This is a genomic window from Microvirga brassicacearum, from assembly GCF_008757455.1.
Taxonomy (GTDB): domain Bacteria; phylum Pseudomonadota; class Alphaproteobacteria; order Rhizobiales; family Beijerinckiaceae; genus Microvirga; species Microvirga brassicacearum.
The window spans coordinates 1-56,811 of record NZ_VCMV01000017.1 but is presented as its reverse complement, the minus strand read 5'-3'; the positions used below and the strand labels follow the sequence as shown (position 1 = coordinate 56,811).

51 protein-coding genes, 2 tRNA genes and 2 pseudogenes (1 of these 55 only partly in view) are annotated in these 56,811 nt (G+C 62.3%); 19 read left to right on the top strand and 36 right to left on the bottom strand.

Features of this window, described 5'->3' with window-relative positions:
- Positions 1-2,487, bottom strand: partial view of a calcium-binding protein gene (locus FEZ63_RS12745; RefSeq protein ID WP_150944972.1) — the 5' portion only. 480 nt of this gene lie to the left of the window's left edge; only the first 2,487 of its 2,967 coding nucleotides appear in the window; it begins with the start codon at positions 2,485-2,487; the stop codon falls past the left edge of the window.
- 524 nt (positions 2,488-3,011) lie between these two features.
- On the opposite strand from FEZ63_RS12745, the gene FEZ63_RS12740 reads away from it, so the two are divergent.
- Complete coding sequence (locus FEZ63_RS12740) at positions 3,012-3,806, top strand: dienelactone hydrolase family protein (RefSeq protein ID WP_244622782.1); 795 nt, start codon at positions 3,012-3,014, stop codon at positions 3,804-3,806.
- Between the two features lie 37 nt (positions 3,807-3,843).
- Here the strand turns inward: FEZ63_RS12740 and FEZ63_RS12735 are convergent, their stop codons facing one another.
- Positions 3,844-4,416 carry a histidine phosphatase family protein gene (locus FEZ63_RS12735; RefSeq protein WP_150944970.1) on the bottom strand — a complete coding sequence of 191 codons (573 nt, stop codon included), beginning with the start codon at positions 4,414-4,416 and terminating at the stop codon, positions 3,844-3,846.
- A 329-nt stretch (positions 4,417-4,745) separates the two neighbouring features.
- Here FEZ63_RS12735 and FEZ63_RS12730 point away from each other — a divergent pair, with 329 nt between their 5' ends.
- Complete coding sequence (locus tag FEZ63_RS12730; RefSeq protein ID WP_150944968.1) at positions 4,746-5,459, top strand: vWA domain-containing protein; 714 nt, start codon at positions 4,746-4,748, stop codon at positions 5,457-5,459.
- Positions 5,460-5,463: 4 nt separating this feature from the next.
- Complete coding sequence (locus FEZ63_RS12725; RefSeq protein WP_150944966.1) at positions 5,464-6,174, top strand: DnaJ domain-containing protein; 711 nt, start codon at positions 5,464-5,466, stop codon at positions 6,172-6,174.
- A gap of 74 nt (positions 6,175-6,248) precedes the next feature.
- Here the strand turns inward: FEZ63_RS12725 and FEZ63_RS12720 are convergent, their stop codons facing one another.
- Positions 6,249-6,761, bottom strand: a complete 513-nt coding sequence (locus FEZ63_RS12720; protein ID WP_162419741.1) for a YqhA family protein — start codon at positions 6,759-6,761, stop codon at positions 6,249-6,251.
- Positions 6,762-6,982: 221 nt separating this feature from the next.
- Positions 6,983-7,243 carry a NepR family anti-sigma factor gene (locus FEZ63_RS26215; protein WP_420846277.1) on the bottom strand — a complete coding sequence of 87 codons (261 nt, stop codon included), beginning with the start codon at positions 7,241-7,243 and terminating at the stop codon, positions 6,983-6,985.
- A 128-nt stretch (positions 7,244-7,371) separates the two neighbouring features.
- Here FEZ63_RS26215 and FEZ63_RS25190 point away from each other — a divergent pair.
- Positions 7,372-7,508 (top strand): annotated as a pseudogene (locus tag FEZ63_RS25190) (DDE-type integrase/transposase/recombinase); the annotation flags it as partial.
- A gap of 194 nt (positions 7,509-7,702) precedes the next feature.
- Here the strand turns inward: FEZ63_RS25190 and FEZ63_RS12710 are convergent.
- From FEZ63_RS12710 to FEZ63_RS12675, 8 genes are all read right to left on the bottom strand, one after another.
- A complete protein-coding gene (locus FEZ63_RS12710; RefSeq protein WP_150944961.1) occupies positions 7,703-8,881 on the bottom strand; it encodes a mandelate racemase/muconate lactonizing enzyme family protein in 1,179 nt (392 codons plus the stop codon).
- Positions 8,882-8,886: 5 nt separating this feature from the next.
- Positions 8,887-10,398 carry a M81 family metallopeptidase gene (locus tag FEZ63_RS12705; RefSeq protein WP_150944960.1) on the bottom strand — a complete coding sequence of 504 codons (1,512 nt, stop codon included), beginning with the start codon at positions 10,396-10,398 and terminating at the stop codon, positions 8,887-8,889.
- A gap of 15 nt (positions 10,399-10,413) precedes the next feature.
- Positions 10,414-11,418 carry an ABC transporter ATP-binding protein gene (locus FEZ63_RS12700; protein WP_150944958.1) on the bottom strand — a complete coding sequence of 335 codons (1,005 nt, stop codon included), beginning with the start codon at positions 11,416-11,418 and terminating at the stop codon, positions 10,414-10,416.
- A complete protein-coding gene (locus FEZ63_RS12695; protein ID WP_201274164.1) occupies positions 11,415-12,416 on the bottom strand; it encodes an ABC transporter ATP-binding protein in 1,002 nt (333 codons plus the stop codon). Before FEZ63_RS12695 ends, FEZ63_RS12700 begins: the two co-directional genes overlap by 4 nt.
- A 1-nt stretch (position 12,417) precedes the next feature.
- Entirely contained in the window at positions 12,418-13,290 is an 873-nt protein-coding gene (locus FEZ63_RS12690; protein WP_150944956.1) for an ABC transporter permease, read from the bottom strand.
- Positions 13,287-14,231, bottom strand: a complete 945-nt coding sequence (locus FEZ63_RS12685) for an ABC transporter permease (RefSeq protein ID WP_150944954.1) — start codon at positions 14,229-14,231, stop codon at positions 13,287-13,289. The genes FEZ63_RS12690 and FEZ63_RS12685 overlap by 4 nt, the downstream gene beginning before the upstream one ends.
- 54 nt (positions 14,232-14,285) lie before the next feature.
- Positions 14,286-15,827 carry an ABC transporter substrate-binding protein gene (locus FEZ63_RS12680; protein ID WP_150944952.1) on the bottom strand — a complete coding sequence of 514 codons (1,542 nt, stop codon included), beginning with the start codon at positions 15,825-15,827 and terminating at the stop codon, positions 14,286-14,288.
- A gap of 116 nt (positions 15,828-15,943) precedes the next feature.
- The gene (locus tag FEZ63_RS12675; protein ID WP_150944950.1) at positions 15,944-16,984 is read right to left on the bottom strand and encodes a succinylglutamate desuccinylase/aspartoacylase family protein; all 1,041 of its coding nucleotides are present in this window, start codon (positions 16,982-16,984) and stop codon (positions 15,944-15,946) included.
- Between the two features lie 165 nt (positions 16,985-17,149).
- On the opposite strand from FEZ63_RS12675, the gene FEZ63_RS12670 reads away from it, so the two are divergent.
- A complete protein-coding gene (locus tag FEZ63_RS12670) occupies positions 17,150-17,914 on the top strand; it encodes a GntR family transcriptional regulator (protein WP_150944947.1) in 765 nt (254 codons plus the stop codon).
- Between the two features lie 44 nt (positions 17,915-17,958).
- Entirely contained in the window at positions 17,959-19,137 is a 1,179-nt protein-coding gene (locus tag FEZ63_RS12665) for a mandelate racemase/muconate lactonizing enzyme family protein (RefSeq protein WP_150944945.1), read from the top strand.
- Between the two features lie 120 nt (positions 19,138-19,257).
- On the opposite strand, the gene FEZ63_RS12660 is transcribed toward FEZ63_RS12665, so the two are convergent.
- A complete protein-coding gene (locus FEZ63_RS12660) occupies positions 19,258-19,845 on the bottom strand; it encodes a hypothetical protein (RefSeq protein WP_150944944.1) in 588 nt (195 codons plus the stop codon).
- A 261-nt stretch (positions 19,846-20,106) separates the two neighbouring features.
- Here FEZ63_RS12660 and acnA point away from each other — a divergent pair, with 261 nt between their 5' ends.
- From acnA to FEZ63_RS12645, 3 genes are all read left to right on the top strand, one after another.
- Positions 20,107-22,788: an aconitate hydratase AcnA gene (acnA, locus tag FEZ63_RS12655; RefSeq protein WP_244622781.1), complete on the top strand. Its 2,682-nt coding sequence runs from the start codon at positions 20,107-20,109 to the stop codon at positions 22,786-22,788.
- Between the two features lie 51 nt (positions 22,789-22,839).
- Positions 22,840-23,805: a Bug family tripartite tricarboxylate transporter substrate binding protein gene (locus FEZ63_RS12650; RefSeq protein WP_420846276.1), complete on the top strand. Its 966-nt coding sequence runs from the start codon at positions 22,840-22,842 to the stop codon at positions 23,803-23,805.
- A 157-nt stretch (positions 23,806-23,962) separates the two neighbouring features.
- Positions 23,963-24,883, top strand: coding sequence for a GntR family transcriptional regulator (locus FEZ63_RS12645; protein ID WP_150944940.1), 921 nt, complete (start codon positions 23,963-23,965; stop codon positions 24,881-24,883).
- Positions 24,884-25,005: 122 nt separating this feature from the next.
- On the opposite strand, the gene FEZ63_RS12640 is transcribed toward FEZ63_RS12645, so the two are convergent.
- The 6 genes and pseudogenes from FEZ63_RS12640 to FEZ63_RS12615 form a co-directional block, all read right to left on the bottom strand.
- Positions 25,006-25,443 carry a YqaA family protein gene (locus tag FEZ63_RS12640; RefSeq protein ID WP_150944938.1) on the bottom strand — a complete coding sequence of 146 codons (438 nt, stop codon included), beginning with the start codon at positions 25,441-25,443 and terminating at the stop codon, positions 25,006-25,008.
- A gap of 212 nt (positions 25,444-25,655) precedes the next feature.
- Complete coding sequence (locus tag FEZ63_RS12635) at positions 25,656-27,023, bottom strand: MFS transporter (RefSeq protein WP_150944936.1); 1,368 nt, start codon at positions 27,021-27,023, stop codon at positions 25,656-25,658.
- A 234-nt stretch (positions 27,024-27,257) separates the two neighbouring features.
- Positions 27,258-28,406: an MFS transporter gene (locus FEZ63_RS12630; protein WP_244622784.1), complete on the bottom strand. Its 1,149-nt coding sequence runs from the start codon at positions 28,404-28,406 to the stop codon at positions 27,258-27,260.
- Between the two features lie 87 nt (positions 28,407-28,493).
- A pseudogene (locus FEZ63_RS25185) lies at positions 28,494-28,631 on the bottom strand (sulfurtransferase); the annotation flags it as partial.
- A gap of 344 nt (positions 28,632-28,975) precedes the next feature.
- A complete protein-coding gene (locus tag FEZ63_RS25180) occupies positions 28,976-29,641 on the bottom strand; it encodes a DUF1214 domain-containing protein (RefSeq protein ID WP_201274163.1) in 666 nt (221 codons plus the stop codon).
- A gap of 708 nt (positions 29,642-30,349) precedes the next feature.
- A tRNA-Ser gene (locus FEZ63_RS12615) sits at positions 30,350-30,440 on the bottom strand.
- 421 nt (positions 30,441-30,861) lie between these two features.
- Between FEZ63_RS12615 and rnk the strand changes: the two genes are divergently transcribed.
- Both rnk and FEZ63_RS12605 read left to right on the top strand, forming a co-directional pair.
- The gene (rnk, locus tag FEZ63_RS12610; protein ID WP_150944932.1) at positions 30,862-31,275 is read left to right on the top strand and encodes a nucleoside diphosphate kinase regulator; all 414 of its coding nucleotides are present in this window, start codon (positions 30,862-30,864) and stop codon (positions 31,273-31,275) included.
- 37 nt (positions 31,276-31,312) lie between these two features.
- Positions 31,313-31,666 carry a RidA family protein gene (locus tag FEZ63_RS12605; protein ID WP_150944930.1) on the top strand — a complete coding sequence of 118 codons (354 nt, stop codon included), beginning with the start codon at positions 31,313-31,315 and terminating at the stop codon, positions 31,664-31,666.
- A gap of 53 nt (positions 31,667-31,719) precedes the next feature.
- Here the strand turns inward: FEZ63_RS12605 and FEZ63_RS12600 are convergent, their stop codons facing one another.
- The 3 genes from FEZ63_RS12600 to FEZ63_RS12590 form a co-directional block, all read right to left on the bottom strand.
- Positions 31,720-32,505, bottom strand: coding sequence for a glycosyltransferase family 2 protein (locus FEZ63_RS12600; RefSeq protein WP_150944928.1), 786 nt, complete (start codon positions 32,503-32,505; stop codon positions 31,720-31,722).
- A gap of 192 nt (positions 32,506-32,697) precedes the next feature.
- On the bottom strand, positions 32,698-33,312 hold the full coding sequence (gstA, locus tag FEZ63_RS12595; protein WP_150944926.1) for a glutathione transferase GstA: 615 nt from the start codon (positions 33,310-33,312) through the stop codon (positions 32,698-32,700).
- Between the two features lie 74 nt (positions 33,313-33,386).
- On the bottom strand, positions 33,387-34,202 hold the full coding sequence (locus FEZ63_RS12590) for an endonuclease/exonuclease/phosphatase family protein (protein WP_150944924.1): 816 nt from the start codon (positions 34,200-34,202) through the stop codon (positions 33,387-33,389).
- Positions 34,203-34,507: 305 nt separating this feature from the next.
- Between FEZ63_RS12590 and FEZ63_RS12585 the strand changes: the two genes are divergently transcribed.
- The 3 genes from FEZ63_RS12585 (at position 34,508) to FEZ63_RS12575 (ending at position 38,447) form a co-directional block, all read left to right on the top strand.
- Entirely contained in the window at positions 34,508-37,003 is a 2,496-nt protein-coding gene (locus FEZ63_RS12585; RefSeq protein WP_162419740.1) for a heavy metal translocating P-type ATPase, read from the top strand.
- A complete protein-coding gene (gene cueR / locus FEZ63_RS12580) occupies positions 37,000-37,488 on the top strand; it encodes a Cu(I)-responsive transcriptional regulator (RefSeq protein WP_150944921.1) in 489 nt (162 codons plus the stop codon). The genes FEZ63_RS12585 and cueR overlap by 4 nt, the downstream gene beginning before the upstream one ends.
- Before the next feature lie 215 nt (positions 37,489-37,703).
- The gene (locus FEZ63_RS12575) at positions 37,704-38,447 is read left to right on the top strand and encodes a L,D-transpeptidase (RefSeq protein ID WP_150944919.1); all 744 of its coding nucleotides are present in this window, start codon (positions 37,704-37,706) and stop codon (positions 38,445-38,447) included.
- A 37-nt stretch (positions 38,448-38,484) separates the two neighbouring features.
- Here FEZ63_RS12575 and FEZ63_RS25935 read toward each other — a convergent pair whose 3' ends face one another.
- Positions 38,485-38,613 (bottom strand): hypothetical protein, encoded by a 129-nt coding sequence (locus FEZ63_RS25935; RefSeq protein ID WP_275552344.1) that lies wholly within the window; start codon positions 38,611-38,613, stop codon positions 38,485-38,487.
- Between the two features lie 71 nt (positions 38,614-38,684).
- Here FEZ63_RS25935 and FEZ63_RS12570 point away from each other — a divergent pair, with 71 nt between their 5' ends.
- Positions 38,685-39,131, top strand: coding sequence for a DUF2721 domain-containing protein (locus tag FEZ63_RS12570; protein ID WP_150944917.1), 447 nt, complete (start codon positions 38,685-38,687; stop codon positions 39,129-39,131).
- 143 nt (positions 39,132-39,274) lie between these two features.
- Here FEZ63_RS12570 and FEZ63_RS12565 read toward each other — a convergent pair whose 3' ends face one another.
- The 8 genes from FEZ63_RS12565 to FEZ63_RS12525 all read right to left on the bottom strand — a co-directional run bounded on the left by FEZ63_RS12565 (position 39,275) and on the right by FEZ63_RS12525 (position 46,524).
- Positions 39,275-39,961 (bottom strand): Fic family protein, encoded by a 687-nt coding sequence (locus FEZ63_RS12565; RefSeq protein WP_150944915.1) that lies wholly within the window; start codon positions 39,959-39,961, stop codon positions 39,275-39,277.
- 452 nt (positions 39,962-40,413) lie between these two features.
- Positions 40,414-40,489, bottom strand: a tRNA-Phe gene (locus FEZ63_RS12555).
- Between the two features lie 104 nt (positions 40,490-40,593).
- Complete coding sequence (yacG, locus tag FEZ63_RS12550) at positions 40,594-40,806, bottom strand: DNA gyrase inhibitor YacG (RefSeq protein ID WP_150944912.1); 213 nt, start codon at positions 40,804-40,806, stop codon at positions 40,594-40,596.
- A 19-nt stretch (positions 40,807-40,825) separates the two neighbouring features.
- Complete coding sequence (locus tag FEZ63_RS12545) at positions 40,826-41,458, bottom strand: Maf-like protein (RefSeq protein WP_150944976.1); 633 nt, start codon at positions 41,456-41,458, stop codon at positions 40,826-40,828.
- 96 nt (positions 41,459-41,554) lie between these two features.
- Complete coding sequence (gene pssA / locus FEZ63_RS12540) at positions 41,555-42,403, bottom strand: CDP-diacylglycerol--serine O-phosphatidyltransferase (protein ID WP_150944910.1); 849 nt, start codon at positions 42,401-42,403, stop codon at positions 41,555-41,557.
- 60 nt (positions 42,404-42,463) lie between these two features.
- Positions 42,464-43,165 carry a phosphatidylserine decarboxylase gene (locus FEZ63_RS12535; protein WP_150944908.1) on the bottom strand — a complete coding sequence of 234 codons (702 nt, stop codon included), beginning with the start codon at positions 43,163-43,165 and terminating at the stop codon, positions 42,464-42,466.
- 83 nt (positions 43,166-43,248) lie between these two features.
- Positions 43,249-45,162, bottom strand: a complete 1,914-nt coding sequence (locus FEZ63_RS12530) for an ABCB family ABC transporter ATP-binding protein/permease (protein ID WP_150944906.1) — start codon at positions 45,160-45,162, stop codon at positions 43,249-43,251.
- 75 nt (positions 45,163-45,237) lie between these two features.
- Entirely contained in the window at positions 45,238-46,524 is a 1,287-nt protein-coding gene (locus tag FEZ63_RS12525) for a LysM peptidoglycan-binding domain-containing protein (protein WP_244622780.1), read from the bottom strand.
- 129 nt (positions 46,525-46,653) lie between these two features.
- On the opposite strand from FEZ63_RS12525, the gene FEZ63_RS12520 reads away from it, so the two are divergent.
- Positions 46,654-47,253, top strand: a complete 600-nt coding sequence (locus FEZ63_RS12520; protein ID WP_150944974.1) for an LOG family protein — start codon at positions 46,654-46,656, stop codon at positions 47,251-47,253.
- A gap of 235 nt (positions 47,254-47,488) precedes the next feature.
- Entirely contained in the window at positions 47,489-48,526 is a 1,038-nt protein-coding gene (locus tag FEZ63_RS12515; protein WP_150944902.1) for an AraC family transcriptional regulator, read from the top strand.
- 19 nt (positions 48,527-48,545) lie between these two features.
- Here FEZ63_RS12515 and cimA read toward each other — a convergent pair whose 3' ends face one another.
- From cimA to cysS, 3 genes are all read right to left on the bottom strand, one after another.
- Positions 48,546-50,141, bottom strand: a complete 1,596-nt coding sequence (gene cimA / locus FEZ63_RS12510) for a citramalate synthase (protein WP_150944900.1) — start codon at positions 50,139-50,141, stop codon at positions 48,546-48,548.
- Positions 50,138-50,647 (bottom strand): GNAT family N-acetyltransferase, encoded by a 510-nt coding sequence (locus tag FEZ63_RS12505; RefSeq protein ID WP_150944898.1) that lies wholly within the window; start codon positions 50,645-50,647, stop codon positions 50,138-50,140. Before FEZ63_RS12505 ends, cimA begins: the two co-directional genes overlap by 4 nt.
- A gap of 154 nt (positions 50,648-50,801) precedes the next feature.
- On the bottom strand, positions 50,802-52,271 hold the full coding sequence (gene cysS, locus FEZ63_RS12500; RefSeq protein WP_150944896.1) for a cysteine--tRNA ligase: 1,470 nt from the start codon (positions 52,269-52,271) through the stop codon (positions 50,802-50,804).
- A gap of 290 nt (positions 52,272-52,561) precedes the next feature.
- Here cysS and FEZ63_RS12495 point away from each other — a divergent pair, with 290 nt between their 5' ends.
- Positions 52,562-52,885: a hypothetical protein gene (locus tag FEZ63_RS12495; protein ID WP_150944894.1), complete on the top strand. Its 324-nt coding sequence runs from the start codon at positions 52,562-52,564 to the stop codon at positions 52,883-52,885.
- Positions 52,886-52,888: 3 nt separating this feature from the next.
- On the opposite strand, the gene FEZ63_RS12490 is transcribed toward FEZ63_RS12495, so the two are convergent.
- Positions 52,889-53,395: a CreA family protein gene (locus tag FEZ63_RS12490; RefSeq protein WP_150944893.1), complete on the bottom strand. Its 507-nt coding sequence runs from the start codon at positions 53,393-53,395 to the stop codon at positions 52,889-52,891.
- 268 nt (positions 53,396-53,663) lie between these two features.
- Between FEZ63_RS12490 and FEZ63_RS12485 the strand changes: the two genes are divergently transcribed.
- Positions 53,664-54,782, top strand: a complete 1,119-nt coding sequence (locus tag FEZ63_RS12485; RefSeq protein ID WP_150944891.1) for a DUF2865 domain-containing protein — start codon at positions 53,664-53,666, stop codon at positions 54,780-54,782.
- A gap of 148 nt (positions 54,783-54,930) precedes the next feature.
- Here the strand turns inward: FEZ63_RS12485 and gltX are convergent, their stop codons facing one another.
- Positions 54,931-56,271, bottom strand: a complete 1,341-nt coding sequence (gene gltX, locus FEZ63_RS12480) for a glutamate--tRNA ligase (protein ID WP_150944889.1) — start codon at positions 56,269-56,271, stop codon at positions 54,931-54,933.
- Positions 56,272-56,811: the final 540 nt, after the last annotated feature.

The window sequence follows — 56,811 nt, the reverse complement described above, 5'->3', positions numbered from 1 at the left end:
AGGAGCCAGTTTCAGCACCTCCACCTCAGCATCCGGTCCGACGGAGTAGGAGGCCGAGGCGATCACCGTATCGTCGCCGCCGCCAACCGTCTCGATCACCCTGTCACCTGCCTCCGCCCAATAGGTGTCGTTGCCAGCCAGGCCAGAGAGAGTGTCAGCTCCCGCATCGCCGTTCAATCGGTTGGCTCCGGCATTGCCCGTGATCGCATTCGCCAGCGCGTTGCCGGTCAGCGCCAGGTTACCGAGGCCCGTCGCGACGAGCGCTTCGAACTCGGCGCCAAGGGTGTAATCGATGCCCGTCTCGACAGTATCCGTGCCGCCGCCCGCACGTTCCACCAGGCTGTCGCTGCCGTCAAATACGTAAGTGTCGTTGCCGAGACCGCCCTCGATCCAATCGGCGCCAAAACCGCCGTCGAGCCGGTCATCACCGGCCCCACCCCACAGCGTGTTGACCATTTCGTTGCCGGTCAGCACATCCGCAAACGCGGACCCGATCAGGCCTTCGACAAGCTCATACTCATCTCCTGCTGCCTCGCCCGAACTAGCAAAGGTCGTGGAGACAAGCTCAGGAAGTGTGACCCTGTTTCTCAGATCCGCCATGACGCCTGTGCTCGCGTTGGCATAACTCGCGTAATCGATGCCCTCGCCGCCGGAATGAACGTCTCCCCCAGCGCCGCCTTCCAGGGTATCGGAACCGCCGCGTCCAATAAGTTGGTCGTTGTCCCCACCGCCGATCAGCACGTTCGCGGCGTCGTCACCCCAGAGGTGGTCTTCGAAAGCAGATCCGATCAGGCCTTCGATGGAATTGAAAACATCGCCGAGCGCATCGTTGTCGTTCAGATCCGGCGCCAGATCCGGTCCTGCTGTGCGCAGTCGCGCGAACACGCCCCCCTTGGCATCGGCATAGGACGCGTAGTCGAAGCCGTCGCCACCATCGAGCGTGTCGCCGCCATCGCGGCCGACGAGAATATCCGAGCCTTGGCCACCATAGAGTTCGTTGGGATCGTCCGTCCCGTAGAGGACATCGTCCCAGCGCGTCCCCGTGGCGTGTTCGATGCTGATATAGTGATCGCCCGCGGCGTCGCCGGTGTTCTTCGTCTGATCGCGCAGATCGACCGTGAGCCCGATGCCGGTTTCGGACCGCTCATAATCGACGTAGTCGCCACCCTCGCCGCCGTCGATGATGTCCCGCCCGGCGGCGGCATAGAGGATGTCGTGCCCGTCGCCGCCGACGAGATGGTCATTGCCGGCGCCGCCGTCCAGCCGATCACCGAAGGCGCTGCCGACATAATGGTCGTTCGCTGCGGTGCCATTGATGGTCACACCTTGAATGCGGGCGTCGAAGATCTGACCGTAGATTGCGCCACGGTTTGACGACCCTGAACTGAACGTCCCATCGTGGGTCCACCCGACGACGAACCGCCCGTCGGCCAGGGTCATGATGTGTGCCTGGCCCTGATAGCCCGCGCTCGTGTTATGAACGACGACATCATTGCTTTCGCGTTGGCCGGCTCCGTTGAAGGTGACAACGCGAACGTCGTAGTTTGCTTCCGGTGGCGATGGATTTCCGCTCAGATCCTCAAACGCGACCGCGAAACCACCATCCGCGAGGGCCGACACGACGGGATTGATCTGGCGGTCGATAATCGTTGTGTTGACCGTGAGTTCGCCCCCGATCCTGTCCCCATTGGCTGCAAAGACCTGGGCGCGAATGTCATCACCGAGGGTTGTGTGCCATACGACAACAAAGCGTCCATTGCTCAGCGCCGTGACGGACGACAGGTATTCTTGACCAGACGACGGCGACGGAACAACAATTTCGGACGCGTACGCGGCGGTTCCGTCGGGCTTGAGAATGCGGGCCCTGATGGTCAGGTTGGACGCCTCGCTTGATTCCGCATAAACGACGACAATGTTTCCGTCCTGAAGGTGTGCCGCCGACGGCCAATTCTGGTTGCCGGCCGTCGTGCCGTTCGCGATGAATTCGTCCTTGATCAAATTTCCGTGCGCGTCGTAGGTGCGCCCGAGAACCGCCCCGCTGCCGCCGTCTCCTGCGCCCCGACTATAGAGCGCCATGAAGCCACCCTCCTTCAGGGGCACGACGACGACTTTATCCTGGAAGGCCGACGCTGCTCCGTTCAGTTGGAAGGTGTTCCGCAGAAGCGTTCCGTCAGCCCTGAAAATGGCAGCCTTGAGAGTGCCATCGATGTTGTTCTCCCCCCAGCTCACCACGTAGCTTCCATCCGCCATCACGGTAACGTCCCCGCCGTTGATGTTCGGATTCGTGCTGCCTGGAATTTGAGTTGCGGATGTCCTTGCAGTTCCATCCGCGTTGAATGTCTTCGCGAACAGGCTGTTGTTTTGTGTGTGTGTCCAGACGGCAACGAAGCCACCATCATCGAGCGCCGTCATGCTGACGTCCTTCATGCTCTCAGCATGTGTGTCTTCGATGGAGAACGCGTCTCCCCAATGGACGGGCGCGGGCATGGTGTGACCTCTGGTCGGTGCCAGCCGGCCTCGCGGCGGCACTAGAAGCAGTAAGGGGACAGGATTATAAGGGCGCTTGCTGCGCGACACTGTTTGAACGAAGAGGACGCGAAGGGAAAATCGGCTCCGGATCCACCCGAGGGGTTGCGAAACGGGTCTGTCCGGCGGACAACGGCTCCTTCAGGGTGCCCCTGAAGTGGCGGGATGGGCTCTAAAGCTCGCTGGTCGCCGCGAAGTCTCGAAAGCCGTCGCGGCTCACATCGCAGACGCGCGGCGCAAGCAGGCGGCTGAGCGCGCCGAGCGGCTCACCAAGGACCCCGCATCACATGCCTCGGCAGAGGCTCGACACCGTCTCGAGCGTCCCCTTCCCTGCTGCTCACCTGTCTTTCACCGCACCTTTTTGTCTACGCAAGCGGTCAACGATGGTCATGAGGCTCAGAAAGGAGCAAAATCACCGCAGGATGGAGGCTACGGCCCGTGCATGCGTCTCGGTCTCCGTCTCCCGGAACCCACAGGAGACCCTCATGCGAACGATGATGGCAGCGGCGCTCTGCGCCATGGCGCTGGCCGCAAATGCGCACGCGGCGGTTAAGGAGGAGCCCGTCACCTATGAAGCCGGCGACATCACAATGAAGGGCTTCGTTGTCTACGACGACGCGGTTCAGGGCAAGCGCCCCGGAATCGTCATGGTGCACGAGTGGTGGGGCATCACGGAGCACATCCACAACGAGGCGCAGAAATTCGCGCAGCAGGGCTACACCGCCTTCATCGCCGACATGTACGGCGACGCCAAGACCGCCGACAACCCGGCGGACGCGAGCGCCCTCTCGGGTTTAGTAATGAAGGATCCGAAGGTGATGGAGGCGCGCTTCAACGCGGCGCAGACCGAACTTGCGCGACATGCCTCGGTCGACCCGACGCGGGTCGGCGCGGTCGGCTACTGCTTCGGGGGCGCGGTCGTACTGAACATGGCGCGCGCCGGCACCGACCTCGCCGCGGTCGCGGGCTTCCACGCCTCGCTCGGTCTCAACACCCCCGCGCCGACGCAGGGAACCGTCAAGGCAAAGATTCTGGTGCTGAACGGCGCGGCCGATCCGTTCGTGAAGCGCGAGGAATACGAAGTGCTCAGGAAGGACTTCGACGCGGCGAAGGCGGATTACCGGGTCATCGAGTACCCCGGCGCGGTGCACGCCTTCACCAACCCCGAAGCCACGGAACTCGGCCAGAAATTCAACCTGCCGCTCCGGTACGACGCGCAGGTTGATCGCGAAGCGAAGGCGGAGGCTTTGAAGTTCTTTGCCGCCAACCTCCATAAGTAGCGGCTGTCAGCAACGGTCGGGGCCCCTTCTCAAAGGTTCAGGGAGCGGGTATGCGGCCGATCTCCCGAATGGTTTCACCCTCGACGGCCACCACGACAACCTCGCCGGATTCCGGGTTCCGCCCGACGAGGGCCTGGATGTTGGCACCGTGGGTCACGACCAGGAGCGTTTTGGGTCCTTCCCAGCTGGTCACGACTGCCTTTGCCCCTGCCGCCAGGACGCTTCGCTGGTCGGCCAGGACATACGCGTTTGCAAAGGTCGGTGCGATCTCAACAGGGCCCACACTGATCAGCCGGGCGGTGTCGACACAGCGGCACCAGGGCGAACTGAGGAGTTTGCCGACGGCCACCCCTGCGGCCCTGAATTTCTCCCCCATGGTCTTCGCGTCGCCGCGGCCTTTGGCGCTCAGGTTGCGCTGGGTCGAGCAATCATCGAGCCGGAAACCGGGCGGATCTCCGGCGCCCCCCGGCGCTTCGGCATGCCGCATGAGAGCGACGTGGCCACCCTCGCGCAGGGCTGCCCATGCCGCGGCCTCGTCGGCAGTCGTAGGAGCGACCGTGGCCGCCGATGCTAGGAGGCCGAGAATGGTGCAGAGGAGATATCGCCACATCGCGGCACCCTTTCCTCAGAGCGTTCGAACTTTGCGGGACGTCTCCTCCAGGACAGGTTCTTGAAGGAGCTGGTGAGCGAGCGACACGAGGTCCCGGCGTAGATCCTCCCGTCGAGCTTGATGTGGATCGCACGACCTGACATCCGAACTCCAGGGAAGCACCCGCTCAAGCATATGCGCTTGAAGGATGCGAGACTACGCCGATGATCGTAATGGCAAAATGCACCCTCCTGGGCGTTCATCAGGCTGGTCATCTGATGGTTTGCCAGTCACGGCATTTACAAGCCTTCTCCCGGTGCCCACATCGTCAAATGAGGAGGGGAGGCATCATGACTGAAAAGAAGGTCGAGCGATCATCCCCGACCAGCGCTCCCGGCTCTGCGATCGATTCGTTCCTGGCCACGGCGAAGCAGATTGGCCCCTCGCAGAGCGGCGGTCCGCGATCGCGGCTCGCCTTTGCCCTCGACGCGACCATGAGCCGGCAGCCCACCTGGGATCTCGCCTGCCGCGTTCAAGGCGAAATGTTCGCGGCGACCAGTCATGCCGGCGGGCTCCAGGTGCAGCTCGTCTATTTCCGGGGCTTCAACGAATGCCGTTCCTCACGCTGGGTTGCAGACCCGCGAACCCTGACGGACCTCATGACGACGATCGAATGCCGAGGCGGCCAGACTCAGATCGGGCGCGTTCTCCGTCACGTCCGAAACGAGGCCAAGAGGTCGCCACTCAAGGTGCTCGTCTATGTCGGCGACGCGATGGAAGAGTCCATCGACGATCTCTGTACGATCGCGGGTGAACTCGGTCTCCTGGGGGTCAAAGCATTCATGTTTCACGAGGGTCACAATCGAGAGGCAGCCATCGCCTTTCAAGAGTTGGCCCGCCTGACGGGCGGAGCGTATGCCCGGTTTGACCTCAACGCGCCGAACGCTCTCACCGGGCTCTTGCGCGCAGCGGCCACCTATGCGGCCAGCGGCTTCGAGGGCCTGAACCGGATCGCCTCCGCCAGCGAACAGGCTCGGGGGCTCTTGACCGCCATGAAGCGGTAAAGCCATGAGCCTGCTGTATGGCATCGCGGCGCTGGCATTTCTCTGGTGGCTGTTGACAGCCTTTGCACAAGCCAGTCCGGCCGCCATGGCCAAGACCCTCCGGCTGACGGGCGCTGCCCTGGCGCTCGGCTCGGCGGCATTCATGGGTCTGCGGGGACGGATCGACATCGCGCTCGTGCTCGGAAGCCTTGGCGCCTGGCTTCTTGGGTGGAACAGCTTCGGGCTTGGCGGTCTTTGGAGCAGGACGCAAACAACCGCCGGACGGGTCTCACGCGTCCGTTCGTCGAGGCTCGAAATGGAACTCGATCACGACACAGGTGAGATGGATGGCCTGGTGCTCGCGGGCACATTCTCGGGGCAGCGGCTCAATGCGCTCGATGAGGAGAGCTTGCGGAAACTTTTGCTGGAATGCAGGACCGAAGACCCGGACGGCCTCCGTCTCCTCGCTGCCTATCTCGACCGCCGGTTTCCCCAATGGCGCGAAACCGCTGGCGAGAAGGCCGAGTCGCAGTCGGGAGACCGATTTTCCTCCGGCGCGATGAGCGAGGAGGAGGCCTATCAGGTCCTGGGCCTTCAGCCGGGCGCAAATCTGGTTGAGATCAAACAAGCCCATCGAACGCTCATGAAGAAACTTCATCCCGATCAAGGGGGATCGACGTATCTGGCCGCACGGGTGAACCAGGCCAAGGAAACGCTCTTGCGCCGCCACCGCTGAGTGTTGGCTCCTGCCGGTCACAGGACATCGCCTCCATAAGCCGTGGAGCCGCAGAATCGCCTTCGCAGGGGCAGTTAATTGTCTATAGCTGACCCAGGTGGACGGGTATGACCTCCGGGGCGGCCATCCCCGAGGAGGCGCAGCGCTCCAGCGATGAAGAGAATGGCGACCGGCTTCACTAGCATATCCCAGGAAATGCGCGTTTCGGCCTCCACCACGTCAGTTGTGAAATCCACGACCAAGTAGACGAGAATGACCTGGATCAGGGTGAACTTGAATTCGTTGATCCCCTCAACGCGCATCCAGCGAGGCAACGTCGTCTGAACAGCCTTTGGAAGATCGAAGGCAAAGCCGAACGTGATCGCGTAAGCAAAGACAATCAGCACAAGCCCAAACAGGAACGCATCGGTCGCTTGCATGACTGAGGCAATGACCGACAATTCGCCTGCCTCGTTGGAAAAGAGGATCAAGGCCACCGCGTGCGCAAGCTTTGCACAGCCCTCTGCGAACATCAGGATGGCACCGACGGCAGCACCGAGTGCCGCAATGAGGGTGACCAAGCGCAGGGATAAGAGGGCGTGGAGCATCACATCACACATTTCCCAAAAAGGAAGTCGCGCTGTAGGTCCCGGTCCCCTCAAGTCACCCTGGCAGAAAATACTGTCTCGTCAGAGTTCACAATTGTTGGGTTATTCAGGGGGGCGTTTGTTCATAACTGGTCGCACTCACTTGACCACCTCGAAGCGTTACTCATCTCGAATTCTCATGCAGACCGACGGAATAAGCAGCATTCCGTCAGCCAAGATGTCTATTCGCGGCCTCGCTCTCGCCGTCCAAGTCGCTCGACAAGATCGGCGAGCCGAACTGGAAAAGGTTCGTAGACCGTGTCCTGATAGGCGGCTCTCAATCCCTGTTTGATCCTCGCAAGAATGAGGACGCTGAGTGGAGGCGATGGGCCGTCCCTCAACGCCGAAGGGTGGTGGGGCTCGACATCGTCGGGGAGAAGAGCTTCATCAGGATACTTCCGTTCTGATACGGCACGAAGCCGCGTACCCGCCCCCGTCGCCACGCCTCCTTCTCGTCCGGGCGCTGTGAGCCAGACAAAGGTTGGATTGCGGCTTTTCTGCGAACCTCCCAATCTCTCTCCTACCGTGGACCTCACGGTCAGTGCATTCCACCATCGGGATTCCACTGAAAATTCTTGAACGGTTCAATCGACGGAAACGACCCGTCAGCCGAAATGGCACGTCGATGAAACTTACATCAACGTCCGCGGGCGGTGGATGTACTTGTGCCCGCGCGACAGCAATGGCGACACGGTCGAGTTCTGGTGGCTCTGTCGCAAACTCGAAGTATAGGCATTTTCAGCGGCAGTTTGGCGGTAAGGCAGCAGTGCTAAGCCGTTGATTCTACGGCAGCCTGTCTTTGCCGCCCGCTTGCATAGGGAAGTAAAAACCGAGTTTGCGATAGAACCCGGCGCGTATGCCTTCAAAACGTTTGCTGATCATGAGTGGGTTCTTTCATGCAACTATGCGAGTTCGGGCGTCGCATAGAGCACGCGGCCCGCAACTTTGATTTCCACATCGACCAGATATTTTTGCAATGCCCTCATGTCGATTGCGATCCCGAGACCAGGCGCATCAGGGGCTGCGATCTCGCCCATCGTATCGCGCTGCAAAAAGTTCGCGGTGATGTCTCGAGCGAGCGCCTTGGGAGCGAACGGGAATTCGCAGATGCGGTGATCGGCAAGGCCCGCGAATGGCTGAAGCGAGGCGCTCAGAGCGAGGTGCGATGTGAATGTGTGGTTCACATAGGTAATTCCACGCTCCACTGCGTAATCAGCAACCGCTTTCGCCGGTCCAATTCCGCCGATGCGGCCGCAATCGATCTGAACGAAACCAATGCCACCATAATCGATAAGGTGGCGTGCCATGGACACGTTGTGGGCGCCCTCCCCGCCAGCGATTTTCACCTTGAGGCTCAACTTGGCCAATTGCCCGTAAGCCTCAAGCGCGCTCGCATGAAAAGGCTCCTCGAGCCAGATCGCACCCGAGGCCTCGAGGGCTGGCAGTCGGGCTTCGGCTGCGGCGACATCCTCTCCCCAGATTTGGCCGACATCGACAAGCAGAATTCCGTCGGGCCCGAGGCCTTCACGGGCAGCCTGGAGGTGGTCTTTGTCATCCTGCACGCTGCCGCGCCCGATGGGTCCCCATCCGAATTTGACGGCCCTGAAATTATCTCGGCGTGCCTTCCGGGCACCCCTCAGCGTCTCTTCCGGCGTGGCGCCGAACAGCTGCGACGCATAAGGCGTCTTTTTATGCGAGGCCGAATAGCCGAGGAGCCTCCAGACCGGCGTATCCTTTGCCTTTCCGAGAACGTCCCACAACGCCATTTCCACACCTGAGAAAGTGTGGGCTGCCTGGAGCAAGTCCATGCTGTTATACTCAACCTCGGCGGCGATCCTTGCGATATCGGCCGGGCTATCGAGCGGCTTGCCGAGCACGGAATCGCGAACCGGCCGGCATACTCCGTGGGACATCGGGCAGAGGAAACCGGCAATCGACGTGAGCGGCGAGGCCTCGCACTCACCCCACCCGACATATCCGCCCGCTGAAACGCGCACGAGCAGCGCGTCCTGGCTACCGTCAGCCTCGGTGGTGACCTCGGGCATCGAAAGATAGAAGAAATCGACAGACTCAATCTTCATAACGGTCACCGCGATTGGTGGTTTGTCAGGGAACGATCGTAGATGACGGCGTTCGGCTCGAACGTGACGCCCTCGTCCAGCGGATAGATCGGCCTCGCGCAGATCGTATGGCCGAGACTTTTCAGGTTCGCGGAGGTGGACCCCGGTGCGTCGACATTGAAGTTCTTGGCCACCCAACCGTCATACATGTGGTGTTCCGTATGCGGCGACTTGACCACGATCAGGTCGAAATCGACTGGGTTAAGGCCGTTCGCGTAGTACATCGCTCGATCGAACAGGCTGATGGAGTTGCTGAAGACGACGACTGTAAAATTCCCGAACGTCAGCACTGCGGTGGGTCCCGCATCGAGGGGCGTCTTCATGGTTTCTAGTCGTGACTGCCCATCCGAGAGGAGCCGGACCTTCGCACGCACCCGCATGGGGGCAAAGCGTCGCTTGTCGAAATATCCACCAAGATCGACCTCGATGATGGCGCCGACACCAGCCCTGTGCGCCGCCTCGGCCGCCGAAGGATCAACGATCTGGGCGAGGACACGTTTGCCATACCGGGCGTCTCGCAGCGCTCTGAGGATGACGTTCGAATCTCCTGTCGCCCCGGAAGAAGTCGCGTCTGCAGCATCGGTGAAGATGACCGGTCCGTCGATGCTGGCTGCTTGCGCGATTGCTCGATCGAGACTGATCAGCTTTCCCTGCATTCTGAAGCGCTGCGGCCAGAACTCTTCGGCAATCCGCGTCGCTTCCCTCTCGGCGGCGCCCACATCACCGTTCGTCATGACCAGAACCTGCGAGCAGAGCTCGGGCACGTCGGTGAATGGATTGCCGATCATGATGCCGGCCGCCATCGCCGTGCCGTCGCGCTCAATCCGGCGGCATTCCCCGATCAGATCGCCGTAACAACCGGTCCGGGTAATCAACTCGTCGCCGCGAACAAGCGCCGGGATGACGACGCGAGCAATGATCGGCTTGATCCCTCCGCGCATCAGTTGGAGGAGAAGTCGCGCCGCGCGTTCCCCTGTATCGGCAAAGTCCACATGCGGATAGGTGTGGTAAATGGCAAGGCCGTCGATCTGACGAAGCATCCTGTCGGTGAGGATGCCATGAAGATCGAGGGATACGACGATCGGAACATCCGGCCCTGCCATCCGGCGAATTTCGGTCAGGAGATTACCTTCCGGATCGAGCTCCCCCTCGGCACCCATGGCGCCGTGGAGCGACACGTAGATTCCATCCAAGCCGTCAACGCTATCGCGAACGGCGTCGAGGATTTCGCGAGAGAGTTTTTGCCAGGCATCCGCCGCCAACAGACCGGCACTTCCCGCGTGGGCGCTGATGGCGGGGACGATCGATATGTCCGGTTGAGCCTCGAAGACAGCGAGAGCGCCACCGATGGACGTGTTGAGGCCGCGTCTCCCATAAAGCTCGTCCCCTCGCTCGATGTGGAAATTCTCATATCGAGAAGGCAGCGGATTGAAGGATGAAATTTCCTGCATGCACTCGGCGATCAGGATTCTGGGCATGGCTTTCTCGTATCCTTACGAATTCAAGCGATAGGTTGGAAGCGAACCGTCAGCTGCCCGATGGCAGGCGACGAACCGGCCGTCGGGAAGCGGGCTTAATTGCGGATCGGTCGCGCGGCAGCGGTCCTGCACGAACGGGCAGCGTGGCGCGAAGCGGCATCCAACCGGTATATCGTGAGCACTGGGTAGATCACCGACCAGCTCGTGACGGTGACGCGGCTCATCGGGATGTGAAGGCGGAATTGCCGACAGCAACGCCTGCGTATAGGGATGCGCCGGATCGGCGAACAAATGATCCGCCTCCGCGACCTCGACGATGCGGCCGAGATACATCACCGCGACCCTATCGGAGATGTGGCGAACCACCGACAGGTTGTGGGAAATGAAAAGGTAGGTCAGATTCAGTTCACGTTGCAGATCCTGAAGCAGGTTGATGATCTGTGCCTGCACGGAAACGTCCAGTGCCGATACGGCCTCGTCGCAGACGACAAAACTCGGCCTCAGCGCCAGCGCGCGGGCGATGCCCACGCGCTGCCTTTGACCGCCGGAAAATTCATGCGGGTATAGCGAGGCCGCCGAGCGCGGCAATCCGACGAGATCCAGCATCTCCAGGACCGATTTCGCCCGCGACGCTCGATCCCCGATGCGGTGAATCACGTAGGCTTCGGAGATCGCATCCCCGACTGTCATCCGCGGATTGAGAGATCCGTATGGATCCTGGAAGATGATTTGCATCTTCCCCCGGCTCCGCCGCAATTCAGCTTTCGTCAATTCCGTCAGGTCGCGCCCGTTGAACGCGACCGAACCCGCTGTCGGCTCGATGAGACGGAGCAGAAGCCGACCGGTTGTCGACTTTCCGCAGCCGGACTCGCCAACAAGACCCAGGGTTTCGCCGGAACGAACGATCAGATCGACGCCATCAACGGCCCGCGCACCTCCGGTCTGTCGCCCGAAAACGCTGCCGCGGCCGCCGAAAACCTTCGTCAGCCCCCTCGCCTCGATGGCGATCTCACGGGTCATATGACAGCCTCCAGCGGTTGTTCGTATCCGAAAGGACGAAAGCAAGCGGCCGCTTGCTGGCCCGAGACGACGCCCAGGTGTGGCCTTTCCCATTCGCAGATGTCACGCCGGAATGGGCACCGCGGCGAGAACCGGCACGCTTCGAGCATGCCACCGATGGCTGGTACCGATCCCTCGATCGTCACCAGTCGCCCACGGGGGCCTTTCATGTCGGGAATCGAGGCCAGCAGCGCCTGGGTATAGGGATGCTGAGGATCGTCGAAGATGCTGCGGACGGGTGCGATCTCGGCAACTCTCCCCGCATAGAGAACCATGACGCGGTCGGCGATTTCCGCGATGACCCCGAGATCGTGCGTGATGAACAGCAGCGAGAGACCTCTGTCGCGCCGCAACTTGCGCAGCAGATCGAGAATTTGGGCCTGGACCGTCACGTCGAGGGCAGTCGTCGGTTCATCGGCGATCAGAACCTTCGGGTCCGCCGCAAGCGCAATCGCGATCATGACGCGTTGGCGCATTCCGCCCGAGAGCTCGTACGGATAGGCGGAAATCCGCTTCTCGGGAGATGGGATCTCAACGAGGCGCAGCAGATTGAGCGCTTCCTTGCTGGCCTCGTAACCGGACAGGCCCCGGCGGCGGCGCAAAACTTCCGCAATTTGGTTTCCGACCCGCATGACAGGGTTAAGCGCAGTCATCGGTTCCTGAAAGATCATGGCGAGATCACGGCCACGCTTCTCTCGCCAATGATCCGGTGACTGAGCCGTCAATTCGTCCCCGTCGAGACTGACGATGCCGCGGCTGCGTCGCACGACGTTCGGCAACAAGCCCATGATCGAGAGAGCCAGCATGCTCTTCCCGCTGCCGGATTCACCCACCACGCCCAAGACCTCTCCGGGCGTTAGGGAGAATGAGATATCTTCCAGAATGGTCGCACCGGAGCGCGCGAGCACGGTGGTCAGACCCTGTACCGAGAGGATCGGTCGCTGCATGTCGCCGCTCATCTCAGGTCCTCATCCGAGGATCGAGAACGTCGCGCAGGCCGTCGCCGAGAAGGTTGAGGCCGAGCACCGATACGATGATGGCGAGTCCCGGAAAGATCGTGATCCAGGGTGCTTCCGTGATGAAATCCCGGCCCTGCGCGATGATGCTGCCGAATGACGGCGCAGGCGGCGGCGGGCCGACGCCAATGAACGACAACGCAGCCTCTGCAAGAATGGCGGTTGCAAAGACGTAGGTCAGTCGGACGATCAGGGGCCCGAAGGCGTTCGGCATCACATGGCGGCAGAGCACTCTCAGATCGGAGGCGCCGAGTGCCCGGGCCGCTTCGATGAATTCCCGCTCGCGCACAACGAGGACGGAGGCGCGGACGATCCGAGCCGTGTGGGGAGTCGTCGCGATGGAGAGTGCAATGATGACATTCACGACCGATGCGCCGAGGACCGCCGCAACCGCGATCGCAAGGACGATCGCAGGGAATGCCATCAAGGCATCCATCAGCCGCATGATCGGGTTGTCGAGGGTGGGAAAGAACCCCGCAACCGCGCCGATCATCGTCCCGGCGATGCCGGTCAGCAGCGCCGTCATGAGACCGATGACCAACGAAATCCGAGCTCCGTGAATGACGCGCGAAAGGATATCGCGCCCGAAATGATCCGTTCCGAACCAGAACGTACTGTCCGGGGGCCTGAGGCGCGTGCGGAAACTGTTGCGCAGCGGATCGTAGGGCGAAAGGACATCGGCAAAGACCGCGACCAACGCAATGGCGAGAACCAGGGCAGCACCGATCAGGAACGAGCGGCTCTGAAACAGCCGCACGATCACGATCATCGTTGGGCTGCGAGGCGCCAATTCTGGTTTGGCGATGGCGATACTCATTCGAGACGGACCCGCGGATCGGCGACCGCATACAGAATGTCGACCACGAGATTGACGGTGAGATAGATGACCGCCAGGAACAGCAACCCTCCCTGGATCACGGGATAGTCACGGGACAGAATTCCGCCGATGATCAACCTTCCCACGCCGGGAATGGAATAGACCTGTTCGATGATGACGGCCCCGCCAAGGAGCGCACCGGCGACGATCCCGCCGACCGTGAGGATCGGGATCAGCGCATTCGGCAAGCCGTGGCGCAGCATGATCTCGGCCCGTTTCAAGCCTTTCGCATCAGCTGTCCGGATGAAATCCTGATTGAGAATTTCCAGCATCGAGGCCCGTGTCATGCGGGCGACGAAACCGACCTGGATGATGGCGAGGGTGAGTGCCGGCATGATGATGGTGCCGGCCCAGCCGAAAGGGTCTTCACTGAATGGCACATAGCCTCCGGTGGGAAATAGGCCGAGTTTGACCGCAAAAAGCAGGATCAACATGATGCCGAGCCAGAAATCAGGGACGGACAATCCGAACAGCGCCAGGCTCATCACGAGTTGGTCGGGCCACCGGTTGTGATGAACGGCTGCGACGATCCCCGCCAGAACGCCCATCACGAGCGCGAAAGCGAGCGCCAGCCCGGCGAGGGACAGCGTGACAGGGAGACGCTCCAAAATGGCTGCGGTCACACTTCGGTTCAGCAGAATGGAATGGCCGAGATCGCCCTGAACGATGCGCGCATACCAATCGAGCATCTGCATGGCGATCGGCCGGTCGAGACCGAGCTGCTGACGCAGGCGCGCAACCTGGTCGGGCGTTGCGCTCGTGTCGAGAAACGCCGCCGTCGGATCCCCCGGCACAAGCCAGATGATCGCGAACGACATGAGGGACACCAGGACCAGGACGACGAAGGCACCGGCAAGCCGCTTGACTAGAAATCTCGACATGACGGCTCCTTTGATTCCGGCCGGCGGGCGAATGGACCCGCCGGCCGATTGTTCTTACGGCTCGAGCCAGACGCCCCACATGCGGGGGATGCGATAGGGCTTGAAGTTCTTCAACTTTGCCGTACCGACCTGGAACAGCCCGTAATTTCCAGCCTTCATGGCGACCGCGTTGTCGTACATGTGCTTCTGGAACTCGACGAAGATCTCCTTCCGCTTGCCCTCGTCCATGGCGCTGTTGAGCGCGGCAGAGAGGCTGTCGATCTTGTCGTCTTTCTTGAGCTGCGAGGTTCCGTTCACCCAAGGTGCCATTACGGATGCCGGCCCCTCATAGGGCTCGATGCCGTAGCCGTGAGCCCAGAACTGCCAGCCATTGGGGGTGAAGCCGATCTTTGACACGGTCGGCCAATCGGCGACCGACAATTCGACATTGACGCCGATGTCCTTGAGCCGCTGCTGAACGACGGTTGCCGTATCGGTGTTGGCGCGCAGATTGTCGACGATGAAGGTGAGCTTCTCGCCCTTATAACCAGACTTTGCCAGCAAGGCCTTGGCGGCGTTGAGGTCCGCCTGGTTGTACTTCTCGGTCCCGGTCTTGGTGTAGAATGGAGCACCGGGATAGAGCCAGGCACCATCGATCTGGTTGATGTCCGGATACGAGATCGCCATGATCTCTTCCATGTCGAGGGCCGCCTGCACGGCCAGCCGGAAGTTGACGTCGTTGGTCGGCGGTTGCGCGTGATTGAACTTGATGACCTGGAAGGCGAAAGGCAGGACCTTGTAAACCACGTATCGTTTGTCGCTTTCCAACCGCTTCGCGGTTGCACCTTCGACGGTTTCGAGAAGCTGCACCTCCCCCGCCTCGAAGGCCGCGCTGCGTGCGCCCGCTTCCGGCATGAACCGGAACGTGACCGTATCGAGAAACACTTCCTTTTTACCCGCGAGCCCGTCGCGACCGGTGGCCTTCGGGTTGGGAACATAGCCGTCGTAACGCGCGATCTTCACATGGCTGTCGGGTTTGTATTCCACAAATCGGAAAGGGCCGGTGCCGATATAGTTGATCTGGTTGGCGGGCTTTGCCGCCTCTTCTGCCGGGTAGATCGCAATCGGCGCGCGCGGTGAGGACAGATTGTCGAGGAATGTGGATTGGACGTCCTTCAACGTGACCGTGACCTCGTGCGGACCGGTTTCGGTGACCTTGTCGATGGCACTCAGCAGCGATGCGGATGCGCCGACTTTCCGATAGCGTTCCAGCGACGCGACAACATCCTTCGCATCAAGCTCCTTGCCGTTATGAAACTTGACGCCCTTCCGGATCGGGAAGACGTAGGTCTTGCCGTCCGCCGAGATCTTGGCCTCCTCGGAAAGCTCCGGCACGGGCTTTGCGTTCTCGTCGCGCGCATAGAGCGTCTCGTAAATCTGAAGAGTAACGTTGCGCGCGGCCTGCGCAGAGGTCACCTGGGCGTCAAGCGACGGTGGTGCCTGCGTGATGGCGATCACAACATCGCCGCCCTTGGTCTGTGCAAGGACGCTACCTGAAGCCGTCAGCAGAACGGCGGCACCGAGTGCTGTCGTGCCGAAACCAAACCATCGTTTCATCTGATCCTCCATGCTGGTGGCGCAATGCCGGTTCTCTCTGAAGTTCAGGCTTGCACCTTGTCATGATCGAGAATGTCGATCTCCGATGCCTGGCCCTTCACGCTGGCGTCTGGTTCCTATTCGGAGGCCGACACCTCGTCGTAATCATTCATCACAACAGCAACCGCGTCTCCACGCTGCACGCGGCCGGGGCCTGAGGCCATCCAGAGCACCCCGCCGCGCGGATAGCGCATTTCAACGGGTGCCCGGTCCACATCTTCAACGAAGTGCAGATATCCCGCCACCTCATTTTCCTCCACCGGGTCGCCAGCGAGGTGTCGCGGCTCGAAGACGCCGCCCGCAGGAGCAAACAGGTAACATTTCGGGTCCCGCACCATCATATGGCGCGTGACGGGCGACCCATCGCGCTGCGTGGTATCGGGCCTGCCCTCGATCATGCCGAGATGCTTGAGAACATTGTCGAGGCCGCGTTTGCCAGTGCGGACGCCCTCCACATGAACGCGCCCCCACCCGCCCAGCTCGGTCCCGACGGACAAAATTCCGCGACGCTCCACGGAGGACGTCAGGGTGGCTCCCTCGTCGACGCCCCAGAAGACAACGTTGTACGGCGCACCGAAGGCCGACGCCGCCCTCATCGTGCGTTCCCGCAGCGCGCTGTCTGCGACGTAATGCATGTTGGTCGACAGCGCGGATTCCATCGAGTGGCCGGCGGTGTGAAGATCGACGGACACATCCGCGAGCGGCACCAACGTCGTGTCGATGAAATGGGCGAGCATTTCCGAGAACGTGCCGCGGGGGTTGCCTGGAAAGCAGCGATTCATGTCGCGATGATCGATGGGCGACAAGCGCGTGTCGTTCAAGACCGCCGGAACATTGACGGCAGGCAGCATGATGACACGGCCCTGCACGGAGGAGGGCTCAAGCGTTTGCGCGAGCCGCGACACGGCGATCTGGCCCTCATACTCGTCACCGTGCACGCCCCCCGTGAACAACACGGTCGGGCCGGAACCGTTTTTGACACAAACGATGGGGATCTCGATGATCCCCCATCCGGAGGTATTGCGGGACAGCGGCGCTCGCAGATAGCCCGCCTGCCGACCGTTCTTGTCGAAATCGATATCACATCGGATCCGACTCTTTATCTCGCCATCCGCCATCTGCTGCCCCAAGCAACCTTGTTTTGTGTTTTGTATGATGGTATACAATCCTACGAAATGTCAATGGCTGTTGTTTCGACACGCTCGCGCGGCGATTGGTGATAAAGGCACATTGCGCGGAGACGCTGACGGATGGCTCCGCGATTGAACAAATTTGAGCGGCTTATGGACATCACCAAATCGCGACAGAGGAAGGCGCCGGTTACAGAGGCGCGGGAAGCGGACAAGGAGAGCGGGTGGCAGCCTCTGCGACCGCGCACGCTCGTCGACGCCGTGATCGACGAGGTCGTGGCCGCAGCCGCATCGAGCCGTATTCTTCCCGGCGACCGGATCGTGGAGTCGGATCTGGCACAAGGGCTTGGCGTCAGCCGCGTGCCGGTCCGGGAAGCCCTTCGCATTCTCGAGAGCCAGGGGCTGGTGGTCAACGAGCCCTACAAGGGCATCCGCCTGCGAACGGTGACGCAGGAACGCATCGACCATCTGATCGAAGCCCGTGTGGCGCTGGAAACCGCCGCTGCCGTTCGCGCGATCGTCGCCGGCCGCAACGACCGCAAGGCCGTCAAAATCCTCAATCGGCACATCGATGTGCTCGAGCTGATGGGTGCTCGTCAGGATGCCTATGGTTTTGCCAGCGCCGACACGGATTTTCATCGTGCCCTCTGTCAGTTCAGCGGCAACGAGGTGGTGTGCGACCTCTGGGAGATGCTGTCACGGCAATTGACCATCATCGTCGGCCTTTCAACGTTGGGGAAAGCGATGGCGGATATCGTAGACGAGCATCGGAAGCTCGTGAGCGTCTTCGCTTCCGGTGACGTTGAGGGCATGACGAAAGCGCTCGACGATCACATCAACGTCCAGACCCACGCACTCGATTTCCTCGCCATCATCGAACGGCGCAGAGCCGAGCGGGATTCGGCAGACAGGTCCTGAACCTCAATTCCCATTCCACTCAACCGAACAAGGTAGGGAAAATCATGCCGGCAGATCATCCTCCTCAGGCCGCCCTTCCCCCGATCAAAATCAGATCGATCGAGGCAGCGCCCCTGCTGGGTGAAAGCCCGAAGGGCGGATGGTCTCAGGAGATCAGACCGGAAGATTCCATCCACGCCATCATCGCGGTTCACACTGATGCGGGCATTACCGGCTACGGAAGTTCCTTCACCGACGGGCGTCTCGTGCAAGCCGGATTACAAGTGCTCGCACCGCTTTATGAAGGCGAGAATGCGCTGGAGCCGGAACGCGTCAGCGAGAAACTGCATCAGAACACCTTCTGGATGGGCCGCGGCGGCACGCTGACCCACACCATCAGCGGCATCGACATCGCCCTTTGGGATATTCTCGGCAAGGCGACCGGCATCCCGGTCGGCCGGCTCCTCGGTGGAACCTACCGCCGTCGGGTCCAGCCCTATTGCTCTCTCCTCATGGAAGAGCCCGAGCGCATGCGCGACGTGGTCGAGGAGTACCGGGCAAAGGGCTTCCGCGCCTTCAAGATCGGCTGGGGACCCTTCGGGCGCGCGCTCGATTCCAAGCTCGATGAAGCCATCGTTCGCGCCGCGCGGGAGGCGGCGGGTGCTGAGAATAAGCTGTTTGTCGACGCGGGTGCCAGCGATGCGAATTGGCCGCACGGCCTGAAATGGGCCATGCGCACCGCCGAGATGCTGAACGACTACGATATCGGGTGGTTTGAAGAGGCCGTCAAACCCGACGCTATCGATGATTTCTGTCACCTCAGACGCGTCAGCCCGGTGCCGATCGCCGGCGGCGAGGTTCTGACACGACGTCAGGCGTTCATTCCATGGTTGACCAGAGGCGCCTTCGATATCGTGCAGCCGGATGTCACCAAGGTCGGCGGCATCAGCGAACAACGCCGCATCGCCTGGATGGCAGCAGATTTCGGCGTCAAATATATCGGCCATGGCTGGAACACCGCACTCGGCCTTGCTGCCGATTTGCAGATGTCCGCGGCGTTCCCCGATGCGGACCTCGTTGAGTATATCGGCGGGAGCCCCTATGTCGACGGCATCCTTGCAGAACCCTTCACCCTCGATGAGGACGGATATCTGGGGATCCCAGAACAGCCGGGCCTCGGTGTCGCGCTTGATCGCGACAAACTGGCGAAGTTCGTCGCGAATCCGGCCGCTTTGTTTGTCTGACCCTGATCATTTACCATCTGGGTGGGAGAGAGCCCTGTTCAGTCGCTTGGATGGAAAAACCTGCGTCGGGACAGCCCAGCGGCAAAGTCTGGTTCGCGCCTGAACGGCTGCCCCGTCAGTTCACGTCTTCCGGTAGACCAGAAGCCCATCGAACATCCCTACCCGCTCGACCTGACGTCCCTGCTCCCATTGCACGATGACATCCTTTGCGCTGTGGTCGGCACGGTCGAATGCAAACGAACTGGGATAGAACAGGATGTGCCCACCAGGCCGAGTCTTGCTGGTCAGCAGGTTCGCGATCGCCAGGTCCGTCATAGCTCCATAGGCATCATTCTGCTCCCCCCGAAATTCGCAGAGATGGAAGAGCGTGACCACATCGAACGTTGGCAGCAGCTTTTCATTGAGGAGATAGATGTCGCCGAAGATGGCGGTGTAGAAGCGCAGAACCTCCGGGCGGTTAATGGCAAGCGTCACGTATGCCTCGTACTCCTGAGGCGATGCGGTAATGCCAAGAACTGAATTGCGGCGCTCTGGCCGGGCACATTCGATGCCGACGTGGTGGTGCGCGCCCGTCCCGAAATGAAAAATCGTCGCGTCTCTCACCTGCTCCGCGTCGAGCCACTTGATGAGGTGAATGTCGCAGGCGCACTCGGACTCGCGAAGATCCCACGATCCTTTCCAGAAATGCATCGGCGCATGCGTGCTCATCGGCGAACCCTCCTGCCTCGCTGCGGCAACGCAGGGCAGCGCGCGGAGTTCAGTTCAGTTGTCGTCGAAAGATAAGGAGGCCCGGGCGACTGCCTTTCTGTATTCCGAGGGAAAACGCCCCTCCTCCCGGGACCTGCTACCCCTGGATGCGCGAAGGCAATTTAGCATATTGCTGTCCGCAAATGCAATTTGTTGATTGAATTTTCTTCCCGTTTTATGCAATCTGACTTCCATGATCTTGAACTTGGAACGCGAGACGCCGTGACCACCATCACGATCACTGATCGAAATTATCGGATCGTCGACCTCCCTGCGGCAGCCGGCGGGGACCTCGAACGGCTGCCGCATATTCTTCGCATCATGCTCGAAAACGTCCTGCGCACAGCAGGAGACGATGCGCCGCGTGCGAAGGCCGCAATCCTGGGCTGGTTGGACAATGGACGAAGTGAGGAAGAAATTCCGTTTCTTCCCGGTCGGGTGTTGATGCATGACACGACCTGCGGACCGGCCTTGGTGGACATCGCTGGCATGCGCACATCGCTCGCGGAGGCTGGATACGATCCGAGCTGGCTTAATCCGGTACTGCCCGTCGACGTTTCGACGGACCATTCCATTGCGGTCGACGTGTTCGGCTCCTCCAACGCTCTTCAGAGCAACATGGACCGCGAATTCGGGCGTAATGCCGAACGCTACCGCTTCATGAAATGGGCAACGAGAGCTCTCACCGGGATCCGCGTCCACCCACCCGGAACGGGCATCATGCATACCCTGAATCTCGAGCGCCTTGCGACCGTCGTTACCGTGTCGGAACGCGAGGGTGTGTCATGGGCCGTGCCTGACACGATGATCGGCACCGACAGCCACACGCCGATGATCAACGGAATCGGTGTCCTCGGCTGGGGCGTGGGCGGGTTAGAGGCCGAAAGCGTCTTCTTCGGAATGCCCGTGATGATCCGAGTGCCGGACGTGGTCGGCGTTCGCCTGACCGGACGTCTCAGGCAGGGCATGCTCGCGACTGACCTTGCGCTCACCGTCACCGAGCGCCTAAGGCGGATCGATCTCGCAGATCGCTTCGTCGAGTTCTACGGCGAAGGTGTCTCGACGCTGTCCGCTGGTGATCGCGCGGTCATCGCCAACATGGCCCCCGAATTCGGCGCTAATTCCGGCTTCTTTCCGATCGACGCACAAACGCTGCGCTACCTTCGCGAGACGGGCCGCCCAGCAGACCAGCTCCGCCTCGTTGAGGAATATGCAAAACGGCAGGGCCTCTGGTTCGACCCCAAGGCCACCCCGTGCTTTACGGACACGATCGAGATCAATCTGGATGAGGTCGAGGTCAGCCTCGCAGGCCCACGCCGACCGCAGGACCGCATTCCGGCAGGGACGACGGTTGACGCTTTCGCCCCGCTGCTCATGGGACGGCCCGCCACGACGTCCTCGGAGCAGCCCGGCAACGGGGCCGTCGCGATTGCGGCGATCACGAGCTGCACGAACACGTCCGACCCTCGCCTCGTCGTCGCCGCTGGCTTGCTGGCCCGCAAGGCGCGCAGCTTCGGCCTCACCCCACCTGCTTGGGTGAAGACGTCGTTGGCTCCCGGTTCACCGACGGCGGAGCGTTATCTCCGTCGCTCGGGGCTGCTCGAGGACCTCGAAGCCATCGGATTTGGAATCGTTGGTTACGGCTGCACGACATGCATCGGCAACTCGGGGCCGCTGCCTCAGGTCATCGATCAGGCCATAGCCGAGCGAGGGATCGTGCCCGTCGCCGTTCTGTCGGGTAACCGCAACTTCCCGGGACGCGTCCATCCGCAACTCGAAGCAGGCTTCCTGGCCTCGCCTCCCCTTGTTGTCGCCTTCGCCCTCGCCGGCGACATCAATCGTAACATCCTCACCGATCCGATTGGGCGCTCGCCGTCGGGCGAAGACATCCGGCTCGCCGATCTCTGGCCCACCGGGGATGCGATCGATGCGGCGCTCGCCATGGCCATGGCCGTAGCCGACTACCAAACCTCTTATGAGCAGGCCGAGGCGAGCGAGACCTGGAAAGTGCTCGACGCTCCCGCCGGCGATCTGTTTCCCTGGGATCCAAACTCAACTTATATCCGGCGCCCGCCATTCGCAGGCTTAGGCAAGGGCACACTCCTTGGGACCTATTCGGCGCATCCCTTGCTCGTGCTCGGCGACGACATCACGACCGACCACATTTCGCCAGCCGGGCTGATCCCGCGCCAGAGTGAGGCTGCCGGGTACCTCGTCGAGCGCGGTGAGAATCCCCGTGACTTGAATGTCTTCGCCTCCCGACGTGGCAACTGGGAGGTCATGGTTCGGGGCCTGTTCACCAATAATTCCGTCCGCAATCTTCTCGACTCGCAGATTGCGCCGGGCTCCACGATCCATGTTGGTTCGGGTGATCACCTTCCGTTGTGGCGAGCCGCCGAACGCTACGCCAATGAGGGCGCCTCGGTGGTCGTGGTAGCGGGCGAACGCTATGGCATGGGCTCGTCGCGCGACTGGGCGGCGAAAGGGATTGCGCTGCTCGGTGTACGCGCCGTGCTGGCATCAAGCTTCGAGCGCATACATCGCTCGAACTTGATCGGCATGGGAATCCTGCCCCTGCGTCTCTCTTCCGAGCAGCATCCGCACAATCTGCACCTCAAGCCACGCGATCAGATTGCGATCGATGCAGAGCCGGACCGGATCAGTCCCCGCTGCCCCGTGTCCTTCACGATCCATCGTGCGTCGGGTGAAAGCCAGACATTCATTGCCACAGCCGCAATCGAGACCGGACTCGAAGTCGAATTACTGCGGGGCGGTGGCATCATTCCTCACATTTTGCGTCGCGTTACGAAAGCGGAGGTCACAAGCCGCGAGACGCCAGATCCAGAATTCACCGGTACCGGTGAAAGCCATCGGCGAGAAACCTCGCCGAACGTTAGACGCTGATCGGAACCCCGGCCGGCGTCCACCATCAGTCACGACCTTAGGGAGGATATCGTGAGCCACTTCACCAGAACGATCCGCAGCGTCGCCGTTGCTTCTATGACGCTCGTTGCGTCGGCGGCCCTCGCGCAGCAGGAACTGAAGATCATGGCGCCGGCCGGACCCGGAGGCGGGTGGGACTCGGCCGCCCGCTCGATCCAGCAGGTACTCACCCAGACCGGGCTCGCGAAGAGCGTTCAGGTGACCAACGTCACCGGCGCGGGCGGTACCGTCGGGCTGGCGCAGTTCATCAACAACGCCAAGGGTGACCCGAACCAGCTCATGGTCAATGGCATCACCATGGTCGGCGCGATCCTGAGCAACAAGGCGCCCGTCAATCTCGACCAGGTTACGCCGATCGCTCGCCTCACCGGTGATCCGCTTGTAATCGTCGTACCGGCCACGTCGCCTCTCAAGTCGATCCAGGATCTCGCGGCCGCATCAAAGGCGGACCCGGCGAAAGTGACCTGGGCTGGTGGCTCGGCCGGCGGCGCCGACCATATTCTTGCAGCCCTGTTCACGAAGGCTGCCGGTGCCGATCCGGCGAAAGTGAACTATGTCGCCTTCTCGGGCGGCGGCGAGGCGCTGGCGGCAATGCTCGGTGGTAAGGTGACGGCAGGCATTTCCGGTTACGGCGAGTTTGAAAGTCAGATCAGGGCTGGCAAGCTCCGCGCCCTCGCCATCTCGTCCGGAAAGCGGCTCGCTGGCGCCGACGTCCCTACCCTCAAGGAGTTGGGCATGGACGTCGAAGTCGTGAACTGGCGAGCGATCATGGCAGGACCCGGCATCACGGCGGATCAGCGTAAGGCGCTGACCGATACCATGGACAAGCTGGTCAAGTCGAAGGAGTGGACCGAGACCCTGAAGCAGAAGGGATGGGACGACTATTATCTGGCTGGTGAGCCCTTCGGCGCTTTTCTGAAGGACGAACAGGCTCGGGTGGGCGAAGTGCTGAAGTCGGTTGGCCTCGTAAAGTCCTGATTGAGCCCGGGGAGCTTGTTTCGGCGGGCTCCCCAATTGACGAAAACTGCGAAATGGCAGGAGCGTCATTCCTGCCAAAGTGTGTTGAGAATTCAACAAATCAGGTAAAGGCAAATCGTACCCTCCAAAATGAAATGTCTACTATGAGGTTGCGGTTATGAGTTCAGCGGGTGAGCGTGTGGTCAACGGAAAGCGCGAGTTGACTGAAGGACTCGCCGCGCAGATTCTTGACCTCATCCGGGGCAGCGGGCTGGCCGTTGGGACGCACATCACGGCGCAGGAACTGGCCCAGCGCTTCAGCGTCTCCCGGTTTCCCGTTGGCCAAGCCTTGCAGTTGCTCGCCACCAAACGTGTCCTCGTTCATGAGCCCAACCGCGGCTACTTCGTGTCGGACGCAAAGATCCCGTCGCCGGAAGCGCTTGGCTTAATCAGCAGAGATGACGCATCGGACCTCTACTTCAGGATTGCCGAGGATCATCTGCACGGCCGACTGCCCGACCCCGTTTCGGAGGCCTATCTCAAGGAACTCTATGGCGTGGCGAAGGCGCAACTCAACGGCGTGTTGGGCCGTATCACCCAAGAGGGCTGGGCCGAGCGCCGCCCCGGCTACGGCTGGTCCTTTTCGCCGATGCTGACGACACCGGAGAGTCTGGAGCAAACCTACAGGGTGCGCTTGGCTCTCGAACCGGCTGCGCTGTTGGAGTCTACCTACCGTCTTGATCCTGAGACGGCAGCACGTTGCCGCGCTGCGGAGCTTCGGCTTCTGGGTGGCGCGATCGAAACAGACAGCGCGGACGCACTCCACGAGCGCGGCGTTCGGTTCCATGAGGCGATCATCGGCGCCTCCGGAAACCCCTTCTTCCTCGAGGCTGTGAGGCGCATCAACCGCATCCGTCGCCTGCTCTCCTACCGCTCGATGGTCGACCGCAAGCGCTACCGCCAGCAATGCGACGAGCACCTCCGGATCCTCGGGTTGCTCGAGCGTGAGAGGAATGAGGAGGCCTCGCAGGAGCTGCGCCACCATCTGGAACACACCATCGAGAATCTCCAGGAGATCAGGCCGATCCTTGAACACTGAATCTCGCTGTCGGACGATGAAGAGAGGCAATCATAACGGTCGAAAAGCTAGGGATGCGCGAGGCTGTCATTCGACCGACAGCAAAGCCATCAGACAGCAACCTGCTGGGGCGAACGCCGTGCCTACATCCAACCCAGCGCGAGTGCGGTGACCGCAAGGTAGCGACCGATCTTGGCCACCACGACCAGGGCGAGGAACACCGGAAAAGGCTCGCGCAGGACACCTGCGACGATCGTGAGCGGATCGCCAATGATCGGCATCCACGACAGCAGCAGCGTCCAGCGTCCGTAGCGGTGATACCAGCTCTCGGCCTTGGCGACCTGATCCTTGCTGACCGGGAACCAGCGCCGGCCCTCGAAGCGGGCGATGAACCGTCCCATGAACCAGTTCACGCAGGAGCCCAGGATATTTCCGACGCTCGCTGCAAGCACCAGCAACCAGATCTGGTAGTGCTCGGCCATCAGCATGCCGAACAGCACCACCTCCGACTGGAACGGGAAGATCGTCGCCGACAGGAAGGCGGTCCCCGCCAATCCGAGGTATTCAAGCCAGTGTTCCATGGAGCACCCACGGCGGTTCCTGCGCATCCGGGATGGACGCGCAGGAATGCCCGCTTACTTCGTCTTGAGACTGCCGAAATCGGCGCTGGCGGATGATGAGGCGAAGGCCGTTCAGGAGTGCCACTCCCGTCATGAGGAAGACTTAAAGGGCGCTTGAAGGGCACCAGTGTCAGGGCGGAGCCCACCTGCTAGTCGACGGGACATGGGGCGGATCAAGTCCTTCCTGAGGCCGTCGACACCGCCTGTCCTTGCGCCGCCCGGACGGGCCAACGCCGATGCAGGCTATCGATCGTGAACGCATGAATGTGGGCGTGTCCATGATGCTCCCGCAAGTGTGGGTGGTCCGGCGGCAGGTCGGGGTGGGCATGCTCGATCTCTTCGGGATCGTCCGCAGGCCAGAGCCGGGCCGCCAGCCCGAAGCCGAGCAGGGTCACCAGCCCAAGCAAGGCCAAGGTCACGGGAATGCCGACCTCGCGTCCCAGCCAACCCGCGAGCGGATACGTGAAAAGCCAGCAGGCATGCGACAGGGCGAACTGTGCGGCGAACAGGGCAGGACGGTCCTCGGCCCGGGCAGAGCGCCGCAGCAGCCTGCCCGTCGGCGTCTGCACCGCCGAGTAGCCAATCCCGAGAAAAATCCAGGTGACGAGCAGTGCCGCCCAACCGATCGAGCCGCCCCAAGTTGCCGCGGCGAAGGCAAGCAGGACCACTCCCAGGAGCGCGGCTGCCGGCAGCATCACCGCGCGGTCGGCAAGCCTGTCGAGCACTCGGGGAAGCAGCAGCGCCGCAAGCATCGATCCACCACCGAAGCAGCCGAGCGCCACCGCGACGTCGTTCTCGGGTAGGCCCAGTACGCCGCGGACGATCACGACGGTGTTGACGATGACCATGGCCCCGGCCGCAGCCACGGACAGGTTGAGTGCCAGAAGCCCCCGCAGGCGCGGCGTCCTGAGGTAGATGCGCAGGCCCCGCGTGGTCTTGTCGTAGATGCCGACCTCGCGTTCGGAGCGGACTGCCTGCGGCAGCCTGACGGACAAAACCAAGGCGGCCGAGCAGAGGAAGCCGACCACCGTGCCGCCGAACAGCCAATGGAAGCTGATCATGGTCAGAAGCGCCGCCGCCAGCGCCGGGCTGAGCAGGCTTTCCAGGTCATAGGCCAAGCGCGAGAGCGAGAGCGCCCGGGTGTAGTCCTTCTCATCCGGCAGGACGTCCGGGATGGTAGCCTGGAAGGTGGGCGTAAAGGCTGCCGAAGCTGCCTGCAGCAGAAAGATGAGCACGTAAATCTGCCAAACCTCGGTGATGAACGGCAGCAGCAGGGCGATTGCCGCCCTGACCAGGTCCATGGACACCAGGAAGGCCCGCCGGGGGAGCTGGTTGGCGAAGGCCCCGACGATGGGAGCCACGCCGACATAGGCCACCATTTTGATGGCAAGTGCCGTGCCGAGCACCACGCCCGCGTCCGCCCCGGCGAGCTCATACGCCAGCAATCCGAGCGCGACCGTCAGCAGGCCCGTGCCAGCGAGCGCGATCACCTGGGCGGCGAACAGGTGGCGGTAGGTGCGGTTGGCGAGAACGTCGAGCATGAGTGGATCCTGACCGAATTGAACCGAGCGAAGCCGCACGTGGGGAGAGCACTTACCGGCAATGCGACCTCACCTGGACCTCAGCGGCGTTGCGGGCTTCAATCAGTGAAAACGTATGCCATACCAAGCAGCCAGAAGAAGGCGGCAATGGAGGTTATGCCCAAGGCCACCAACCACAACAACTGCTTCTGCGAGATGCTCACCGACCTCCTCGCTGGATAGCCACGAACCACGTCAGCGTTCTTCCGGCGGCTTGATGGCTGAGAATTGCCGCAGTAACGCCAGATCATACAGGGCCTTCAGGGTGCCCGCGAGGACGAGGGGCCAGCCAAACGGGGACACGGTCAGCAGCCATCCCGAGAGAAGCGGGGCGACGGCCGATGCCAGGCTTCGGGGCACAGCGGTGACGCTGGCTGCGGCGGGGCGCTCTTCCGGCCGCACCACCGCCATGACGTAAGATGACCGGGTCGGCACGTCCATCTGGGACAGCAAGCCCCGGAGGATCAGAAGTCCGAACGCGATCCAGATGCTCGGTGCGAAAGCCGTCAGGATCAGAAAAAGGTTCGACGGTAGGTGCGTGAACACCATCGTGTTCACCAGCCCGAACCGTCTGGCGAGCGGCACCGCGGCAAACTGCGAGACTGCGGAGCAAAGGCTGGTGACGAAGAAGATCGCCCCGATGGTAGAGACGCTGATGCCGAAGCGCTCGGTGAGCCAAAGCGCCAGCAAGGCGTTGATGACGAGCCCTCCGCCAAAGGCGTCGACGGAGAACAAGGCCGCCAGTCGGTAGACGATCCCGCGCGATGGGCCGAGCGGCGTTGGTGGGCTGTCGGTCCCGGCCTCGGCCTTGGGGGAGAGGTTGCCGTAGAGCAGACACGTGAGCAGCCCGATGCCACCGTACAATCCGAACAAGGCTGTCACCATGATCGATGGCGAAACGACCGGGGCGAGCCAATCCACCGAACCGACCGAAAGCGCCCCAACGGCTCCAAAGAACGCCCCGACGAAGCTGTAGCGGGCGAACACTGCCGTGCGTTCGTCATCCGGCACGACATGGGCGATCACCGTATGTTCAAGGGGCAGGAACAGGCTGACGTCGCCGCCGGAGGGGTTCAGCGTTCCGACAAAGGCGATCACGAGCAGTGGCCAGAACCCTTCTATGCCGGCAAAGCCCAGCCCTGTCGCCGCCATCAGGAAACCGGCAGCGAGTAACGCGCGCCGCCTCGGAATGCGGTAAGCGACCAGTCCCATGGCGAGCGTCAGCAGGGCAGAGCCGAGCAAGGTGGCGGTCGAGATGACCCCGACACCGAAGGCGTCGTACCCAAGGCGCGAGAGATGGAGCGGCAACAGGATTGCGACATAGCCATCGCCGAACGCCCGCAAGGACCGCGCCCAGAGAACCCGCTTGATGTCAGGCGGGAGACGCTTGCCAGGGCGAGCAACGCCTCCTGCTTCCGGATCGGCCTTGCTGTCTGTCCTCTGCTCACCCGGGATCAGGCGCGGATCGGCAGCGAAATCGTCCGTCTGGACATCATTGAGACCCGGACACTTCGGCGTGCCGATCAGGCGAGCGAGCTTGTCGATGACACCGGGGTTGATTAACGCCATAGCGACGCGTCCTCGCTGAAAGAGAGCTGGACGCGATTCTTGGCATGGCGCCTCGTGAGGGGATCGCGACCCCATAGACTAATCAAGCGCCCTCTGATCGTTTTTTGTCAACGACCCCGAGGGCCGCAACCAGCACCTCGGGTCCGTCTCCTTTACGTCGACTCCGGGTCAGAGTTTGATCTCTAATGACGGCATTTAACGTCTGCTTGTCGGCAGCAAGCCGACCATGGTCGTACTTCCGAGTTGTGTCAGGAGGGGTTATTGCGGCGCGCTCTCTAATGTCTGGTTCGCGCCAATGCCGGACGGAATCGAACAAGCGGCGCGGCGCAAAAGCAGTCGTTCCCTCAGCGGGCGCGTTCGACGTCCGGCAGCTTATAGCTTCCGTTCAGGATCGGAGCAGTCGGCACATAGGTGCGCACGATCGGCGCGAACTGGTCGTTCGGCGTGGGAAGCCAATTGGCCTTGCCCGCTTCGTCCTCGCACTCGTCGCTCGACAGGATCAGCGTCAACGATCCGTCCTCGGCGAATTTGCGGCCGGCCCCAAGGACAATATTCAGAGGACGGCTCGCCACCAATGGAACGCCGAGAACGAAGGAGGCATCGCGCTGACTGAATGCGAATGTGCGGCCCAGGCGCGGCGCCTCGATCAGCATGCCGGCGCTGACCCGCGGCACACCGAGCGGCAGCCTGAGGCCGACGGCGAGCCGTCCGCCGAGAATGTCGAAGGGCATGACCCAGGTGGCGGTCAGGAAGTCGGCCCGGACCTCGGTCTGAATATCTGCCGGCACCGCGCCGCCGATCTGGACCCGGCGGCCGCCGCTTAGCTCGCCGGAATAGGCAAAGAAGTCGTTGGCGAAATAGAAGCCGGGCGGCGGAACGATGCCTGCCCCGGGGCCGTGGGCGCCCGGAATAAAGAGGCTGGCGCCGCCCTCGGTGGCCTGGGCGTTGTCCACGAGGCATCCGCTGGAGACCGCAAGGGTGATGACGGACGCAACCTGACGCCAACCCATGGTCGATCTCCCTGCCTATATCGGCTCTCAGGATGGATGCTCCCCTCCCGCTCGTAAACTCCCACCACGGCCGAAGTGCTCGCCAGCAGCAAACCGAGGCGATCCTGCAACACTGCGGTGATCTATTTCGTGAGGACCGCCCGTCTTCGCTGCCAACGCTGGCGGCGATGTCGTAGCCGGCCGTGCCCTTGTCCCGCGGTCGTCGGGAATCTTGCCGCCGCTCGCCGCAAGCGTGCTCATGACCTGTTTGTGCAGCCAGATAATCGAGGCTGAGTCGGAGGTCGCCGGGATACGCCCGGCGGCGGCAGAAGCAAACGTGGGATCGCTCCATGCGCAGCCTGCCGCATGAATGCCGCGGCAACCAGGACAGCCCATATCTTTGATGACTTCACAGCGTATCGACAGCATTGCCAAACGGATGGGTACCGTTGCGCCGTCTCATCCTGCTCTTCGTGTGCGATGAGATGCGTCGGGCGCTTGCGATCCGTTGGGGTTATTGGCTAACCGGACCTCCTCCCAAACAAAGCCCGCCAAGACCGATCAACGGCGAACGTGTCGTGGTAGGTCGTTCAGCCTCCCGGCCCGCCAATTGTCCGTACAGGTCCGCCACCGTGCCCCGCATCCGGATTCAAAGTAGGAGCAGAAATAGGGGCCCTGTTGGATTCAGTTAAAATTCGTTAGCAAATTTAAATAAATAGCTGTGATATTTGGCGGAGACGGAGGGATTCGAACCCTCGATACCCTTTTGGGGTATGCTCATTTAGCAAACGAGTGCCTTCAGCCGCTCGGCCACGTCTCCGGGTGCGGAAACAAGAGGAAATCTTGGGTTCCGCACAGGTGGCGCAATAGACGCGAACAGGGGCCTCTCGTCAAGCTCCAAAAGCGGGTCGTTTTGCCCTCCGCGACTTGGCGCAAGCGGTGCCGCAGCGGGTGAAAAAAGCAATGCTTGATCAAAAGCTTGCCGGCACCGCTATGGGTTCCGGAATGCATGATTTGACAAAATCCGGCCGGGCGGTAGCTTGTCGGCCATGAGCCATTTCGCTTCATATTGCCGAGGCCTGCGGGACGCGGGTTTACTCATCTGGCATTCTTAGCCCGAGTCAGCGACGCCGCGCGTCCCTGCTCGGGAGGCTGCTCCAATCCCTTTTTTTGACGATCCGCGCCGCCCTTGATCCGAGGCGTTCAAAACGCCGCTCGGCGCCTATTTTTTGAGAGTTCCCATGACGTCTGCTACACGCACCCCACGCCGTCCGAAAATCGTGATGATGGAGGCTGATCACGTTCGGCTGTCGCGCTTGGCCGCGGCCGCCGCCAGCCGCATGCCCGAAGTGTCGGACTATCTCTCCGTGGAACTGGAGCGCGCGAAAATCGTGCGGCGCGGACAGGTCCCCGCCAAACTGGTCACCATGGGTTCGACCCTGACATTTCGTGACGAGCAACGGGGCCGGACGGAGCGTGTCACGCTGGTCTTTCCGGAAGACGCCAACATCGAGGAAAAGCGCATCTCTGTGCTGACACCCATCGGCGCCGCGCTGATCGGTTTGACGGAGGGCCAATCGATTACATGGCCGAACCGCACTGGCGAAATTCACTGCTTGCAGGTGCTCTCGGTGGAGGACACGGTGGCCGCGTGATATGCAGCCTTTCACGCGTGTGCGAGAGGACCGGCGAATGACGAACATCAGGCGCATCGGCGTCGCGGCATGCTACTGCGATATCGCTATCCATGACGGCACGGCTTATTTTTCCGGCTACGTTCCCGAAGAGAGCGCAGGCGACGCCGTCGGCGCGCAAACGGCCGACATTCTGAGTCAGATCGACATGTCGCTTGCCGAGATCGGCAGCGACAAGTCGCGCGTTCTGCACGCCACGATCTGGCTCAGCGACATCGCGTCTTATGAGGCCATGAACGAGATCTGGGATGCGTGGATCGCGCCGGGTCATGCGCCGGCAAGGGTCTGCGTCGAGTCGAAACTGGCCGATCCGGATTACGCGCTCGAAATCCGCATCATCGCGGCGGTGTAAGCGGTTGTGCGCCGTGAAAGCGATCCGCATTCACTTCACCCAAAAATAAGGCTCTAGCTTTTCGACTCGGGGTCGCGCTTTTGCAGCCGGCGGCGTTCGTAATGTTTGGCGAGCCGGAGATGGCGTGAGATCGCGTAGTTCATCGCGGTGAGAAAACCGTAGGTGCCGCGAAGCGCATGACGCCGGCCGAAATAGGCTTTCAGGAATGCGGCGGGAAGCTCGAAATAGACGCGCCATGTGGGAATGGCGACGCCGCGCGCTTCGAGATCGCTCGCCTGCTGGTCGGAATAGCGATTGAGCTTGTCGAGTTGATCGCCGAGGGAGCGCACGGACCGGTGGTGCACCACGCCCTTCAAGGCCGCAACTCTGGTGCCGGGTTGCAGGTCCACCCGGTCATGCACCGGCGACGGAGAATACCGCCCCCGATCCTTGCGATAGAGCCGGACCGGGGCAAGCGCGTAGGCGAGAGTGTGAGGTGCGGCCTCGCCGGGAAAAACCTCCGCGATGCGAAGGCGATAGGCCTGCGCCGCGGGCTCTCCGGCGGAGAACAGCTTTTCGATCTCACCGGCAAGATCGGGTGGAACGACCTCGTCGGCGTCGAGGTTCAGCAGCCAGTCGTGGCGGCACTGGTCCTCCGCAAAGCGCTTTTGCGGACCGTAGCCCGGCCAGGGGTTTTCGATGACACGCGCGCCAAGCTCGCCGGCGATGCTCCGGGTCGCGTCGGTCGAGCCCGAATCCACCACGACGAGGTCGTCGGTCAGGTGCCGCACCGCCCGGATCGTGTCGCCGATCCGATCGGCTTCGTTCTTGGCGATGATGAAGACGGAGACTGGGAGCATGATGTGATGGCGCCGTATTTCAGGCTGCCTAGAGCATGATGCCGAAAAGTACGCAACGGTTTTCGACCGACATCATGCTCCAACATATTGAAATCGATCACGTCTTATGCCTCTGGGCGCGCCAGTCCAGAGGCATCCGCAGGGCAAGGGGGGCGGCGCCCCCCTCTTCGTCGCGCAGCACCGGCGTGGGGGTCAGGCCGCCTTGAGCAGGCCCTCGTCCTGCAAGGCCTGCCGCACCTGCTCGCGCTGTGCGACGCGGTTCATATAGGCCGCAATGTTCTTGTAGCCGGAGATGTCGATCTTCATCGGCTCGCTCCACCGCAGAATCGTGAACGCGTAGGCGTCGGCAACCGTGAAGCGGTCGCCCGTCAGATATGAGCGGCCCGCGAGAGCCTCATCGAGATAGGCCAGGCGGCGATGCAGATTGGCGATCAGGATCGTCTTGTAGGCCTCCGGTGTGTCGGGCTTGAAAAGCGGGCTGAAGCGCATGTGCAATTCGGTGCTGATGAAACCGATCCACTCCAGCACCCGGTAGCGATCGGCGGAGCCGACTTCTGGAAGGAGACCGCTTTTCGGCGCCTGGTCGGCAAGATACTGGATGAGCGCGGAGACTTCGGTGAGCACCTCGCCATTATCGAGTTGCAGGGTCGGAACATACCCTTTCGGGTTGATCTGCGTAAAGTCGGCGCCGGTCGCTGTCCTCTTGGCCCGAAGATCCACCTTCTCATATGTGGCCGGGAGGCCCGCCTCCAGCGCAACGATGTGGGGAGCGAGCGAGCACGCGCCCGGGGTATGAAAGAGCTTCATTTGATATCCATGCCTCTTTTGTTCGTCGAGCCACGGAAGCTAGTGCGCGGATCGAGGTTCCGCAACGTCATTTCCTACAGCAGTTCGGCCTCTCCCAAATGCGCGTGCGCGGTGCCGACGATCCGCGAGCGGCTGGAAACCCGCACCTCGGCCAGCAGGGGAAAGTGATCCGATGCGACGCGCGCGAGCGCCGTTCGCACCGGGGCCGCACTCATCACCTCGATCGATGATGTGACGAACATGTGATCGAGCCGCAGCACCGGTGCGCGGGTGTGGAAGGTCGGCTGAGGCTCGCCCGACGGGTTGGAGAGTTGCGCGTCGCGCATCCGGCCGGCGAAGAGCCGATAGGAGCGCGAGTAAGGCGGCGCGTTGAAATCTCCGAGCAGGATCGCCGGCTCGGCGCAGTCGGGGTGGCCGATCCACTCGCTTCCCAGAAGAGCCGCTGCCTGAGCCCGCCTCTCGCGCGAGCGCAGCGACAGGTGGGCATTCACCACCTGCACCGGGTGCCCATCCACGTCGACGGCGACCCAGAGCGCGCTGCGCTTCTCGAAAGCCGGACCGGGCGACAGACTTGGGAGGCGTCCCGATTTGACCACCTGCGAGGGATGCCGGCTGAGAACCGCGATACCGTATTGCTCGCCGAGAATGCGGATCGTCGGTTGAAAATGGAGTTCCATGCCGAGTCGGTCGGCAACGACGGCGGCTTGATCCGCCTTTCCCTTGTCGATCTTGCCCACGCGGACTTCCTGCAGGGCCACGATATCGGGTTCGCACGACGCGATGACATCGCTGATGCGCTCGGGGTCGATCTTTCGATCCGTCCCGAGCCAGCGGTGCACGTTGTAGGTCAGGATCCGCAGGACCCTGCCCTGCTTGTCGGAATGCTTCACGGAAAGACTGCCGGGCGAGAGGGCGGATTTTCGATCATACGGACCTGACGCTCGCACACAACGGCGAACCTTCGCGCGCCCGGCAAACGTGCGGGATCAATCGCCCATCTCCAGCGCGGTTCCAGATTGCGTGTCGTCGCAGCTGCGCGAACGTAACTCCATGACACGAGACGCCCTCTGGCTTTAAGCTTGGGCATATCTCCGGGAGATGCGCCCGGCGGTTCATCTTGCAAATGGTCCTTGACCTTCCCATCATTGGAAGGATCAAGAGTCTCGGCCTGATACATTAAAACTGGAGATCCGAGATGGCTGACGGCGACACACGGCAAAGGGATATCACCTTCGACCTGCCGATCCGGGGCATGACCTGCGCCTCCTGTGCCCGGCGGGTGGAGAAGGCGATCCTGGCTGTGCCTGGCGTCACCGCAGCCGCGGTGAACCCGGCGACGGACCGGGCTCGGGTATCGCTTGGGCCAAACGGCCGATCGGCCGCTGTCGCCGAGGCGGTTCGCGAAGCGGGTTATCAGCCGGTCGAAAGCAAGGTCGATCTCGGTATCCACGGGATGACGTGCGCGTCCTGCGTCTCGCGCGTCGAAAAGGCGCTTCATCAGGTGCCGGGCGTCACCGCCGCATCCGTCAACCTCGCAACCGAGCGCGCGTCCGTCCGCTATCTCGGCGGCAGTGATGATATCGTGGCGAGACTGAAAGAAGCCGTGGCGAAAACCGGCTACGCGGCCGACGAGATCACAGAGGATCACCGGGCCCATGAGGGTCATGTTCACGCGGAGGAGAACACGTCCGCGCTCGCGCGTTCCGTCTGGATCGCGGCGCTCCTCACATTGCCGGTTTTCGTGCTCGAGATGGGTTCGCATCTGGTGCCGGCGTTCCACGACTGGGTCATGACGACGCTCGGGCATCAGCGCAACTTGCAGATCCAGTTCGCGCTGACGACGCTCGTGCTGTTCGGTCCGGGATGGCGCTTTTTTCGCGCCGGTGTTCCGGCCCTGCTGCGCCTTGCACCCGAGATGAACTCGCTTGTGGTGGTCGGCACCAGCGCGGCCTATCTCTATTCGCTGGTCGCGACCTTCGCGCCCGGCGTGCTGCCGGTTGGCACGGCCAATGTCTATTATGAGGCAGCGGCCGTCATCGTGACGCTGATCCTCGTGGGGCGCTATCTCGAGGCACGGGCGAAGGGGCGCACCTCCGATGCGATCAAGCACCTCATCGGCCTGCAACCCAAGACGGCACGCGTGCTGCGCGACGGCGGTGCTGCGGAGATACCGATCGAACAGGTGGTGACGGGCGATCGCGTCCAGGTGCGGCCCGGCGAGAAGATCGCGGTCGATGGCGAGGTGATCGACGGGTCGTCCTATGTGGATGAATCGATGATCACCGGCGAACCTGTGCCGGTGCAGAAAGCTCTCGGCGCAACCGTCGTCGGCGGCACCATCAACAAGACCGGCAGCTTCACGTTCCGCGCCACCAAGATCGGCGCCGACACGGTGCTGGCGCAGATCATTCGCATGGTCGAGCAGGCGCAGGGCGCCAAGCTGCCGATCCAGACGCTCGTCGATGAAATCACCGGCTGGTTCGTCCCCGCCGTCATCGCGGTGGCCGCGCTGACATTCGTCGTATGGTCGATCTTCGGTCCAGATCCGGCGCTCACATTCGCGCTGGTGAACGCGGTTGCGGTGCTGATCATCGCCTGTCCGTGTGCCATGGGCCTCGCCACGCCAACCTCGATCATGGTCGGCACCGGACGGGCGGCGGAACTCGGAATCCTGTTTCGGCGCGGCGAAGCGCTGCAAAGTCTGAAAAACGTTTCGGTCGTGGCCTTCGACAAGACCGGCACATTGACCATGGGCCGCCCGGAACTCACCGATTTCGTGGTCACGGACGGATTTTCCGACGACGAGGTCCTGCGCCTCGTCGCCTCGGTCGAAGCGCGCTCGGAGCATCCGATCGCGGATGCCATCGTCGCGGCCGCAAAAAACCGTGGGCTCGCGTTGGAGGAGCCGGCATCGTTCGAAGCCACTCCCGGCTTCGGCGTCGCAGCCGTGGTCGCCGGACGCGCGATTTCGGTTGGGGCCGATCGGCATATGCAGCAACTCGGTATTTCGACGGCTGCATTCGCCACCGTCGCGGAACGCCTCGCGACGGAAGGCAAGAGCCCGCTCTATGCGGCAATCGACGGCAAGCTCGCGGCCATCATCGCGGTCGCCGATCCCATCAAGCCGACGACCCGGGACGCCATCGCATCGCTTCATGCGCTGGGTCTCAGGGTCGCCATGGTGTCGGGCGACAACCGGCGCACCGCCGAGGCCATCGCACGTCGGGTCGGGATCGATATCGTCCACGCGGAAATCCTGCCGGATGGAAAAGTCGCGGTCCTGAACGACATGCGCGCTGCGGGACAACGGGTCGCGTTTGTCGGCGACGGCATCAACGACGCGCCGGCGCTCGCGGCAGCGGATGTCGGCATCGCCGTGGGCTCCGGCACCGACATCGCCATTGAAAGCGCCGACGTGGTGCTGATGTCGGGCGATCTGCGCGGCATCGCAAACGCCATCGCGATTTCGCAGGCGACGATCCGCAACATCCGCCAGAACCTGTTCTGGGCTTTCGCCTACAACATCGTGCTGATTCCCGTGGCGGCGGGCGTTCTCTTTCCGCTCAACGGCATGCTGTTGTCTCCCGTTTTCGCCGCCGGTGCGATGGCGCTGTCCAGCGTTTTCGTGGTCGGAAACGCACTGCGTCTCCGCAGTTTTCAGGCACCCGCAAGCAAGGAGGTGGCCGCATGAATATCGGACAGGCAGCCGAAGCATCAGGCGTTTCGGCCAAGATGATCCGCTATTATGAAAGCATCGGGTTGATCGCCCGGACCGTGCGCACGGAAGCGGGTTATCGGGTCTATTCGGAGAACGACGTCCACAACCTGCGATTCATCCGGCGTGCGCGCGACCTCGGGTTTTCGGTCGAGCGGATCGGCGAGCTGGTGTCGTTGTGGCGCGATCGTTCGCGCGCCAGCACCGACGTGAAGCGCCTCGCGCTCGATCACGTGGCGGCGCTCGAACAGAAGGCCGCGGAGCTTCAGGCCATGGCGGATACCCTGCGCCATCTCGCCGAACATTGCCGCGGCGATGATCGGCCGGAATGTCCGATCATCGCGGGGCTTGCGGCCGGTGATCTCCCCTCGCCTCCTTCGCGCACGGCGCGGAAATTCGGCGGTTCGATCGGCCGGCCGCCGGCTGAACACGTGATTGATGATTTGCCCACGAAAGCGTGAGCGGGCGGGCCGGAACAATTTCCCTTCCGCGTCGGTTAGCCCGCCACATGACGGCCACAAAGTGTGGCCCGCCGGCCACAGGGAGAGTCCGCCATATTTCCGCCATCCGGCATCCACGATCCAGCCACCCGCCCCCACTCAACCAGAGACGCCGACATTGCCGAAGCAACCAGGCTCCTGCAGATCCCAAAACCAAGAAACGGTGAGTATCAACTATGCCTGCCTTCTCGTCCCCCCATGCACCGCTCCGTAGAGTCGTTCGCATCGCTGCCCTGTTGATCCCCGTCGTTCTTGCAGGATGCGTATCCACCAGCCAGAGCCCGCCGCAGGGACAGGCGCTTCAGCCTGATCCGGTTTTCGCCGCCATGTATGGCGCGCGGCCGGACGAGAAGTTCTCGCTCCCGGCCACTGAACTCATGGGGGTCGACCCGCAATTCCTCCGTCAGGAAGTGGCATATCCGACGCGGGAGCAGCCCGGCACGATCATCGTCGACACCACCAACCGGTTTCTCTATCAGGTGCGCGAGAACGGCCGCGCGCTGCGCTATGGCATCGGCGTCGGCAAAGAGGGTCTGGCATGGAGCGGACGCGCCACGATCGGTCGCAAGGCGATGTGGCCGCGCTGGACGCCCACCGCCGACATGATCCGTCGCGAGCCGGAGCGCAACAAGAAATGGGCCGGCGGCATGCCGGCCGGCCTTGAGAACCCGCTCGGCCCGCGCGCGCTTTATCTGTATGCGAATGGCCGGGACACGCTCTACCGCATTCACGGAACCTCGGAGCCGCAGTCAATCGGCCAGGCCGTGTCGAGCGGCTGCATTCGCCTGTTCAACCAGGACATCATCGATCTTTTCAATCGCGTTCCGGTCGGCACCCCCGTGGTCGTCCTGAATAACAGGATGCGCATGGAAGACCCCATGCTGATGTCCGAGGCGGAGCAGTCGACGCTGGGCCTCTGAGAACAGAACCAGCGTGTCGAAGATCAGCGGAGTCGTCTCAAGACGGCTCCGTTTGTGCGACGCCGCGCGTCATTTCGGTGCGGGCTGCGCTCAAGCCTCCCGATCCGGGATCGGGGGTGATGATCACCGTGTTGCCGATCTTGTTGAACGACGCGCGGGAGGCCATTACGCGCAGCTCGGTTTTAGGCCATTCTGAGGGACTTCATCGGCATCCATCGCGGTTCGCGCGAGGCAACCATGGTTCAGGGCCTTTCTCTCAGTGAAATTTCCCATGTGATTGCCCTGGCCACGGCACCCGCCTTTCTCCTCGGTGGGATCGTCGCGTTCCTGACGCTTCTGATGGGGCGCATGAACGGCATCGTCGAACGCATGCGGGTTCTCGACGACATTGACGATACTGATGAAAGGCGGGCGCGGCACAAATCGGACATGCCGCAGCTTCGCCGCCGCGCCGCACTCATCAACGGGTCGCTGAGCCTTTCCGTCCTAAGCGCCATCACCACCGCGCTGCTGGTCTTGATCGCCTTCGTCGGGGCGCTGCTCAATCTGCAACTGGAAACGCTGATCGCGGTCCTGTTCGTGTTCAGTCTCTTCGTCTTTATGATTGCCTTGACGCTGTTCGTGCTGGAAGCGGTTATCGCTTTGAACGAGCTTCGGAAATTCAATGGTCGCAAAGAAGGCTAGGATATTGTCTGACGAGGCTGGCGATCTGTCTTGAAAGGACGAGAGGTCTCCAGAGATCACTGGAGGATTCTTCGAGACAAACCCGCAGTCTTCCTCAGAATGAGGTGGAGGGTTAAAATCAGGGTTTCTGATTTTGCCTGAACTTAGAACCCAGATCCGTGGTTCTGGTCTTCGATTTTGCCTCCCGCTTGCTGGAAGTAGCCCATCAGCTGCTTGGCCAGAAGGTTTTCAAGTAAGTCTTCCATTTTTGACAAATCGACCCGCCCCTCTTTCCATGCGTCGTCTGCCGCATCAAGCGCTTCGAAATAGGGCATCCTGTTGTCCACTATGAGATCCGAAATTGTCGGAGTTCCCGGCGGTATTCCCTTGGAGTGGATCGAAAGTAATATGTAGGAAAGGATACGCGAGGTGCGTCCGTTGCCATCGGCGAATGGATGGATCCAGTTCAGCCGCCACATAACGTATGCAGCGAGATGGATTGACGTCGCCGTATCCCAGTTCTCGTTCACATAGTCACACATTTCCTCAACAAGCGGCGGCACGAGATGCGCGTCGGGCGGCGTGTGACTGCTTTGTTTGATTTCGACGCCACCTGGTCGGAAATTTCCGGCATAAAGGCTCAACCCATTAAGAGCTTCGCGCTGTAGCGCTAGGATGAGCGACATACGAAGCTTGAATGCGCCTCTCTCCAACGCAGTTAGTGTGACTTGGATTCCGTAATCGTATTGACGAAAGCCGTTGAGTGTTTCCCTCTCAGCTTTTGCAATTGGATCATTGACGATCTCCGGTTCGAGCGCATGACTATCCCGTCGGTTATTTCCGTCGCTCATTCTGTTCTCTCGCGAGCTTTTCTGCCTGCTCCGTTACCATCTTTCGAGTGATGCGATCGTTCTCAAACGCGGTATTGCCATACACAAAACTCCGCCTCTGCTCCTCGCGATGCTCGGGCGACGGCTGAATCTTCTTCGCCTTTTCAAGGAGGGCTTGTAGTTCTCTGGTCATAATCTCACCCTCATATCTTCGTTTGCGGAATTATTGCTCTCACCATGGTTCAAAAAGGTGAACGCTTTCGGTAGGTCGCGTCCGGCGACGCTCTTGTGGAATGGATTGTTAACTCACACAAAAAACCGGGCAACGATTCTTTAGATAATTTCTGCCGCGCAGAATTGCGAACGGAAAACACCCTCAGCCGGCAAAGCAGGCGTCAGCCAACCGTGCCGCAGGCAAGAAGGCCATCTAAACTAATAGGCCTCGAAAAAATCATTAATATTCAGGAGGTTAGTGGTGCCCAGGACTGGAATCGAACCAGTGACACTGCGATTTTCAGTCGCATGCTCTACCAACTGAGCTACCTGGGCGGACACGGACGGCGTTGAGCCGTGTGCGTTAGAGGCCGGTTGTATAGTCAGAGCCGGGGCGCATGTCCAGCGCTGTTCGGCGACAAGGTTGAGGAAAATCCGCTTTATTCGGGGAGGTCGCCGTCGTCCTTGTCTTCGTCGTCCTCGACCGCCGGGATGGCGTAGCGGCCAGTGAGCCAGCGGTTGAGGTCCACATCGGCGCAGCGCTTGGAGCAGAACGGCCGGTAGGCGATGACCGCCGGCTTGCCGCAGGTTGGGCATTTGTCCGCGGGAACCACCGGATCGTTCTGGTTGGCGGGTGTTTTGTTCGCATTCATGGCTGGTCCCGCCGTTGCATCACGCCGCGTTCAGCCAGCTGAACCGCACCGGGTAGCCCTCGCCGTCCAGCAGCGCCACGGTCTCGTAGAGCGGCAGTCCCACCACGTTGGAATAGGACCCGACGAGCTTGATCACGAAGGTCCCGGCGAGCCCCTGGATGGCATAGCCGCCGGCCTTGCCGCGCCACTCGCCGGAGGCGAGGTAGCGCTCGAATTCGTCCTTGGACAGCCGCTTGAAGCGCACGCGGGTTTCCACCAGACGCTCGCGAACGGCGTCCTTGGGGGTCACGAGGCAGACCGACGTATAGACCCGATGGGCGCGCCCGGAGAGCAGGCGCAGGCAGGCCGCCGCCTCGTCCACCACTTCGGCCTTGGGCAGGATGCGCCCGCCCGCCACCACCACCGTATCGGCGGAAAGGATGAAGGCCTCCCGCAGGCCTTCGCTGTGCCGGGCGGCTCGGCGCGCGATCTCGGCCTTTTCGCGGGCGAGGCGCTTTGCCAACTGGCGCGGATTTTCGGATTTCAGCGGCGTCTCGTCCACGTCGGCTGGAAGGAGCGCGTCAGGCTCGATGCCTCCCTGCTGGAGGAGAGCCAGCCGGCGCGGCGAGGCCGAGGCGAGCACCAGCTTGGGCCGCCAGCTCGACGGTGCCATCTCAGAAGAGGACGCCACGGTTTTCTCCACATCTTCGTCTTGCAAGATCAACATAGGGCCTCGGTCGCCGGATGCCACATTGTTTCCGTTTGCCCGCTACAGCGGGGGCGGCACGACCGGCGGCGGCACGACCGGTTCCGGCTCACGGGGCCGGCTGGCATGCTCGCGCGCAAGCGCCCGATACCGCATCACGCCGAGCGGAATGGTGCCAAGAAAAATCACCGTGATCGCCGTCAGAACCTCGAACGGGAAACTCACCAGCAGGCCGAAACCCGCCACCGACAGGACGAAGATCGGCAGCACCCAGTGGCGCGGCACGGATTTCCCCAGCGTCTTGCCCGCATAGACCGGAATCGTCGAAACCATCAGGAAGGCGAGACCGAGGAGATAGACCAGCACCACCGGCGCGGCATTGTCCATCGGCACGCCGAGAAACGACAGGTAGAGCGGCAGGAGCGAGGTGACCGCGCCCGCGGGTGCGGGCATGCCGGTGAAAAAGTTCTTCTGCCATTCGGGCCGGTTCGGATCGTCGAGCATCACGTTGAAGCGCGCGAGCCGCAGGACCATGGCGATGGCAAAGACCAATACGGCAATCCAGCCCAGGGACTTCAGGTCCTTGAGCACGAAACTGTAGAGAATGAGCGCCGGCGTCACGCCGAAATTGACGAAATCCGCCAGCGAGTCGAGTTCCGCGCCGAAGCGCGACGTGCCCTTGAGAAGGCGCGCGATGCGTCCATCGACCCCATCGAGAACCGCCGCCGCCACGATGGCGATGACCGCCGGCTCGAACCGGCCCTCGAAAGCGAGCCGGATCGCGGTGAGCCCCAGGCACAGCGCGATCAACGTGATGATGTTGGGCACGATGACGCGAAACGGCACCGGTTTGAACAAGCGCTTGCGCGGCTCGTCCGGATCGGGCGCGAAGGGGGGAAAAAGGTCGGTCATCGATGGAATCTAAGGGTTGGCCGGTCGGGCTGCAAGCAGGCAGCAATCCCCGCCAAGGCCTCAGCCCGCCCGGAACTGGCGGCCGGGCTCCTTCGCGTCGAGATCGGCCAGCACGGTCTCGCCCGCAATCGCCGTCTGCCCGAGACCGACCAGGACCTGCGTTGCGAGCGGAACGTAGATGTCGAGCCGCGAGCCGAAGCGGATCAGGCCGAACCGCTCGCCGGTGCTCAGGGCATCGCCGGTCTTGACGAAGGATACAATGCGCCGGGCGACCAGCCCTGCGATCTGCACGACGCCGATCCTGACGCTGCCGGTATCGATGACGAGCGCATTGCGTTCATTGTCCTCGCTCGCCTTATCCAGCTCCGCATTGAGGAACAGACCGGGCGTGTAGAGAATTTGCGTGATGCGGCCGGCCACCGGCGAACGGTTCACGTGGCAGTCGAATACGTTCATGAACACCGAAATGCGGGTCATCGGCTCCGGCGGGAGATCGAGCTCCGCCGGGGGCACCGCTGTGGTGATGAGGCTGACGCGGCCATCGGCCGGCGACACCACGAGGCCATCCCGGACCGGGGTCACACGCGGCGGATCGCGGAAGAAATAGCACACCCAGACCGTGAGGATGCCGCCGATCCAGAACAGCGGGGACCACAGGCTGCCGAGCAGGATCGTCGCCACCAGCGCGATAAGGATGAAGACGTAGCCTTCCTTGTGGATGGGAACCACGATGCGGCGGATCGATTCGAGAATGTCGCTCATGCTGTCCTTCGGCCTTATTCGACTTGGGGGATGGCAGGGGCAGAGGCTGCCGTCAAGCCGCCCCCGACGCCGTTGCCACGCCGTCAGACCGCCGGAACCCCGACGCTGCGCTCTTCTTCCTCGGTCCGCTTGAGGGTTTCGCGTGCCTTTTCGGCCTCGCGCTGCCGGTTCCACATGGCCGCATAGACGCCGCCGGAGGCAAGCAGGCCCGTATGGGTTCCTCGCTCGACGATCTGCCCGTGATCGAGCACGATGATCTCGTCGGCACCGATGATGGTGGACAGGCGGTGCGCGATGACGAGCGTGGTCCGTCCCCGGCTGACGCGGTCGAGGGCGTCCTGAATTTCCTTCTCGGTGAAGGAATCGAGCGCCGAGGTCGCCTCGTCGAGCACCAGGACCGGCGGGCCTTTGAGGATCGTGCGCGCGATCGCCACGCGTTGTTTCTCGCCGCCCGAAAGCTTGAGGCCGCGCTCGCCGACGGGCGTCTCATAACCTTCCGGCAGATAGCCGATGAAGCGATCGATCTGAGCCAGGCGGGCTGCTTCCTTCACCTCTTCGGCGGCAGCATCCCAGCGTCCGTATTGCACGTTGTAGCCGATGGTGTCGTTGAACAGCACCGTATCCTGCGGGACCATGCCGATGGCCTTGCGCAACGATGCCTGCTGGACATCGGAAATATCCTGCCCGTCGATGAGGATGCGGCCGCTCGACGGCTCGTAGAACCGGAACAGCAGGCGCGAAATGGTCGACTTGCCGGCGCCCGAAGGGCCGACGATGGCGATCGTCTGGCCAGCCGGGACCTCGAAGCTCACGCCTTTGAGGATTTCCCGTTCGGGATTGTAGGCGAAATGCACATCCTCGAAGCGCACGATGCCCTGGGTGATGTGCAGCGGCCTGGCATCCGGCTTGTCCTCGATCTCGGGGTTGCGCTCGAGAACCTTGAACATGTCGTCGATGTCGATCAGCGCCTGTTTGATTTCCCGATAGAGCATGCCCATGAAGTTCAGCGGAATGTAGAGCTGGACCAGCATCGCGTTGACGAGCACGAAGCTGCCGATGGACACCCGGCCGCCCATGATATCGCGCGCCGCCAGCACCATCACGATCGTCATGCCGATCGAAAAGATCACCGCCTGCCCGGCATTGAGCACGGCGAGCGACGTGTAGGTTTCGGTGGAGGCCTTCTCATAACGCTCCATCGAGCGGTCATAGCGGATCGCCTCGCGCGCCTCCGCGCCGAAATATTTCACCGTCTCGTAATTGAGCAGCGAATCGACCGCCTTGGTGTTGGCGTCCGTGTCGGATTCGTTCATGCGGCGGCGGATCGAGATGCGCCATTCCGTGGCCTGGTAGGTATAGGCGAGGTAGATCACCACCATGCCGAGGACGACGGCCGAATAGGTCCAGTCGAACTCCCACGCGAGGATGCCGAGAACGAGCGCGAACTCGAAGATGGTCGGCAGCAGCGTCAGCACCACGAGCCGGGACAGTTCCTCGATTCCCTCGCGGCCGCGTTCCAGCACGCGCGTCAACCCGCCGGTCTTGCGCTCGAGATGGAAACGCAGCGACAGGCGGTGCATATGCTCGAAGGTCTTGAGCGCGAGCTTTCGCACCGCATGCATCGCGACCTTGGCAAACAGGCCGTCGCGAATTTGCGTCAGCACCGCCATGAGCACGCGAGTCACGCCGTAGAGGATGGTCAGCAGGATGGGGGCGCGCCAGAGCCAATCGCCCGACGTTGCCGCCTGGGTCGCCGCGCCGCCACCGCCGCCGGAGACGGCGACGAGGGCGTCAGTGGTCCATTTGAAGGCGAACGGCGTCACCATGGTGACGCCTTTGGCGATTACCAGAAGGCCGAAGGCCATAAAGACACGCCGTTGCAGATCGGGACGTCCGTGGGGCCACAGATAAGGCCACAATTTCGTGACCGTCGCGACGAGGCCGGGAGGATTGAGTGCGTCCGCGGCCTTCGCGGGCGCCGCCGTTGGCGGGGACATTATTTTAGAATCCGTTCAAAGTGCCGGCCCTGGATATAGGCGATCGGCAGGCGGAATTCACCCCGCCATTTTGGGTCAATTGGTGTTCTGCGCCTCGCCGTTCGGCAGCACGAAGATCTGTCCCGGATAGATCAGATTGGGATTTCGGATCTGCGTCTGGTTGGCGCCGTAGATCACCGTGTAGCGGTAGCCCTTGCCGTAGATCCGCTGGCTGATGCGCCACAAGCTGTCCCCGCGCGACACGATTGCCGTGTCGATATTGGGAATCACCACCGTGTTAGGCGGCAGATCGGTCGGGTTCGAGGCGGCCGATGCCACGCGGCCGGTCCCGGAAGGTTGTGTTGCTCCGGGCGTCGCCGCCGGGGCGCCACCTGACCCGGCAGCGGGCGCTGCCTCGGCCACCATGGCCGGGACGTTATAGCCGACCTCGGCACGCGACTTGACCTGGCCCGAAACCGGATCGACGTCGTCGAGACGAACGCGGTATTCGCCCGGCTTGACGCCGCTGGCGATGGCAAATGACAGTTTGCCGTCGCCTCCGGCCCCGCCCGGCGCGATGAAGCTCTCGTTGAGATAGAGGCGGACCGTGGCGCCGGGGGCTGCCTCGCCGGAGACGTAGAGTTTCCCCTCATCCGATTCGACGCTCATGATCTTGATTTCGAGCCGGGGCACTGTCGCCGGCTGCGTGGCCGGTGCCGCGCTGTTCGCGCTCGCCTGCTGCTGCGGCGCCGCCTCGACCGGAGCGGTCTCGGCAGTCTTGGCCGCAGCCTTGGGCGCCGGCTCGGGATTGGACAGGAGCACGGTCGGCTTATCGGGCGCGGTCAGCGCGACCAGCGGCCGGGTCGAGCCGTTGATTTCCACCGTCACCGATTCCTTCGAGCGTTGGCGCTTGCCGTCGGGCGCGATCGATTGAAGAACGATCTTGTGCGAACCCGATGGCAGCGGCGGCGGGGTGAGTGCGAAAAGGCCCGAATTATCCGCGACCGAGCGCGCATGAACCTGATCGTTGCGCAACAACTCGATGGTCGCACCCGGCGTGGAGCGGCCGGCGATGACGCTGTCGCCGTTCGGCTCAACCCGCACGATATCGAAGGTGGGCGCAATTGCCTCAGCGGCCCCTTGCGAGACTGCGACTTTGGCGGCATCCGCCGGCGGTGATTCGGCTTTCGGCGAGGTTGCCGGCGCGGGAGGTGGCGTCACCGCCCCGGGTGCTGGTTGCGAGACGGCGGAGGGCGCAGTATCTGGAGCTTTCGGACCCAGCAAAGCGTCCCAATTGAGCACGCCAAGCAGCACCACCACGACTGCGATCGCAGCCGCTCCGATGATGACGATGTTCCCCCCGATGGGCCGCACGTTTGCCATGGCGCCTTTTCTCAATTTGGCACTTTCATGCATTTAAACCGTTTATCTTTCAAAAGGCTACGGCCATAAGGATTAATAATAATGCCTTACGACTCAGCTCAGGAAGCGATGCAATTCGCCCCGGAATCCATGTCAGAAATCAAATCCATTTGTGTCTATTGCGGCTCCGGCTTTGGTGACGATCCCGTTTTCGCCGAGAATGCGGCCGCATTAGGCCGTCAGATGGCCGAACGCGGGATAAATCTCGTCTATGGCGGCGGGAATGTGGGGCTCATGGGCACCGTTGCAAAATCGGTTCTCGACCATGGCGGCTATGTCACGGGCATCATCCCGGACTTTCTCAAAGCGCGGGAGAAGCTCCTCGATGACGTACAGGAAACCATCATCGTCGCCGACATGCATACCCGCAAGCGCCTGATGTTCGAAAGAGCCGACGCATTCGTGGCGTTGCCTGGCGGTATCGGCACGCTGGAAGAGCTTGTCGAGCAGATGACCTGGGCCCAGCTCGGTCGTCACACGAAACCCATCCTGATGCTCAGCACGAAGGATTTCTGGAAGCCGCTGCTGACGCTGTTCGCCCATATGCGCGAGCAGGGCTTCATCCGTCCGGGCCTCGAGCTCAATTATCTCGTGGCCGAGCAGGTCAATGATGTGATCCCGATGCTCCAGGATTTCGCCCGCCGCGTCGGCATTGTCGAGAACGCCGATCTGATCGAGGCGAAATTCTAGACCTTGGGCCTTTCTAATCCTTTCGGGGGATCGCGTTCCGCAGATCCATAGGACTGCCCGGAGCGGACTTCGCTTCCGCGAACCTGATTCGGCGTATCTGATTGTTTTACCATAGGATCTTTTGGAGAACCGGCATCCCATCGGCCGGATCGGCTGCTCAACCTCGACAGCTTGTCAGGACAGCAGCAAGAACATAACCTGTGCCAGGTTCCGCAAAGCGTGAGGCGCTAGCACCATGCTCAAAACAGGGCGGCCGAACGGCGCCCATCAGGATTTGACGCCGCCTGGCGAAGACGGTTCCTTGCCCAACCGTCGGTTCACAACGTCCAGGCTGGATGAGATCGAAGATGTTGTCTGTAACATCATCACACCTCACAAACTTGTTCCGACGGGCCGGGACAAGCACGTGCATGCGGAGTTTGAACATCACGGCCTGAGCGATCTCGGTCTTTTTCACATCCGCTACGGCCGCAAACTCTCGGTCGAGCTCCTGGGAGACCACATCGACAATTTCGTGACTTTCGTCATGTCTGTCACAGGCAGCGGCCATCTTCGCCTCGGCCGGGAGGAATTGCCCCTCTCGTCGAAACACGGTCTCGTCTTCCGGCCGCATGTGCCGAAGACGATTCACTACGGGAGCGACTCGGAAACCCTGGCGCTGGTCATCGACCGCGCGAAAATTACCGATTACTGCATGCGGATGCTCGGGCGGGATTCCAGCGGAGAGCTCGATTTCGATCCCTCCTTGCGTCTCGATGACGCCGCGGGGCTCAGGTGGCTGCGCCTCATTCAATATGCCGAAGCGGAAATGGGCGATCCGCATTCTCTCATCCACTTCATCCCCGCTGCCAGAAAGCGGCTGGAGGAGATGCTGATGGCGGGACTTCTCCTCGGCCATCGCCACAATTTCTCGGACGCGCTGCTCAGACCGCAATCGGCGGCGGCACCCCATTACGTGAAGCGCGCGGAAGCCTTCATGGAGTACCATTACTCGGAACCGATATCCCTGGCCGATATCGCGTCCCACGTATCCGTCAGCGTCCGAAGCCTGCAGAACGGTTTCCAGCAATTCCGCAACACGACGCCGATGGCTTTCCTGCGCTCGGTGCGCCTCTCACGTGTCCATGGCCTCCTGCGACTGGCGGACCCAACCACCGCGAAGGTGACGGACATCGCCTTGCAGTGCGGCTTCAATCACATGGGCGAGTTCGCAGCCGCCTACAAGCAGGTCTACGGCAAGCATCCGAGCGACACGCTGCTGCGAAAAGGTTAATCAAGGCGAACCGGACGGATCAGAGTTCCGCACCGCTCCGCAGCAGCTTGTAGACGATCGAATCCGTCAGCGCCTGGAACGATGCGTCGATGATGTTGGGTGACACGCCGATGGTCGTCCAGCTTTCGCCGTCGCCGTCCGTGAACTCTATCAGAACGCGCGTCACCGCGTCCGAACCGCCCTGATAGATTCGGACCTTATAATCCGTCAGTTCGAGATCCTGAATCAGATCCTGGTACTTGCCGAGATCCTTGCGCAACGCCACGTCGAGCGCGTTGACCGGGCCGTTTCCTTCGGCGGCCGAGATCAGCACCTCGTCGCCGACGCGGACTTTCACGATGGCCTCGGACGCCATGACGAGTTCGCCGATCGCGTTGTAGCGGCGCTCCACATTCACCGAGAAGCGTTCGACCTGGAAGAACGCCGGCACCTCGCCGAGCATGCGCTTGACCAGCACATAGAATGAGGCATCGGCGCCTTCGAACGCAAAGCCCTCGGCCTCCTTGCGCTTCACTTCCTCGAGCACGCGCGAGATGCGAGCGTCGCCTTTCTCCAAGGCAAAGCCAAGGCGTTTCAGCTCGAACAGGACATTCGATTGCCCGCCCTGATCCGACACCAGAACCTTGCGGACGTTGCCGACCGCTTCAGGCTCCACATGCTCGTAGGTGCGCGGATCCTTGAGCACCGCGGAGGCGTGAATACCGGCCTTGGTCGCAAACGCGCTCGCGCCGACGAAAGGCGCGTGGCGGTTCGGCTGACGATTGAGAACCTCATCGACCTGCCGCGACATGTGCGTGAGCTGACTCAACGCCTCGTCGCTCACGCCGAGATCGAAACGCTCCGAATACTGATCCTTGAGTTTCAAGGCGCCGATCAGCGTGACCAGATTGGCGTTGCCGCAGCGCTCGCCCAAGCCGTTCAGCGTTCCCTGAATATGACGCGCGCCCGCCTCGATAGCGGCGAGCGAATTGGCGACGGCGCAGCCGCAATCGTCGTGCGCGTGAATGCCCAGATGAGAACCCGGCACGATCTTTCCCACGTCCGTGACGATTGCCGCCACCTCATGGGGCATCGTGCCGCCATTGGTGTCGCACAACACCACCCAGCGCGCGCCGGATTCATAGGCGGTCTTCACGCAGGCGAGCGCGTAATCCCGATTGGCCTTGTAGCCGTCGAAGAAATGTTCGCAATCGAGCAGGACCTCGCGGCCCCTTTCGCGCGCCGCCTCGACGCTCTCGCGAATGCCCGCGAGATTTTCCTCCGTCGTCGTCTCCAGCGCCACATGCACATGATATTCCGACGCCTTGGCGACGAAGCAGATCGCGTCCGCTTTCGCGTCAAGCAGGGCCGCGATGCCGGGATCGTTCGACGCCGAACGCCCGGCCCGCTTGGTCATGCCGAAGGCCGCGAACTTGGCGTTCGCAATCGGCTTTTCGGCGAAGAACTTGGTGTCGAGCGGATTGGCGCCGGGATAGCCGCCCTCCACGTAATCGACGCCCACCTTGTCGAGCAGGTTCGCGATAGTGCGCTTGTCTTCGAGCGAGAAATCGACGCCGGTCGTTTGCGCGCCGTCGCGCAAAGTCGTGTCGTAGAGATAAAGGCGCTCGCGGCTCATGATGCGACCGTCCCGTTCTTGGCAGGCCCAATCGGCTTGTCCATGGTGGTATTGGCAAGCCACTCGTCGCCGATGGTCACGGTGTTCCGGCGCTGCGGCTGGAATCCGCGCTTCTGGAAAAAGCCGAGGGCGGTGTCGCTCACATCGGCAGTGAGCCGCGTGGCGGCACGCGCTGTCGCGAGCTTCTCGATCGCCTCGTACAACATCGTACCGACGCCCTGTCCGGCAACCGCCGGATGCACGAAGAAGAAGTCGATATGCGTGTTGTCCTTGAGCGCGATGAAACCGAGCGGCGAACCATCCATGGTCGCAACCAGCGTCAAGGCTTCGGACAGGCGCTTTGCAAAGCTCTCGTCATCGGCTTTCGACGCCCACGCTTCCCGCTGCGCCTCGCTATAATCCTCACCCGTCATTTCTTCGATGCTGGCGCGGAAGATCTCGGCGAGCAACGGCACATCGGCAGGCAGGAAAGGTCGAAGACCGGGTTTGGGCAACGATTGTCCCATCAGTGAGCACCCTCCCAACAACATCCCCTGCCGTCATGAACGCGCCCGTCATGCCCGGGCTTGTCCCGGGTACCCACGCCTTGAACGCCCGCCATCGCAAAGTCGTGGGTGGCCGGGTCAAGCCCGGCCATGACGGCGGAGGGAAAACGCACGCTCACCGCGCGACCTCCCAACTCGTCGTGCCGTCCTTGTTGTCCATCAACACCACGCCAAGCGCGACGATCTCGTCGCGGAGACGGTCGGATTCCGGCCAGTTCTTCGCCGCGCGCGCGGCAACCCGCGCGGCAATCAGGGCATCGACCTTGTCGGGATCAACCGCAAGCACCGCCTGCCGGCGGTTCTTCCATGCCTCCTTGCTGTCCGACAGAAAGCCGAGAGCGCGAAGATTGGCCCCGAGTTCATCGTAAGCCCCCTGCCCGTCGAGCACGTGCAATTCGGCCAGCACTTTCGGCGTGTTGAGATCGTCAGCGAGCGCATCGACGATCTGCGCCGACAAGCCCATGGATTGTCCCTCCCCCGCAAGACCATACCAGCGGTCGAGCGTCTTTTCGCTTTCCTCCAATCCGCGCGTCGTCCAGTCGATCGGCTGGCGGTATTGCGAGCGCAGCATGTTGAAACGCAAGACCTCCCCCGGCCAATCCTTCAAGAGATCGTGGATGGTGAAAAAGTTGCCGAGCGATTTCGACATCTTCTCGCTTTCGACCTGCAGGAAGCCGTTATGCATCCAGACATTCGCCATGCGCGGCATACCGAAGGCGCAGCAGGATTGAGCGATCTCGTTCTCGTGGTGCGGGAACACCAGGTCGATGCCGCCGCCGTGAATGTCGAAGGTCTCGCGCATATCCGGATCGACGCAGGTGAGCCGGGTCTCGAAGGCCCGGATCAGGTGCTTCCACGACATCGCCGAGCATTCGATATGCCAGCCCGGACGCCCGGGCGTCGCGATTCCGGCGGGCGACGGCCAGGCGGGATCGTGCGGGCCGGAGGGTTTCCACAGCACGAAATCCATCGCATCGCGCTTGTAGGGCGCCACGTCCACCCGCGCTCCCGACAGAAGCTCGTCGAGGGAGCGTTTGGAGAAGGCGCCGTATTGCGGAACCTTCGGCAGGTTTGCCATCGACGAGACGCTGAACAGCACGTGCTCCTCGGCCACATAGGCGACGCCGCGCTCGATCAGGCGCTCGATGATCTCCCGCATCTCCGCGATATGCTCGGTGGCGCGCGGCTCGACGAAGCGGGGTGGACTTCCGGGCTCGTTGACGTCGCTGGGCATCAGCACGCCAAGCGCGCGGATATCGGCGTGGAACTGCGCCTCGGTCTTTTGCGTCACGAGCCGAATCGCCTCGTTATACGGCAGGTCGGGATAATCCCGCGCCGCGCGGGCGTTAATCTTGTCGTCCACATCGGTGATGTTGCGCACATACGTGACGGCGTCGGGCCCGTAGATTTCCCGCAGGAGACGGAACAGGAGATCGAAGACGATGATCGGTCGCGCGTTGCCGATATGGGCATAGTCGTACACGGTCGGCCCGCAGACATAGAGGCGCACGTTCCTGGCGTCGATTGGAACGAAAACGTCCTTCGACCGGGTCAGCGTATTGTGGAGCCGAAGCGTGGCCGCCATGTATCCATACCTCTTCAGGCCGCGGGCCGGAGGATGGTTTCGATCTGTGAAATGAGAACGAGACGGCTCCGGCCAGCGGGTGCGCTAGCTGCAAATAATCCGGGAAATCAGGATTGGTGCCGTTTTCATGTGAAATCAATGCCTTTAAAGACATGCTCCGTCAAGGTTCCGTGACCTCGCGAAGATCTTTTTGGGCGCGCGATGAAACAGGATCTTGACTGCCACGTTTATGCTTTATTCACGCCGAACGACGACAATCTTTCACGAGATCAAAGACGATGAGGTCATCAATGCGCCGCGCATACGCCATGCTCGGGTTAGGCACCGCTGTGCTGCTTGCGGCGGCGTCCCTGACGCTGATCCCCAGGAGCAGCCAGGCCTCATCGACCGAAGCCACCTTCCTCGTGCCGGCGCATGACGGCTACGGCGTCGCCGATTGCCTTGTTTCCGGCCATTCCTGCGGACAGGCCGTGGCCGATACCTGGTGCGAGGCGCAAGGCTATGTCCGCGCAACCTCGTTCCGGCAGGTGGCAGTCGGCGAGGTGACCGGCTCCGTCCAGAAGGCCGCCCTCACGAAGCTGCCCCAGCCGGTTTCGATCACCTGCACCAACTGAAATTTACCCGGTGACCCACTCGCCGCATTTGGCCGGTGTCTCGCCGCTCCAGGGCATGATCGGCACGCTCGAGGTCGAGTTCTTGGGCGACCCTTCGATGGGCCGGTCGGAATAGACCATATACACCAGGGTATTCCGCTTCACGTCGCAGCCGCGCACGATGTGCATGCGCTTGAAGATGAGCGACCGCCTTTCGCTGAAGACGGCGTCGCCCTGCTCGAACTTCTCCTTGAAGCGGATCGGTCCGGTTTGCCGGCATGAGAGGGAAATATCCGAGACCTCCTCGGCGACGCCGAAGGTTCCCGAGATGCCGCCCCGCTCCGGCGCCGTGTAATGGCAGGCGACGCCCTCGACTTTCGGATCGTCGAGCCCGTAGACCGCCAGCTTGTCGTTGGGGGTCAGCGCCCGCCAGACGGTCGATTTCTTGAAGATCACATCCGGGTCCTGGGCGAGCGCGCCGGTGATGGCGCTGGCAAGAAGGGTCAGAACCAGAGCAAGTCGTGCGAGCATCCGTCGTTCTCCAAAGGTCAAGCTCGTATGTGGTGAGGCCTACAGCGTTTGACGAGAGGCACGGTCCGCCCGTCATTTGCCCCGCCCGGCTTATGCGGGTAAATGCTGTTCTCCGGGTTCCGATTGAGCGCCGGATTCGTCTTGCCGATGGCCGAGCGCCATCGGGCGCGCGGATCCGCTCATCACATTGGGGCCCCTTTCGCGACGTCAAATGACCATGACGCCGGGGAAATGACAGGCTGAACAACCCGGTGCTGCGACAGGCCCTATGAAAAAACGCAACGTTTTCCGCTATCTCCTCGCCGTCACGGCGTTTCTCGCCGCCGGAGAGGCAGCTCTCGCCCAATCCGCCGAGTGCCAGCGCTTTCGGGCCGAACTGGCAAACCTCGAACGGGGTGGCGGGCGCGCGCCCTCGCCTGCGGCGGAATCGGCGCGGGTCGAGATCGGACGGCTCGTCGGCTATTATCGTTCCATCGGATGCGAACGCGGCCCGCTCGGGTTCCTGTCGGGCGCGCCGCCGGCGGAATGCGGACCCATCGCTCAGCGCATCCGCCAGCTCGAGGCGAATTTTGCGCGCCTGTCGGCCCAATCCTACGATTCCGGTGATTTGGAGATTCGCCGCCGACAGTTGACGGCCGCTGTCCAGCAGACCTGCTCGGTCGAGCCGCGCGGCTTCTTCGAGAGCCTCTTCGGCCCCCCGCGCAACCAGCCGCAGCAGCAGATCATGCCCGAGGGGCAGCCGATCATCACCGAGGACGACGGCAACCAGTCGCTCGGCGGGCGGCGCCTCGTGTGTGTGCGAACCTGCGACGGCTCGTTCTTCCCGCTCTCCACCGCGCCCGGCGGGCGCCAGAACGCCGACGAGATGTGCCAGGCGCTCTGCCCCGGCACCGAGACCCTGGCCTTTGCCACCCCGGGCGGCGACAACGGCATGACCCGGGCGGTCTCGCTTGGCGGGAAGCCGTACACGTCGATCGCCAACGCGTTCAAATACAAGAAGGCGTTCGACAGCTCCTGTGCCTGCAAGAAGGACAACGAGAGCTGGGCCGTCATCCTGCGTCGCGCCGAGAGCATGCTCGAGCAGCGCAAGGGCGACATCATCGTCACCGCCGAGAAGGCCGAGGAATTGTCGCGACCGAAGATCGCACAGGCCCGCAAGGCGGTTGAGAAGAAGGTGCAGGACGAGGCCAAGGAAGCGGCCGAGACCGCCGCCGCCGCGCCGACCGCCAGCAAGGAATCCTCCGGCATCGGGCCGCAATCGATCGAAAGCAACCGGGTCGTCAATCAGGGCGAGGGCGCGAAGAAGGACGTGGTGACGGGCGACGGCCAGAAGCGCACCGTGCGCGTGGTGGCCCCCGACGTGATCCCGGTGCCGAACGCAAACTAGGTGCGTCCTTCGAGACGGCCTGCCGGCCTCCTCAGCATGAGGCCGGTTGCGAATTTGAGTCCACCAGCACTCTCATGCTTTTGAGTCCACCAGCACCCTCATGGTGAGGAAGGCCGAAGGCTGGTCTCGAAGCCCGCAGGACCGGCCTTCAGGCAGCCTTGCCTGACAAGCGCGCCCGGGCGCGCTCCGGGCCGATCAGCGGCAGCAGGGCAGCGAGCTCGGGACCGTGTTCCATTCCCGTCAGGGCGAGCCGCAGGGGCATGAACAGGGCCTTGCCCTTGATCCCCGTGGCCTCCTTCACGGCTTCGGTCCAGGTTTTCCAGGTCGTCGTGTCCCATGGGGCGGGGGGCAGCAGGTTGCACGCGGCATCGACGAAGGCGCGATCGACGATGACGGGCGTGATCGGCCCGCGAACGACGACCCACCATCCGGCCGCATCCACCACCTTGGCGAGATTGCCGCGAATGGCGAGCCAGAACGCCTCTCCGCCATCCGCATCCATTGCCGCGAGGCGCGTTTTCACGGCCTCGTACGACATGTCGTGGATAAGCCGCGCGTTGAGGTTGTAGAGTTCGTTCTCGTCGAATTTGGCGGGCGAGCGCGAGATGTGATCGAAGTCGATCAAGCGCGCCAGCTCGTCGAGATCGGCCACCGCGCGCACCGATTCCGCCGAGCCGACCAGGACGGCGAGCGACGCCACCGCCTGAGGCTCCAGCCCCGCTTCGCGCAGGCTCGTCAGCGACAGATGCCCGAGCCGCTTCGACAATCCCTCCCCGCTCGTCGTGGTGAGCAGATTGATGTGGCCGAAGATCGGGACCTTGGCGCCCAACGCCTCGAAGATCTGAATCTGCACCGCGGTGTTGGTGACGTGGTCCTCGCCGCGGATCACGTGGGTGATCTTGAGATCGATGTCGTCGACGATGGAAGGCAGCGTATAAAGATAGGTGCCGTCCTCGCGCACCAGGATGGGATCGGACAGGGAACTCGTGTCCACATGCGAGGGTCCCCGCACCAGATCGTGCCAGACCTCGTTGCGATGATCGAGCCGGAAGCGCCAATGCGGCCGCCGCCCCTCCGCTTCGAGCTGGACCTTTTCGTCCGGGGAAAGCTTCAGCGCGGCGCGATCGTAAATCGGCGGCAGACCGCGCGCGAGCTGCCGCTTGCGGCGGAATTCCAGCTCCTCGGCGGTCTCGTAGCAGGCGTAAAGCCGGCCCATGTCGCGCAGCCGCGCCACCGCATCGTCATAAATCTCGAACCGCTCCGATTGCCGCACGACCATGTCGGGCGGAATGCCGAGCCAGGCCAGATCGACCTCGATCGAATCCGCATATTCGCGTTTCGATCGGGCGAGATCGGTATCGTCGAAGCGAAGCACGAAGACGCCGCCTTCGCGCCGCGCAAAAAGGGCATTCATCAGCGCCGGACGGGCATTGCCGATATGGATGCGGCCGGTCGGGGACGGCGCGAAACGGACGATGGGCTTGCTCATGGGAAACCTATGGCAAAGGGAGCCGACGGACGCAATGCCGATGGCCTGTCGGGACGCGTCGGCCGACTCGGGACCTCATCCTGAGGAGCGAGATTGCTGCGTTTCGAAGGATGATCCAGTGGTCGCTGGAGACGCTCGTGCTTTATCTCCGAAGCGAGGCGCAAAAGCGCCACGCGCGCTCCTCCCCCTTGTGGGGAGGAGTTGGAGGTGGGGGTGTTGGCGTTGACCCGATTCAGGCTAGCGCCCGCACCCCCACCCTGGCCCTCCCCACAAGGGGGAGGGAAACGCGCTGGATCGAGAGTGCGTCGACGGTGGTCCGATCGCAGGCAAAAAGCGCGGAAGCCCCCACGGGCTCTCCTCCCCCTTGTGGGGAGGAGTTGGAGGTGGGGGTGTTGGCGCTGACACGATTCAGGCTGGCGCCCGCACCCCCACCCTAACCCTCCCCACAAGGGGGAGGGAATTGCGCTGGATCGAGAGTGCGTCGAGGGTGGTCCGATCGCAGGCAAAAAGCGCGGAAGCCCCCACGGGCTCTCCTCCCCC

Bases quoted from the DNA above. Each gene is read 5' to 3' on its own strand.
- FEZ63_RS12665 (WP_150944945.1), top strand. From the start codon at position 17,959: ATGCCGGCAGATCATCCTCCTCAGGCCGCCCTTCCCCCGATCAAAATC.
- FEZ63_RS12565 (WP_150944915.1), bottom strand. From the start codon at position 39,961: ATGAGCGACGGAAATAACCGACGGGATAGTCATGCGCTCGAACCGGAG.
- cueR (WP_150944921.1), top strand. From the start codon at position 37,000: ATGAATATCGGACAGGCAGCCGAAGCATCAGGCGTTTCGGCCAAGATG.
- FEZ63_RS12660 (WP_150944944.1), bottom strand. From the start codon at position 19,845: ATGAGCACGCATGCGCCGATGCATTTCTGGAAAGGATCGTGGGATCTT.
- FEZ63_RS12640 (WP_150944938.1), bottom strand. From the start codon at position 25,443: ATGGAACACTGGCTTGAATACCTCGGATTGGCGGGGACCGCCTTCCTG.
- FEZ63_RS12525 (WP_244622780.1), bottom strand. From the start codon at position 46,524: ATGGCAAACGTGCGGCCCATCGGGGGGAACATCGTCATCATCGGAGCG.
- rnk (WP_150944932.1), top strand. From the start codon at position 30,862: ATGACGTCTGCTACACGCACCCCACGCCGTCCGAAAATCGTGATGATG.
- FEZ63_RS12490 (WP_150944893.1), bottom strand. From the start codon at position 53,395: ATGCTCGCACGACTTGCTCTGGTTCTGACCCTTCTTGCCAGCGCCATC.
- FEZ63_RS12735 (WP_150944970.1), bottom strand. From the start codon at position 4,416: ATGTGGCGATATCTCCTCTGCACCATTCTCGGCCTCCTAGCATCGGCG.
- FEZ63_RS12585 (WP_162419740.1), top strand. From the start codon at position 34,508: ATGGCTGACGGCGACACACGGCAAAGGGATATCACCTTCGACCTGCCG.
- FEZ63_RS12575 (WP_150944919.1), top strand. From the start codon at position 37,704: ATGCCTGCCTTCTCGTCCCCCCATGCACCGCTCCGTAGAGTCGTTCGC.
- FEZ63_RS12545 (WP_150944976.1), bottom strand. From the start codon at position 41,458: ATGGCACCGTCGAGCTGGCGGCCCAAGCTGGTGCTCGCCTCGGCCTCG.
- yacG (WP_150944912.1), bottom strand. From the start codon at position 40,806: ATGAATGCGAACAAAACACCCGCCAACCAGAACGATCCGGTGGTTCCC.
- FEZ63_RS25180 (WP_201274163.1), bottom strand. From the start codon at position 29,641: ATGGGTTGGCGTCAGGTTGCGTCCGTCATCACCCTTGCGGTCTCCAGC.
- cimA (WP_150944900.1), bottom strand. From the start codon at position 50,141: ATGAGCCGCGAGCGCCTTTATCTCTACGACACGACTTTGCGCGACGGC.
- FEZ63_RS12530 (WP_150944906.1), bottom strand. From the start codon at position 45,162: ATGTCCCCGCCAACGGCGGCGCCCGCGAAGGCCGCGGACGCACTCAAT.
- FEZ63_RS12685 (WP_150944954.1), bottom strand. From the start codon at position 14,231: ATGTCGAGATTTCTAGTCAAGCGGCTTGCCGGTGCCTTCGTCGTCCTG.
- FEZ63_RS12645 (WP_150944940.1), top strand. From the start codon at position 23,963: ATGAGTTCAGCGGGTGAGCGTGTGGTCAACGGAAAGCGCGAGTTGACT.
- FEZ63_RS12515 (WP_150944902.1), top strand. From the start codon at position 47,489: ATGCTCAAAACAGGGCGGCCGAACGGCGCCCATCAGGATTTGACGCCG.
- FEZ63_RS12700 (WP_150944958.1), bottom strand. From the start codon at position 11,418: ATGACCCGTGAGATCGCCATCGAGGCGAGGGGGCTGACGAAGGTTTTC.
- FEZ63_RS12675 (WP_150944950.1), bottom strand. From the start codon at position 16,984: ATGGCGGATGGCGAGATAAAGAGTCGGATCCGATGTGATATCGATTTC.
- gstA (WP_150944926.1), bottom strand. From the start codon at position 33,312: ATGAAGCTCTTTCATACCCCGGGCGCGTGCTCGCTCGCTCCCCACATC.
- FEZ63_RS12695 (WP_201274164.1), bottom strand. From the start codon at position 12,416: ATGAGCGGCGACATGCAGCGACCGATCCTCTCGGTACAGGGTCTGACC.
- pssA (WP_150944910.1), bottom strand. From the start codon at position 42,403: ATGACCGACCTTTTTCCCCCCTTCGCGCCCGATCCGGACGAGCCGCGC.
- FEZ63_RS12730 (WP_150944968.1), top strand. From the start codon at position 4,746: ATGACTGAAAAGAAGGTCGAGCGATCATCCCCGACCAGCGCTCCCGGC.
- gltX (WP_150944889.1), bottom strand. From the start codon at position 56,271: ATGAGCAAGCCCATCGTCCGTTTCGCGCCGTCCCCGACCGGCCGCATC.
- FEZ63_RS12635 (WP_150944936.1), bottom strand. From the start codon at position 27,023: ATGCTCGACGTTCTCGCCAACCGCACCTACCGCCACCTGTTCGCCGCC.
- FEZ63_RS12740 (WP_244622782.1), top strand. From the start codon at position 3,012: ATGCGAACGATGATGGCAGCGGCGCTCTGCGCCATGGCGCTGGCCGCA.
- FEZ63_RS12670 (WP_150944947.1), top strand. From the start codon at position 17,150: ATGGACATCACCAAATCGCGACAGAGGAAGGCGCCGGTTACAGAGGCG.
- FEZ63_RS12535 (WP_150944908.1), bottom strand. From the start codon at position 43,165: ATGAGCGACATTCTCGAATCGATCCGCCGCATCGTGGTTCCCATCCAC.
- FEZ63_RS12720 (WP_162419741.1), bottom strand. From the start codon at position 6,761: ATGCTCCACGCCCTCTTATCCCTGCGCTTGGTCACCCTCATTGCGGCA.
- FEZ63_RS12505 (WP_150944898.1), bottom strand. From the start codon at position 50,647: ATGGGACAATCGTTGCCCAAACCCGGTCTTCGACCTTTCCTGCCTGCC.
- FEZ63_RS25935 (WP_275552344.1), bottom strand. From the start codon at position 38,613: ATGGCCTCCCGCGCGTCGTTCAACAAGATCGGCAACACGGTGATCATC.
- FEZ63_RS12725 (WP_150944966.1), top strand. From the start codon at position 5,464: ATGAGCCTGCTGTATGGCATCGCGGCGCTGGCATTTCTCTGGTGGCTG.
- FEZ63_RS12600 (WP_150944928.1), bottom strand. From the start codon at position 32,505: ATGCTCCCAGTCTCCGTCTTCATCATCGCCAAGAACGAAGCCGATCGG.
- cysS (WP_150944896.1), bottom strand. From the start codon at position 52,271: ATGGCGGCCACGCTTCGGCTCCACAATACGCTGACCCGGTCGAAGGAC.
- FEZ63_RS12680 (WP_150944952.1), bottom strand. From the start codon at position 15,827: ATGAAACGATGGTTTGGTTTCGGCACGACAGCACTCGGTGCCGCCGTT.
- FEZ63_RS12520 (WP_150944974.1), top strand. From the start codon at position 46,654: ATGTCAGAAATCAAATCCATTTGTGTCTATTGCGGCTCCGGCTTTGGT.
- FEZ63_RS12485 (WP_150944891.1), top strand. From the start codon at position 53,664: ATGAAAAAACGCAACGTTTTCCGCTATCTCCTCGCCGTCACGGCGTTT.
- FEZ63_RS12605 (WP_150944930.1), top strand. From the start codon at position 31,313: ATGACGAACATCAGGCGCATCGGCGTCGCGGCATGCTACTGCGATATC.
- FEZ63_RS12570 (WP_150944917.1), top strand. From the start codon at position 38,685: ATGGTTCAGGGCCTTTCTCTCAGTGAAATTTCCCATGTGATTGCCCTG.
- FEZ63_RS12690 (WP_150944956.1), bottom strand. From the start codon at position 13,290: ATGAGTATCGCCATCGCCAAACCAGAATTGGCGCCTCGCAGCCCAACG.
- FEZ63_RS12495 (WP_150944894.1), top strand. From the start codon at position 52,562: ATGCGCCGCGCATACGCCATGCTCGGGTTAGGCACCGCTGTGCTGCTT.
- FEZ63_RS12710 (WP_150944961.1), bottom strand. From the start codon at position 8,881: ATGAAGATTGAGTCTGTCGATTTCTTCTATCTTTCGATGCCCGAGGTC.
- FEZ63_RS12705 (WP_150944960.1), bottom strand. From the start codon at position 10,398: ATGCCCAGAATCCTGATCGCCGAGTGCATGCAGGAAATTTCATCCTTC.